At 71.3% G+C, this 57671-nt stretch carries 47 protein-coding genes, 2 tRNA genes and 1 riboswitch (1 of these 50 running past the window's edge); of the genes, 32 read left to right on the top strand and 17 right to left on the bottom strand.

All coding sequences use genetic code 11. The annotated features are described in order from the left end of the window. On the bottom strand, positions 1-386 hold the 5' portion of the coding sequence (locus ACFXOM_RS00770) for an alpha/beta hydrolase (protein WP_384931884.1). Its footprint begins 1303 nt before the window's first position; the window shows 386 of its 1689 coding nt (coding positions 1-386); it begins with the start codon at positions 384-386; its stop codon lies off the left edge, out of view. A gap of 127 nt (positions 387-513) precedes the next feature. Beyond that, the gene (locus tag ACFXOM_RS00765; protein WP_384931881.1) at positions 514-3369 is read right to left on the bottom strand and encodes a lysylphosphatidylglycerol synthase domain-containing protein; all 2856 of its coding nucleotides are present in this window, start codon (positions 3367-3369) and stop codon (positions 514-516) included. Positions 3370-3530: 161 nt separating this feature from the next. Here ACFXOM_RS00765 and ACFXOM_RS00760 point away from each other — a divergent pair, with 161 nt between their 5' ends. From ACFXOM_RS00760 to nudC, 5 genes are all read left to right on the top strand, one after another. Then, positions 3531-3896, top strand: a complete 366-nt coding sequence (locus tag ACFXOM_RS00760) for an MGMT family protein (RefSeq protein WP_384931879.1) — start codon at positions 3531-3533, stop codon at positions 3894-3896. 229 nt (positions 3897-4125) lie between these two features. Then, positions 4126-7656: an ATP-dependent helicase gene (locus ACFXOM_RS00755; protein WP_385036673.1), complete on the top strand. Its 3531-nt coding sequence runs from the start codon at positions 4126-4128 to the stop codon at positions 7654-7656. Positions 7657-7853: 197 nt separating this feature from the next. Further along, on the top strand, positions 7854-11462 hold the full coding sequence (locus ACFXOM_RS00750; protein ID WP_385036671.1) for an ATP-dependent DNA helicase: 3609 nt from the start codon (positions 7854-7856) through the stop codon (positions 11460-11462). 10 nt (positions 11463-11472) lie between these two features. Continuing rightward, positions 11473-12870: a dipeptidase gene (locus ACFXOM_RS00745; RefSeq protein ID WP_384931872.1), complete on the top strand. Its 1398-nt coding sequence runs from the start codon at positions 11473-11475 to the stop codon at positions 12868-12870. A gap of 38 nt (positions 12871-12908) precedes the next feature. Beyond that, positions 12909-13856 carry an NAD(+) diphosphatase gene (nudC, locus tag ACFXOM_RS00740; protein WP_384931869.1) on the top strand — a complete coding sequence of 316 codons (948 nt, stop codon included), beginning with the start codon at positions 12909-12911 and terminating at the stop codon, positions 13854-13856. Between the two features lie 138 nt (positions 13857-13994). Here nudC and ACFXOM_RS00735 read toward each other — a convergent pair whose 3' ends face one another. After that, entirely contained in the window at positions 13995-14237 is a 243-nt protein-coding gene (locus ACFXOM_RS00735; protein WP_384931866.1) for a mycoredoxin, read from the bottom strand. Between the two features lie 174 nt (positions 14238-14411). On the opposite strand from ACFXOM_RS00735, the gene ACFXOM_RS00730 reads away from it, so the two are divergent. The 5 genes from ACFXOM_RS00730 to ACFXOM_RS00710 all read left to right on the top strand — a co-directional run bounded on the left by ACFXOM_RS00730 (position 14412) and on the right by ACFXOM_RS00710 (position 18255). Continuing rightward, positions 14412-16589, top strand: a complete 2178-nt coding sequence (locus ACFXOM_RS00730) for an ATP-dependent DNA helicase UvrD2 (protein WP_385036669.1) — start codon at positions 14412-14414, stop codon at positions 16587-16589. 165 nt (positions 16590-16754) lie between these two features. Further along, positions 16755-17084: a hypothetical protein gene (locus tag ACFXOM_RS00725; RefSeq protein ID WP_384931860.1), complete on the top strand. Its 330-nt coding sequence runs from the start codon at positions 16755-16757 to the stop codon at positions 17082-17084. Positions 17085-17253: 169 nt separating this feature from the next. After that, positions 17254-17622 carry a WhiB family transcriptional regulator gene (locus tag ACFXOM_RS00720; RefSeq protein WP_067028796.1) on the top strand — a complete coding sequence of 123 codons (369 nt, stop codon included), beginning with the start codon at positions 17254-17256 and terminating at the stop codon, positions 17620-17622. Beyond that, complete coding sequence (locus tag ACFXOM_RS00715; protein WP_384931856.1) at positions 17619-17942, top strand: hypothetical protein; 324 nt, start codon at positions 17619-17621, stop codon at positions 17940-17942. The genes ACFXOM_RS00720 and ACFXOM_RS00715 overlap by 4 nt, the downstream gene beginning before the upstream one ends. A gap of 115 nt (positions 17943-18057) precedes the next feature. Next, the gene (locus tag ACFXOM_RS00710) at positions 18058-18255 is read left to right on the top strand and encodes a hypothetical protein (RefSeq protein ID WP_384931855.1); all 198 of its coding nucleotides are present in this window, start codon (positions 18058-18060) and stop codon (positions 18253-18255) included. A gap of 485 nt (positions 18256-18740) precedes the next feature. Here the strand turns inward: ACFXOM_RS00710 and ACFXOM_RS00705 are convergent, their stop codons facing one another. Both ACFXOM_RS00705 and ACFXOM_RS00700 read right to left on the bottom strand, forming a co-directional pair. After that, positions 18741-20189: an ABC1 kinase family protein gene (locus ACFXOM_RS00705; protein WP_384931853.1), complete on the bottom strand. Its 1449-nt coding sequence runs from the start codon at positions 20187-20189 to the stop codon at positions 18741-18743. 39 nt (positions 20190-20228) lie between these two features. Then, entirely contained in the window at positions 20229-21407 is a 1179-nt protein-coding gene (locus ACFXOM_RS00700; RefSeq protein ID WP_385036667.1) for a ThiF family adenylyltransferase, read from the bottom strand. Positions 21408-21647: 240 nt separating this feature from the next. Between ACFXOM_RS00700 and ACFXOM_RS00695 the strand changes: the two genes are divergently transcribed. The 4 genes from ACFXOM_RS00695 to ACFXOM_RS00680 all read left to right on the top strand — a co-directional run bounded on the left by ACFXOM_RS00695 (position 21648) and on the right by ACFXOM_RS00680 (position 25439). Next, positions 21648-22244 carry a M48 family metallopeptidase gene (locus ACFXOM_RS00695; RefSeq protein ID WP_384931848.1) on the top strand — a complete coding sequence of 199 codons (597 nt, stop codon included), beginning with the start codon at positions 21648-21650 and terminating at the stop codon, positions 22242-22244. 112 nt (positions 22245-22356) lie between these two features. Next, positions 22357-23970, top strand: a complete 1614-nt coding sequence (locus ACFXOM_RS00690; protein ID WP_385036665.1) for a TerD family protein — start codon at positions 22357-22359, stop codon at positions 23968-23970. Between the two features lie 13 nt (positions 23971-23983). Next, complete coding sequence (locus tag ACFXOM_RS00685; RefSeq protein WP_384931842.1) at positions 23984-24664, top strand: AIM24 family protein; 681 nt, start codon at positions 23984-23986, stop codon at positions 24662-24664. Positions 24665-24683: 19 nt separating this feature from the next. After that, positions 24684-25439, top strand: coding sequence for an AIM24 family protein (locus ACFXOM_RS00680; RefSeq protein WP_384931839.1), 756 nt, complete (start codon positions 24684-24686; stop codon positions 25437-25439). A 62-nt stretch (positions 25440-25501) separates the two neighbouring features. On the opposite strand, the gene ACFXOM_RS00675 is transcribed toward ACFXOM_RS00680, so the two are convergent. Continuing rightward, positions 25502-26023, bottom strand: coding sequence for an NUDIX hydrolase (locus ACFXOM_RS00675; RefSeq protein WP_384931836.1), 522 nt, complete (start codon positions 26021-26023; stop codon positions 25502-25504). Further along, the gene (locus ACFXOM_RS00670; protein WP_384931833.1) at positions 26020-27465 is read right to left on the bottom strand and encodes a zinc-dependent metalloprotease; all 1446 of its coding nucleotides are present in this window, start codon (positions 27463-27465) and stop codon (positions 26020-26022) included. The genes ACFXOM_RS00675 and ACFXOM_RS00670 overlap by 4 nt, the downstream gene beginning before the upstream one ends. A 190-nt stretch (positions 27466-27655) precedes the next feature. On the opposite strand from ACFXOM_RS00670, the gene ACFXOM_RS00665 reads away from it, so the two are divergent. The 4 genes from ACFXOM_RS00665 to ACFXOM_RS00650 all read left to right on the top strand — a co-directional run bounded on the left by ACFXOM_RS00665 (position 27656) and on the right by ACFXOM_RS00650 (position 31059). Then, positions 27656-28768, top strand: a complete 1113-nt coding sequence (locus ACFXOM_RS00665) for an SDR family oxidoreductase (RefSeq protein WP_384931830.1) — start codon at positions 27656-27658, stop codon at positions 28766-28768. A 189-nt stretch (positions 28769-28957) separates the two neighbouring features. Beyond that, entirely contained in the window at positions 28958-29416 is a 459-nt protein-coding gene (locus ACFXOM_RS00660; protein ID WP_384931828.1) for a molybdenum cofactor biosynthesis protein MoaE, read from the top strand. Between the two features lie 272 nt (positions 29417-29688). Then, positions 29689-29859: a hypothetical protein gene (locus ACFXOM_RS00655; protein WP_384931825.1), complete on the top strand. Its 171-nt coding sequence runs from the start codon at positions 29689-29691 to the stop codon at positions 29857-29859. Positions 29860-29964: 105 nt separating this feature from the next. Continuing rightward, complete coding sequence (locus ACFXOM_RS00650; protein ID WP_385036663.1) at positions 29965-31059, top strand: PDZ domain-containing protein; 1095 nt, start codon at positions 29965-29967, stop codon at positions 31057-31059. Positions 31060-31182: 123 nt separating this feature from the next. Here the strand turns inward: ACFXOM_RS00650 and ACFXOM_RS00645 are convergent, their stop codons facing one another. After that, a complete protein-coding gene (locus tag ACFXOM_RS00645; RefSeq protein ID WP_384931820.1) occupies positions 31183-31740 on the bottom strand; it encodes a PPA1309 family protein in 558 nt (185 codons plus the stop codon). A gap of 165 nt (positions 31741-31905) precedes the next feature. Between ACFXOM_RS00645 and ACFXOM_RS00640 the strand changes: the two genes are divergently transcribed. The 4 genes from ACFXOM_RS00640 to ACFXOM_RS00625 all read left to right on the top strand — a co-directional run bounded on the left by ACFXOM_RS00640 (position 31906) and on the right by ACFXOM_RS00625 (position 37582). After that, on the top strand, positions 31906-34827 hold the full coding sequence (locus tag ACFXOM_RS00640) for a UPF0182 family protein (protein WP_385036867.1): 2922 nt from the start codon (positions 31906-31908) through the stop codon (positions 34825-34827). A gap of 56 nt (positions 34828-34883) precedes the next feature. Then, positions 34884-34957, top strand: a tRNA-Met gene (locus ACFXOM_RS00635). Between the two features lie 214 nt (positions 34958-35171). After that, positions 35172-37085, top strand: a complete 1914-nt coding sequence (locus tag ACFXOM_RS00630) for a sel1 repeat family protein (protein ID WP_384931818.1) — start codon at positions 35172-35174, stop codon at positions 37083-37085. Positions 37086-37508: 423 nt separating this feature from the next. Beyond that, a tRNA-Met gene (locus ACFXOM_RS00625) sits at positions 37509-37582 on the top strand. Positions 37583-37766: 184 nt separating this feature from the next. Here the strand turns inward: ACFXOM_RS00625 and ACFXOM_RS00620 are convergent. Continuing rightward, on the bottom strand, positions 37767-38186 hold the full coding sequence (locus ACFXOM_RS00620) for a Fur family transcriptional regulator (protein ID WP_384931815.1): 420 nt from the start codon (positions 38184-38186) through the stop codon (positions 37767-37769). A gap of 125 nt (positions 38187-38311) precedes the next feature. On the opposite strand from ACFXOM_RS00620, the gene ACFXOM_RS00615 reads away from it, so the two are divergent. Next, on the top strand, positions 38312-39781 hold the full coding sequence (locus tag ACFXOM_RS00615) for a catalase (RefSeq protein WP_384932090.1): 1470 nt from the start codon (positions 38312-38314) through the stop codon (positions 39779-39781). Positions 39782-39908: 127 nt separating this feature from the next. Here the strand turns inward: ACFXOM_RS00615 and ACFXOM_RS00610 are convergent, their stop codons facing one another. After that, complete coding sequence (locus tag ACFXOM_RS00610) at positions 39909-40316, bottom strand: cyclic nucleotide-binding/CBS domain-containing protein (protein WP_384931812.1); 408 nt, start codon at positions 40314-40316, stop codon at positions 39909-39911. A gap of 143 nt (positions 40317-40459) precedes the next feature. Beyond that, positions 40460-41260 carry a histidinol-phosphatase gene (gene hisN / locus ACFXOM_RS00605; RefSeq protein WP_384931809.1) on the bottom strand — a complete coding sequence of 267 codons (801 nt, stop codon included), beginning with the start codon at positions 41258-41260 and terminating at the stop codon, positions 40460-40462. Positions 41261-41405: 145 nt separating this feature from the next. Here hisN and ACFXOM_RS00600 point away from each other — a divergent pair, with 145 nt between their 5' ends. Further along, the gene (locus tag ACFXOM_RS00600; protein ID WP_384931806.1) at positions 41406-42029 is read left to right on the top strand and encodes a TetR/AcrR family transcriptional regulator; all 624 of its coding nucleotides are present in this window, start codon (positions 41406-41408) and stop codon (positions 42027-42029) included. On the opposite strand, the gene ACFXOM_RS00595 is transcribed toward ACFXOM_RS00600, so the two are convergent. The 4 genes from ACFXOM_RS00595 to ACFXOM_RS00580 all read right to left on the bottom strand — a co-directional run bounded on the left by ACFXOM_RS00595 (position 41995) and on the right by ACFXOM_RS00580 (position 45674). Beyond that, the gene (locus tag ACFXOM_RS00595; RefSeq protein WP_384931804.1) at positions 41995-42318 is read right to left on the bottom strand and encodes a DMT family transporter; all 324 of its coding nucleotides are present in this window, start codon (positions 42316-42318) and stop codon (positions 41995-41997) included. The two genes, ACFXOM_RS00600 and ACFXOM_RS00595, sit on opposite strands and share 35 nt — an antisense overlap. 225 nt (positions 42319-42543) lie before the next feature. Then, the gene (gene rsgA / locus ACFXOM_RS00590) at positions 42544-43554 is read right to left on the bottom strand and encodes a ribosome small subunit-dependent GTPase A (protein WP_384931802.1); all 1011 of its coding nucleotides are present in this window, start codon (positions 43552-43554) and stop codon (positions 42544-42546) included. Between the two features lie 16 nt (positions 43555-43570). Beyond that, positions 43571-44911 carry a 3-phosphoshikimate 1-carboxyvinyltransferase gene (gene aroA, locus ACFXOM_RS00585; RefSeq protein WP_384931799.1) on the bottom strand — a complete coding sequence of 447 codons (1341 nt, stop codon included), beginning with the start codon at positions 44909-44911 and terminating at the stop codon, positions 43571-43573. Between the two features lie 70 nt (positions 44912-44981). After that, complete coding sequence (locus ACFXOM_RS00580) at positions 44982-45674, bottom strand: M50 family metallopeptidase (RefSeq protein WP_384931797.1); 693 nt, start codon at positions 45672-45674, stop codon at positions 44982-44984. A gap of 49 nt (positions 45675-45723) precedes the next feature. Here ACFXOM_RS00580 and ACFXOM_RS00575 point away from each other — a divergent pair, with 49 nt between their 5' ends. From ACFXOM_RS00575 to def, 8 genes are all read left to right on the top strand, one after another. Continuing rightward, positions 45724-46539, top strand: coding sequence for an SOS response-associated peptidase (locus tag ACFXOM_RS00575; RefSeq protein ID WP_385036662.1), 816 nt, complete (start codon positions 45724-45726; stop codon positions 46537-46539). 154 nt (positions 46540-46693) lie between these two features. Then, the gene (locus ACFXOM_RS00570; protein WP_384931792.1) at positions 46694-47332 is read left to right on the top strand and encodes an alpha/beta family hydrolase; all 639 of its coding nucleotides are present in this window, start codon (positions 46694-46696) and stop codon (positions 47330-47332) included. Positions 47333-47631: 299 nt separating this feature from the next. After that, on the top strand, positions 47632-48279 hold the full coding sequence (locus ACFXOM_RS00565; RefSeq protein WP_384932087.1) for a sigma-70 family RNA polymerase sigma factor: 648 nt from the start codon (positions 47632-47634) through the stop codon (positions 48277-48279). Next, complete coding sequence (gene rsrA / locus ACFXOM_RS00560) at positions 48276-48590, top strand: mycothiol system anti-sigma-R factor (RefSeq protein WP_384931789.1); 315 nt, start codon at positions 48276-48278, stop codon at positions 48588-48590. Before ACFXOM_RS00565 ends, rsrA begins: the two co-directional genes overlap by 4 nt. Positions 48591-48784: 194 nt before the next feature. Then, the gene (locus tag ACFXOM_RS00555; RefSeq protein ID WP_384931786.1) at positions 48785-50173 is read left to right on the top strand and encodes an HD-GYP domain-containing protein; all 1389 of its coding nucleotides are present in this window, start codon (positions 48785-48787) and stop codon (positions 50171-50173) included. Beyond that, positions 50170-51483, top strand: coding sequence for an HD-GYP domain-containing protein (locus ACFXOM_RS00550; RefSeq protein ID WP_384931783.1), 1314 nt, complete (start codon positions 50170-50172; stop codon positions 51481-51483). The genes ACFXOM_RS00555 and ACFXOM_RS00550 overlap by 4 nt, the downstream gene beginning before the upstream one ends. Positions 51484-51670: 187 nt before the next feature. Next, positions 51671-52678 carry a tetratricopeptide repeat protein gene (locus ACFXOM_RS00545; protein WP_384931781.1) on the top strand — a complete coding sequence of 336 codons (1008 nt, stop codon included), beginning with the start codon at positions 51671-51673 and terminating at the stop codon, positions 52676-52678. 61 nt (positions 52679-52739) lie between these two features. After that, positions 52740-53381 carry a peptide deformylase gene (def, locus tag ACFXOM_RS00540; RefSeq protein ID WP_384931778.1) on the top strand — a complete coding sequence of 214 codons (642 nt, stop codon included), beginning with the start codon at positions 52740-52742 and terminating at the stop codon, positions 53379-53381. Positions 53382-53546: 165 nt separating this feature from the next. Here the strand turns inward: def and ACFXOM_RS00535 are convergent, their stop codons facing one another. Next, positions 53547-54575 (bottom strand): ribonucleotide-diphosphate reductase subunit beta, encoded by a 1029-nt coding sequence (locus ACFXOM_RS00535; RefSeq protein WP_384931775.1) that lies wholly within the window; start codon positions 54573-54575, stop codon positions 53547-53549. A gap of 58 nt (positions 54576-54633) precedes the next feature. Next, positions 54634-57006 carry a ribonucleoside-diphosphate reductase subunit alpha gene (locus ACFXOM_RS00530; protein ID WP_385036660.1) on the bottom strand — a complete coding sequence of 791 codons (2373 nt, stop codon included), beginning with the start codon at positions 57004-57006 and terminating at the stop codon, positions 54634-54636. A 153-nt stretch (positions 57007-57159) separates the two neighbouring features. Next, a riboswitch (cobalamin riboswitch) is annotated at positions 57160-57238 on the bottom strand. Positions 57239-57671 lie beyond the last annotated feature (433 nt).

Raw genomic sequence — 57671 nt, 5'->3', positions numbered from 1 at the left:
GGATCGGACCAGTCGCGCGGCACCTCGATGAAAGAGCATTCCCACGGCGCGCCGCCGGGCAGCGGTGAAGGGGCGGGACCACCGCCCTCGGCCTCCGAGGGCGCCGGGCACGGCTGCCAATCCGGCTGCTGGGCCGTGAGGTCCCGGCCCTCTTCCCCGCCCGCACCGCTGCTTTTGCTTTCGGAGCAGCCGGCGGTGACGAGGAGGAGGGCGGCTGACGCTGCTGCGAGGACCGTGCCGGCACGACGTGCGGCCCCGCCACGCCGCGCGGCACCGACGGGGCCGGCGGCAGCTTCGCACCTGTCCTGGTGCGGGCCGCGGCCCGCGGCGCCGGGAGGACCGTGGCCGGTGCTGTCGCCGTAGGGGTCGCTGGGGGAGGTCGGCATGACCCCATCCTGCGGCGAGGCACGCCGGGCCGCCTGTCGGCGGCGGGCCGGGGAACGGCTGCGGGGAACCGTCCCCGCCGCCGTCTCCCCGGCGCGTGCCGCCTCGGGGTCGCTTCGGAACGGACCGTCAGAGAGAGCCCTGACGGGTGAGCTGGTTGAAGGACACCCACCCCGGAAGCACCGGAAGCCACAGGGTCAACAGGCGGTAGAGCAGCACGGCCGGCGCCGCGACCTCGGGCGGCAGACCCACCGCGATGAGTCCCAGGGTGAGCGCGCCCTCCACCGCGCCCACGCCGCCCGGCGTCGGCGCCGCGGAGCCCAGTGCGTTGCCGGCGAGGAAGACCACGGCGATGCTGGCGTAGCTCAGCTGCTGGTTGCCGTTGTCGAAGGCCCGGATCGATGCGTCCAGGCACATCACGAAGGCGCCGGTCAGCATCAGCATTCCGCCGATGCCGGTGACGAGCTTCATGGGCCGCTGGAGCACGTCCAGCATGCGGGGGACGACGCCGGCGAAGAGTGACCTCAGCCGTGTGGAGACGAACTTCCGCAGGAACGGGATCGCCGTCACGACCAGTACCAGCACCGCAACCGTCAGCAGGCCGGCGATGACGGTACGCGAAGGAGTGAACGACGAGGTCTTCTCCGTGCCCGTCAGGTAGCCGAAGGCGAGCAGCAGCAGGATGTGCGCGCCGAGCCCGAAGAGCTGGGACGCGCCGACGCTCGCCACGGCCAGTCCGGGACGTACGCCGGAGCGCTGGAGGAAGCGGGTGTTGAGCGCGACGCCGCCGACGGCAGCGGGAGCGACGATCTTCACGAACGAGCCCGCGACCTGGGCGACGACGGTCCGCAGGAACGGGACCCGCTCGGGCACGAAGCCCAGCAGGCTCATCGCGGCGGCGACGTAGCTCAGCGCCGAGAAGAGGACCGCGGCGGCCACCCACCCCCAGTGCGCCTGGCTGACCACCGTGAGGTCGGTCCGGGTCAGCTGCGACAGCAGGAAGTACGCGGCGATGGCTCCGGCGATCAGACTCACCAGCGTGCGCGGGCGGATCCGTTCCAGACGGGCCGGTTCGACCGGCGCCTGGGGTCGGATCAGCAGTACCTGGTGGCGGATCTGGGCCAGCAGGTCCTCCTCGCGGGCTTCGTCCAGCGCTTCGTCCATGGCCCGCTTCTCGGCCTGTTTCTCCGCGCGGAGCGACTTGCGGGCGGCCTTCTTGCCGTCCTTGTCACCGCTCTCGGCCGCGGCGGCTGCCTCCTGGGCCCGTGCCGCCTTCGCCGCCTCCGACGCCGCGAGCACCGCCTCGCGTTCGCGCTGCGAGCGCTCCCGGGCGAGCCTGCGCAGCGTCGCCCTGGTGGAGCGGCTCAGGGCGATCGGCTGCAGCAGCGGCAGGCAGTCCGCGACCGCATCCGGGCCCAGTGCCCCGACCGCGGCGGTCACCGCCCGCTCCGCTCCCACCCGCAGGCCCAGCGTGGCCAGCAGCTGGGCGATGTCCATGCGGAGCACGACGTCGCCCGCCGCGATCTCGCCTCCGCGCAGGTCCGTCAGCACGACCTTGCCGGAACGATCCACCAGAATCGCGTCACCCGTGAGCCTGCGGTGGGCGATGCGCCGCGACTGTAGCGCCTTCACCTGCCGGAAGGCGTCGTGCACGACGTCGTCGGTGATCTCCTCGTCCGCCATGGAGTCCAGCGAGTGGCCGCCGAGGTGCTCGTAGACCAGCATCACGGCGTCAGGACCGAGCTCGGAGGTGGCGATCAGCCTGGGCGCGTTGGCTCCGGCGGCGATGGCGGCGTACGCGAGCAGTGCCTCCTGCTCCAGCGCCTGCCGCAGTGACTGGATGGAGCGTCCGGTGGTGATGCCGCGCAGGGTCAGCCGCCGCCACACCCGGTAGAAGTAGCCCTGGGCCTGCTGTTCGCGGTCCACCACGGTCACGTCCAGCGGCGGGCCGTCCTCCAGGGTGACCAGGTAGCGGCGGCCCCGGTCACCCTGGTCGGCCGCGTCCGGCAAGTCCTCGGCGCGCATCGCGGTGACGGGGCGGAAACCGACGCGGCGCAGCCCCGCCAGCAGGGTCTGCCCGGTGGGACGCACGTTCGGGGAGCCGACGGCATAGAGGGTGCCGTAGGCGACGGTCCAGCCGATCAGCACGGTCAGGATGATCGAGAAGGGCGTCGTGTACCCGGCGACCAGCATGGCGAAGGCATCGAGCAGCAGCACGCCCCACAGCGCGACGCGCCATCGCGGCCGTCTCGCCATGCCGACCGCGGTCATGTAGGCGATGACGGGCGCCAGGTAGCCGTGGACGGGGTCGGTCAGCCCGCCGCCCGAGGCCGGCTGGGTCAGGGCGTCCTGGATCTGAGAGGGTGCGGCCCTGGCGACCCACAGATCGGTGGCGAGCGTCACCCCGTGGGCGAGCACGGCGGCGAGGACGCCGTCCGCGATGCGGAGGCCGTCGCGCTTGATCAGCCGCTCGATCGCGAAGGCGACCGGGACGAGCAGCACGGCGATGCTGGACATCAGCCCGGCGAGCTTGACCAGGAGGTCCGGTGCCTGCCCGGTGCCCTTGGAGATGTCCTGCTCGAGTCCGGACGTGGTGCCGTGGGCGAAAGCCGCGACGCCCAGGACGACGGCGATCGCCAGGATGCCGGTGAGCAGCCGTGTCAGGTCGGAGGGTCGGTGGACGCGCGCGGGCAGGAGAGGTTCGTCCCCCGAGACGCGGTCCACGTGGTCCACGTCGTCGGATCCGCCGTCGGCGCTGCCGGGCGCCGGGGCGTCGTCGGAGGCCGGTTCGGGGCCAAACGGGTGCTCGCGTACGCCGGGGCGTCGTTCTGCTGTGTCCGGTGCGGGTGCGGGTGCGTCTGCCGCGCCGGCCTCCGGGCGCCGGTCAGCGTCTTCCGGGCGTGACGGGGAACCAGAGGTGCTCGCCGCCGCAGGCTGCACGCCCTGCCCCTTCGTCGTGTCCGTCTCTTCTTGATCTCGTATCACCAGTCACCGCCCGGAAGATGGTGGCACGGCACACCGACAGACGGGGGCATCAGGGTGCAATGCGGGGACGTGCTGTGCGTGAGATACGCCCCTTTGCCGCTGTATGTGCGGTGCGTGACGGCGTCGGTGCACTGTCGGCGCCATGGTGCAGGATGGGTCGGATGAGTGATGAGGTGCCGGAACTGCCGGAGTACGCGGAGCGGGTGCTCGACGTCGCCGAGCACATCCCGCAGGGCCGCGTGATGACGTACGGGGATGTCGCCGAGTGGCTCGGTGAGGGCGGCCCCCGGCAGGTCGGCCGGGTCATGGCGCTCTACGGGGGAGCCGTTCCGTGGTGGCGCGTGGTCCGGTCGGACGGCGTCCTGCTCCCCGGTAACGAACTGAGCGCCCTCCAGCACTACCGCACCGAAGGCACCCCGCTCAGGGAAGCCCCGCGGGGCGCGGAGGACCACATACCCCGCCTGGACATGAGGCGGGCGCGCTGGGACGGCGGCGCGGGCACCGCGGACACAGGAGCTCACAACTGACAGCTTCCGCCATTCAGCGGTGCGATGGGTCCCCCAGTGCCCGTACGGAGTACCCGGAGCCCTCCGGACCCGACCTGCTGCGGCCCGCCCGCCCCCTGGGCTAGCGTCTGCACGACCGCCGACGGCGCGGTGGCTCCGGCCGGCACCGTCAGCAGCCCCGCCCACCGGCCGTCCGCGCCTGCGTTCCGGCCCCTTCACCTCAGCACACCCACCAGGACCGGCGATCCACGTGAGTTCCTCCTCCTCCACCGGGCGTACACCGCACCGTCGGGTACGGCAGGGGGTTCCCCCGCGCCCGCAGGGGCACAGAGGGACGGTCCCGGGTGCGTATCGGCTGGTGCGTACCCCGCCGGCCCCGGTGGACCCCCCTCTCCTGGACGCTTCCCAGCGCGCTGTGGTTGACCATGGGCGGGGACCGCTCCTCGTGCTCGCCGGGCCCGGCACCGGCAAGACCACGACGCTCGTCGAAGCGGTCGCGGCCCGGATCGAACGGGGCGCGGACCCCGAGCGCTTGCTCGTCCTCACCTTCAGCCGCAAGGCGGCGGTCGAACTGCGCGACCGGATGACGGCGCGCATCGAAGGGGGCGGGCGCGGGGTCTCCTCCCCGGGACGCCAGGTGCAGGCTGCCCGGGCGCCGCAGGCCACCACCTTCCACTCGTTCTGCTACGCGCTGGTCCGCGCCCACCAGGACGCCGACCTGTTCAGCGAACCCCTGCGCCTGCTCTCAGGCCCCGAGCAGGACGTGGCCGTGCGCGAGCTGCTCGCAGGACAGCTCGAGCTGGAACGCGAAGGGCGTGCAGTGGCGCACTGGCCGGCCGAACTGCGGGCCTGCCTCACCACCCGGGGATTCGCCGACGAGGTGCGTGCCGTACTGGCCCGGAGCCGGGAGCTCGGCCTCGGTCCGGACGCCCTCGCGGAGTTCGCCCGGCGCACGGGGCGGCCGGACTGGGGTGCCGCTGCCGCGTTCCTCGCCGAGTACCTGGACGTCCTGGAAATGCAAGGAGTCCTCGACTACGCGGAACTGGTCCACCGCGCAGCGCTCCTCGCCGAACTCGACGGAACCGGCGGGCGGCTCGCCGACCGGTACGACGCCGTCTTCGTCGACGAGTACCAGGACACCGACCCCGCCCAGGCCCGGCTGCTGCGCGCGCTCGCCGGTGACGGCCGCACCCTGGTGGCGTTCGGCGATCCCGACCAGTCGATCTACACCTTCCGCGGCGCAGACGTGAACGGCATCCTCGACTTCCCCGCCGTCTTCCGCCGCACGGACGGCCGTCCGGCACCGGTCGCGGTGCTCACAACATCACGTCGCTCGGGCGCCGCACTGCTGTCCGCGACCCGATTGCTCGCCCAGCGGATGCCGCTCACCCGGCTCCCGTCCGCCACGGTCCGCGCCCACCGCGACCTCACGGCGGCGCGGCCGGGCGGACGCACCGAGGCGTACACCTACCCCACTGCGTCCGCGGAACTCGACAACGTCGCCGACATCCTCCGCCGCGCACACCTGGAAGACGGCGTCCCGTGGGACGAGATGGCCGTTCTCGTCCGGGCCGGCGGCCGCACCCTGCCCTCCGTCCGCCGCGTCCTCACCTCCGCCGGTGTACCGGTCGAAACGGACGGCGGCGACATCCCGCTGCGGCACGAGCCAGCCATCGCGCCGCTGCTCGCCGCACTGCGCGCGGCAGCCACGCCCGTTCCGCCCGTCCCGGCCGCTCCCCGGGACGTGGCAGGCATGGCCGGGGACGCCGGGGACGGCCCGGGCGGCAGGGGCGGCGGCGGTGCCGGAGCGCCCCTCCGGCGCGGGTCCGCCCCGGACCACGACACCGCCCCCGCCACGGCCGAGCAGGGGCGCGCCGACTCCGAGGACGGCGTGATCCCCGGGGGCTGCTGGATCGACCCGGAGACCGCGGCCGCGCTCCTCACCTCCCCCCTCGGCGGGATGGACACCGCCGACCTCCGCCGCCTCGGCCGTGCCCTGCGCGACGAGGCCCGCGCTGCGGGCCGGCGCGTGCCACCCCCCTCCGACGTCCTCATCGCCCAGGCCGTCGCCGAGCCCGAGCGGCTCACCGCCCACGATCCCGCCTACGCCCGCGGCGCCCAGCGCCTGGGCACGCTCCTGCGCAAGGCGCGCGAACTCCTGGACGGCGGCGGAACCGCCGAGGAAGCCCTGTGGGAGCTCTGGACCGGGACCCCCTGGCCACAGCGTCTGGAGCGGACGGTCCTGCGCGGCGGCGCGGCCGGCCGCAACGCCGACCGTGACCTGGACGCCGTGTGCGCCCTCTTCGAGACCGCCGCACGCGCTGAAGAGCGCACCGGCGGACGGGGCGCCCTCAACTTCCTGGGCGAGCTGGAGGCTCAGGACATCGCCGCCGACACCCTCACGCAGAGGAGCGTCCGGCCCGCCGCCGTGCGCATCATGACCGCCCACCGCGCCAAGGGGCTCGAATGGGGCCTCGTCGTGGTCGCCGGGGTGCAGGAGGGTCTCTGGCCCGACCTGCGCCGTCGCGGTTCCCTCCTGGAAGCCGACCGCATCGGCCGCGACGGCCTGGCCGAACCCCTCACCCCCGGGGCACTCCTCGCCGAAGAACGCCGTCTGTTCTACGTCGCCGCCACGCGTGCCCGCGACCGGCTCGTCGTCACCGCCGTCAAGGCGGCCGCCGAGGACGGGGACCAGCCCTCCCGCTTCCTGACCGAACTCGGTACCGAACCGAAGGACGTCACCGGCCGTCCCCGCCGGCCCCTCGCCGTGGCACCACTCGTCGCCGAGCTCCGCGCCACCACTGTCGACCCCCAGGCGAGCCCCGCGCTGCGCGACGCCGCCGCCCGACGGCTCGCCCGGCTCGCCGCGCTGACCGACGACGAGGGCCAGCCGCTCGTCCCCGCCGCCCACCCGTACCGCTGGTGGGGACTGGCCGAACCGACCCGAAGCAGCGTCCCGCTGCGCGACCGCGACCGCCCCGTCGCGCTGTCCGGCAGCGCCCTCGACCAACTCGCCAACACCTGCCCCCTGCAGTGGTTCCTGGGCCGCGAAGTGCGGGCGGACGCCCCCGCCACCGCGGCGCAGGGCTTCGGGAACGTCGTTCACGTGCTCGCCGACGAGGTCGCCTCCGGTCGCACGCCGGCGGACCTGTCCGTCCTCATGGAACGTCTCGACTCGGTCTGGGACGCCCTCGCTTTCGACGCACCCTGGAAGTCGCAGCAGGAGAAGGAGCAGGCACGCCTGGCGCTGGAGCGCTTCCTGCGGTGGCACGTCATGGACCGCGGCGGCCGCGCACCCGTCGCGACCGAACATGACTTTGACGTGACCCTCGAGGCGGGCGCCTACGAAGTGCGCATCCGGGGTTCCATGGACCGCGTCGAGCAGGACGAACACGGCCGCGCGTACGTCGTCGACTTCAAGACCGGCAAACAAGCGCCGACCAAGGACGAAGTCGCCCACCACCCCCAGCTCGCCGTCTACCAGCTCGCCGTGCGCGAGGGGGCCGTCGACGAGGTCTTCGACGGCCGTCGACCCGAGCCCGGCGGTGCCGAACTCGTACAGCTGCGCCAGCCGGCACCCAAGAAGGAGGGGGGGGACGCCCTCCCGCGCGTCCAGGCCCAGGAGCCCCTCGCCGGCGCGTGGGTCGGCGACCTGCTCGCCTCCGCGGCCGGCCGCGTCCTGGACGAGCGGTTCACCCCCAGCACCGGTACCCACTGCGAACACTGCTCCTTCCGCGCCTCGTGCAGCGCCCGGCCCGAGGGGCGCCACATCGTCGAGTGAGGGACGAGGGGCGGGGCCGGGCCGTTTGCGCCACGGCGCGACCGCGGCGGACGGCCGGAAAGCCTGCCCCCGCGCGGCACCGGGCCGGCCGCTCGGGACCGCCCGGCCCGCTGCGTGGACGCCGGGGCCCGGGTGTGCTCCGGGGGCGACGGGCACCGTCAGCATCGATGTCAGTGGCCCCCGATAGCCTCTCCGGTGTGTCCGCACGCATCACCGATCCCGAGCAGCTCAAGGAGCTCCTCGGGATCCCGTTCACCCCGGAGCAGACGGCCTGCATCACCGCGCCGCCCGCCCCGCAGGTCATCGTGGCCGGAGCCGGCTCGGGGAAGACGACGGTGATGGCGGCACGTGTGGTGTGGCTCGTGGGCACCGGTCGGGTCGCCCCCGAGCAGGTCCTCGGCCTGACCTTCACGAACAAGGCCGCGGGGGAGTTCGCCGAGCGCGTCCGTACGGCACTGGTCCGGGCCGGTATCACCGATCCGGACCCCGTCGCCCCCGCTGCCGCGTCCCCCGGTGACCCCCCGTCCGGCGAGCCCCGGATCTCCACCTACCACGCCTTCGCCGGGCAGTTCCTCACCGATCACGGTCTGCGCATAGGCCTCGAACCGACCGCACGGCTCCTCGCGGACGCCACCCGTTTCCAGCTCGCCGCGCGCGTGCTGCGCGAGGCGCCCGGGCCCTACCCCGCGCTGACCAAGTCCTTCTCCTCTCTGGTCAGTGATCTGCTCGCGCTCGACGCGGAGCTCTCGGAACACCTCGTACGACCCGAGCAGTTGCGTCGACACGACGCCGCACTGCTCGAAGCCCTGGAGTCCGTGAGACTGACCAACGCCGAGCTGCGCAAGGTCCCCGAAGCGGCCGCAGCCCGACTCGAGCTGCTGGAGCTCACCGAGCAGTACCGCGCTGCGAAGCGGGCCCGCGACCTCCTCGACTTCGGCGACCAGATCGCCCTCTCCGCGGAACTCGCCCGTACCCGCCCGGAAGCGGGCCGCATCCTGCGCGACGAGTTCCGGGTGGTCCTGCTCGACGAGTACCAGGACACCTCCGTGGCGCAGCGGCTGCTGCTCTCCGCGTTGTTCGGGTCCGGCACCGGCCACCCCGTCACCGCCGTGGGCGACCCCTGTCAGGCGATCTACGGCTGGCGCGGCGCTTCCGTCGCCAACCTGGACGACTTCCCGTCCCACTTCCCGTACGCGGACGGGAGCCCCGCCACTCGGTTCTCCCTCAGCGAGAACCGACGTAGCGGCGGTCGTCTCCTCGACCTCGCCAACGGCCTCGCCGAGCCGCTGCGCGCCCGCCACCACGGCGTCGAGGCGCTGCGTCCCGCCCCCGGGGCGGAGCGGGACGGCGTCGTGCGCATCGGCCTGCTGCCCACCCACGCCGAGGAGATCGCGTGGCTGGCCGACTCGATCACCCACCTCGTCCGCACCGGCAAGGAGCCCGGGGAGATCGCCGTCCTGTGCCGTACCGCCGGGGACTTCGCCGCGATCCAGGGTGAACTCGTCGCCCGGGACGTCCCGGTCGAAGTCGTCGGGCTGTCCGGGCTGCTGCACCTCCCGGAAGTCGCCGACCTGGTCGCCGTCTGCGAGGTCCTGCAGGACCCCGGTGCCAACGCGTCGCTCGTCCGGCTGCTCACCGGACCCCGTTGGCGCATCGGTCCCCGGGACCTGGCGCTGCTCGGGCGCCGTGCCAGGCTCCTCGTCCACCGCTCGGGAGACGGCGCCGAGGGCCCCGACGAGCGGCTCGCCGCAGCCGTCGAAGGCACCGACCCGGCCGAAGTGGTCTCGCTCGCCGACGCCCTCGACACCTTCCTGGAATCCGCCGGGCCGGACGACGGGCTGCCGTTCTCCGGCGAAGCCCGCGTCCGTTTCGCCCGCCTGGCCACCGAACTGCGCGAGCTGCGGCGCTCCCTCGCCGACCCGCTGATGGACGTCCTGCACCGGGTACTCGCCGCCACGGGACTGGATGTCGAGCTCTCCGCGTCGCCGCACGCGCTCGCCGCCCGCCGCCGCGAGACGCTCGCCAATTTCCTGGACGTCGCGGCATCCTTCGCCTCCCTGGACGGCGAGGCGACGCTGCTGGCGTTCCTGGGCTTCCTGCGCACCGCGGAGCAGTACGAGAAGGGCCTCGACAACGCCCTGCCCGGCGGGGAGAACACGGTGAAGGTGCTCACCGCCCACAAGTCCAAGGGACTGGAGTGGGACGTCGTCGCGGTGCCCGGGCTGGTGAACGACCAGTTCCCGAGCACCCGCTCCCGCGAGTCCTTCACCTCCCAGGCGAAGGTCCTGCCCCATGTGCTGCGGGGCGACGCCGACACCCTGCCGGACATCACCTCCTGGGACGCCAAGGGCCTCAAGGCGTTCAAGGAGGCGATGAAGGACCACCAGCACACGGAGGAGCTCCGGCTGGGCTACGTGACCTTCACCCGCCCCCGTTCGCTGCTGCTGGCCTCCGCCCACTGGTGGGGGCCGACCCAGAAGCGGCGGCGCGGCCCCTCCACGTTCCTGCACGCCCTCTACGACCACTGTGCGGCGGGCTTCGGCGAGATCGAGGCGTGGGCCGAGGAGCCGCCCGAAGACGCCGAGAACCCGGCACTGCGCGAGAAGACGACCGAACAGGACTGGCCACTGCCCCTGGACCCGGCCGCCGCCGCCCGCCGCCGCGCCGCCGCGGACACGGTGCTGGGGCACCTGCCCGCCTTCGTCGGTCCCGACCCCGAGCCGGCCGGGCCGACGCCGCTCGGGGAACCGGACGCCCTCCGTCAGGTGTCTCCGGCTTCCGCCGCCGCCGACGACCTCTGGCCGGAGGAGCTCACCGACCCCGAGGAAGGGCCGTGGCTCGACGACGGGGCGGCTGACCACCGGGACCTCGGGCCCTGGCCCGACCCCGACGACGGCCCTGGCGCGCCCGACCACCCTGATGGCGCCGGACGACCCGCGTCGGCGCCCACCGGTCGGTCCACGGAGAGCGGCGCCCGGGGCCGAATCAGCCTCCCCGCGCAGCGCGGCGAAGCACTCACCGCCGAAGACGCCAGGACCATCGCCTCCTGGGACCGCGACCTCGACGCGCTCACCGGTGAGCTGCGCCGGGCCCGCGCCGCGGTGCGGGACGTACCCGTCCCCACCTCGCTCTCCGCGTCCCAGCTGCTGCGGCTGGCCGCGGACCCCGACGGGTTCGCCCAGGAGCTGGCCCGGCCCATGCCTCGACCGCCGCAGCGGGGCGCACGCCGGGGCACGCGATTCCACGCCTGGGTGGAATCGCGCTTCGAAGAACTGCCGCTGCCCATGCTCGGCCCCGAAGAGCTCCCCGGCAGCGACCCGGACGACGCGGCGATCGCCGACGAACGCGAACTCACGGCGCTCAAGAAGGCATTCGAACGCACCTCCTACGCACAGCGCACTCCGTACCGGGTGGAGGCTCCCGTCCAGCTCGCCCTCGCGGGGCGCGTCATCAGGGGCCGCATCGACGCGGTCTACCGGGACGAGACGACCGGCGCGTTCGAGATCGTGGACTGGAAAACCGGCCGGCCCCGCGATGCCGACCCGCTCCAGCTCGCCGTCTACCGCCTCGCCTGGGCCGAGCAGCACGGCCTCCCACCGGACGCCGTCGCGGCGGCGTTCGTCCACGTGCGTACGGGGGAGGTCATCCGCCCCGAAGGACTGCCGGGGCGTGCAGGCCTGGAGCGCATCCTCCTGGGGGAGCCGTCCGAGCGCCTCGTGCGCGACCCCGCGCGCGTCCGTGCGCCCGGTCCGGAGCATGATCCGGTACACGACCGGGCGGGCGATCAGGCACCCGGCGCCGGATAGGCTCAAGCCCATGAGCGACACCCCGGACAACGCCGTCCGCACGTACATAGCGCAACACCGCACGGTCTTCCTCGACGACCTCGCCGCGTGGCTGCGCATCCCGTCCGTCTCCGCCCAGCCGGAGCACGACGGGGACGTGCGGCGCAGTGCGCAGTGGCTCGCGGACAAGCTCAAGGAGACCGGCTTCCCGACCGCCGAGATCTGGGAGACGGACGGTGCGCCCGCCGTGTTCGCCGAGTGGCCGTCCGGTGATCCGGACGCGCCCACGGTGCTCGTCTACGGCCACCACGACGTTCAGCCGGCCGCCCGCGAGGACGGTTGGCACACCGACCCGTTCGAGCCGGTCGTCGCGGACGGCCGGATGTACGGCCGGGGCGCGGCCGACGACAAGGGGCAGGTCTTCTTCCACACCCTCGGGGTGAGGGCACACCTCGCGGCCACCGGCCGCACCACCCCGGCGGTCCACTTGAAGCTCCTCGTCGAGGGTGAGGAGGAGTCGGGCTCCCCGCACTTCCGCGACCTCGTGGAGAGCCACGCCGACCGGCTCGCCACCGACGTGGTGATCGTCTCCGACACCGGCATGTGGTCCGAGAGGACGCCCACCGTCTGCACCGGCATGCGCGGACTCGCCGACTGCGAGATCACACTGCACGGCCCCGACCAGGACATCCACTCCGGCTCCTTCGGTGGCGCCGTGCCCAATCCGGCCACCATCGCCGCGCGGATCGTCGCCGCACTCCACGACGAGCACGAGCGGGTCGCCGTGCCCGGGTTCTACGACGGCGTCGCGGAGCTGACCGACACCGAGCGCGAGCTCTTCGCCGAGCTGCCGTTCGACGAGACGGAGTGGCTGCGGTCCGCAGCGTCGCACGGGACGCTCGGCGAGGCAGGTCACTCCACTCTGGAACGCGTCTGGGCCCGCCCGACAGCCGAGGTCAACGGCATCGGAGCCGGCTACCAGGGGCCCGGCGGCAAGACGATCATCCCGTCCTCGGCCAGGCTGAAGCTCTCCTTCCGCCTCGTCGCGGGACAGGACCCGGACCGGATCGAGGAAGCGGTCCGTACCTGGGTCGCCTCCCGGATCCCGGCCGGCGTGCGATACGAGGTCGCCTTCGGCGCGTCGACCCGCCCCTGTCTCACCCCGCTGGACCACCCCGCCCTCCAGGCGGTCGCGCGCTCCATGGGGCGGGCCTTCGACGGGCAGAAGATCCGCTTCACCCGCGAAGGCGGCTCGGGGCCGGCTGCCGACCTCCAGGACGTGCTCGGTGCGCCCGTGCTGTTCCTGGGTATCTCCGTACCGTCCGACGGATGGCACGCACCGAACGAAAAGGTCGAGCTGAACCTGCTGCTCAAGGGTGTCGAGGCCACCGCCCACCTGTGGGGCGACCTGGCCGGCGCCCTCCGATGACAGACAACCGGTCCACCCCGGGGGAGTTGGAAGTACCTGTGAGCACCTTCAACCACGTCGCCGACGACCGTCCGATCGGCCTCACTGCGCCGAGCGGCATCGACCGTGCGGCCCACCACCGGCTCGACGAGGCCTGGCTGGCTGCGGCGTGGAGCCATCCGTCGACCCGGGTGTTCGTCGTCTCCGGCGGACAGGTACTGGTCGACGACGCACCCGACGGCCGCACCGAACTGGTCATGACTCCGGCCTTCGAGGCACCGGTCACCGAGACCCACCGGTACTTCCTGGGCACGGACGAGGACGGCGTCAGCTACTTCGCACTGCAGAAGGACTCCCTGCCCGGGCGGATCGACCAGTCGGCGCGTCCGGCAGGGCTGCGCGAGGCCGGGTTGCTGCTGTCCCCGCGCGACGCCGGGCTCCTGGTGCACGCCGTCGCCCTGGAGAACTGGCAGCGGTTGCACCGCTTCTGCTCGCGTTGCGGCGAGCGCACGGTCATCGCGGCGGCCGGGCACGTCCGGCGCTGCCCGGCGTGCGGCGCCGAGCACTACCCGCGCACCGATCCCGCGGTGATCATGCTGGTGACGGACGAGGAGGACCGCGCACTGCTCGGCCGCCAGGTGCACTGGCCCGAGGGCCGCTTTTCAACGCTGGCCGGTTTCGTCGAGCCCGGCGAGTCGATCGAGCAGTCCGTGGTCCGTGAGGTGTTCGAGGAGGCGGGCGTCACCGTCGGCGACGTCGAGTACGTCGCCAGCCAGCCCTGGCCCTTCCCGTCCAGCCTGATGCTGGGTTTCATGGCCCGCGCCACGTCGTCCGAGATCGTCGTGGACGGGGAGGAGATCCACGAGGCGCGCTGGTTCTCCCGCGAGGACCTGCGGGCCGCGTTCGAGTCGGGGGAGGTGCTGCCTCCCTACGGGATCTCGATCGCGGCCCGGCTCATCGAGCTCTGGTACGGCAAGCCCCTGCCGAAGCCCGGATCGCTCGCCTGAGGCCCTCCGGACCCCGCGCCGCACGGGCGGGTTCGCCGCGCCGAGGCGGGCCCGGACCCCGCGCCGGAACGGGGTCGCGCCGTCCCTGTCGGCGACGCGGCACCGACTGTGGGCGCGGGACCGGCGCGGGGAACGCCGTCAGACGCCGATCTTCTGCTTGACCTGGGCCAGCGAGGGATTGGTCAGGGTCGAGCCGTCCGCGAAGAGCACGGTGGGGACTGTCTGGTTGCCGCCGTTGGCCTTCTCCACGAAAGCCGCCGACTGCGGGTCCTCCTCGATGTTGACCTCGACGAAGCTGATGCCTTCCCGCTCCAGCTGGCCCTTCAGCCGCCGGCAGTAGCCGCACCAGGTCGTGCTGTACATCGTCAGAGATCCCTGCATCGTCTCCGCGCTCCTCTTGCTCGTGGGCCCCGGCTGTCCACCGGGTGCCCCATGGGGGTGTCCGGGTAGTCGAACGTACGCGATCCGGTCTCCATTCCCGCATAAGTACGACTGCTCCCGCCCCGCTGTGGACAACCGTCCCGGTGTCCTCGCCGGACCTGGCAGCATGGCGGGGTGACAGCAGCAACGGACTCCACCTTGTTCCCCCAGGTCCCCGAATCGGCGGACGCGGTGCTCGACGGGCTCGACCCCGAGCAGCGCGAGGTCGCGACGGCCCTGCACGGCCCGGTGTGCGTCCTGGCGGGTGCCGGCACGGGCAAGACCCGTGCGATCACCCATCGCATCGCGTACGGGGTGCGGGCCGGCGTGCTCCAGCCCGCGAGTGTGCTGGCCGTCACCTTCACCAATCGTGCCGCGGGGGAGATGAGGGGGCGGTTGCGCCAGCTCGGCGCCGGGGGAGTGCAGGCCCGCACCTTCCACTCGGCTGCCCTCCGGCAGCTCCAGTACTTCTGGCCGAAAGTCGTCGGCGGCGAGGTGCCGAGGCTGCTGGAGCGGAAGGTCCAGCAGGTCGCCGAGGCTGCGGCGCGCTGCCGCATCCGGCTCGACCGCAATGAGCTCAGGGACGTGACCAGCGAGATCGAGTGGGCCAAGGTCACCCAGACGGTTCCCGCCGACTATCCGGCTGCCGTGGCCAAGGCGCACCGCGACGCTCCCCGCGATGCGGCGGAGATCGGCCAGATCTATGCGCTGTACGAGCAGCTGAAGCGCGACCGCTCAGTGATCGACTTCGAGGACGTCCTCCTGCTCACCGTGGGGATCCTCCAGGACCGCCACGACATCGCCGACCAGATCCGCCGCCAGTACCAGCACTTCGTGGTGGACGAGTACCAGGACGTCTCCCCGCTCCAGCAGCGGCTGCTGGAGCTGTGGCTCGGTGACCGGGACAGCCTGTGCGTCGTCGGCGACGCCAGCCAGACGATCTATTCCTTCACCGGCGCGACCCCGGACCACCTGCTGAACTTCCGCACCCGGCACCCGCACGCGACAGTCGTCAAACTGGTCCGTGACTACCGGTCCACCCCTCAGGTCGTCCACCTCGCCAACGGGTTGTTGAACCAGGCCCGTGGCCGGGCGGCCGAGCACCGGCTGGAGCTGATCTCGCAGCGCGACCCGGGACCCGAGCCCGCCTACACCGAGTACGCCGACGAACCGGCCGAGGCCGAAGGGACCGCCCGCCGCATCAGCGAACTCGTCGCCTCCGGGGTCCCCGCCGGTGAGATCGCCGTGCTGTTCCGGGTCAACGCCCAGTCCGAGGTCTACGAGCAGGCGCTCGCCGACGCCGGAGTCCCCTACCAGTTGCGTGGTGCCGAGCGCTTCTTCGAGCGGGCCGAGGTACGGGAGGCAGGAGTCGCCCTGCGCGGTGCCGCACGCGCCGGGGGCAACGACGCCCTGCTCGACGACGCCGAGGGCCTTCCCGCGCAGGTTCGCGCCGTGCTTTCCACCAAGGGCTGGACCAGCGAACCTCCGGCGGGTTCCGGCGCGGTGCGGGACCGCTGGGAGTCCCTTGCCGCCCTGGTCCGCCTCGCCGAGGACTTCGCCCGCGCCAAGCCCGAAGCGAGCCTCGCCGACCTGGTCGCGGAGCTCGACGAGCGGGCCGCCGCCCAGCACGCGCCCACCGTGCAGGGGGTCACCCTCGCCTCGCTCCACTCCGCGAAGGGCCTGGAGTGGGACGCGGTGTTCCTGGTCGGCCTCACGGAGGGAATGATGCCGATCACCTACGCCAAGACCGATGACCAGGTCGAGGAGGAGCGGCGCCTGCTGTACGTGGGCGTCACCCGGGCCCGGCTCCACCTGTCCCTGTCGTGGGCGCTGTCCCGCTCGCCCGGTGGCAGGGCTTCCCGCCGGCCCACCCGCTTCCTCAGTGGACTGCGGCCCGGCACTGTTGCGCCCGGGAGCCGCATCGCGGGCGGTGGTGGTGGCGTCGAGCGCGAGGGTTCCACCGGTCGGCGCAAGCGGCGCGGTCCGGTTCTGTGCCGGGTCTGCGGCAAGACCCTCACCGACGCGGGCGAGATGAAGCTGATGCGTTGTGAGGAGTGCCCCTCCGACATGGACGAAGCCCTGTACGAGCGGCTCCGTGAGTGGCGTTCCGAGCAGGCCAGGGAGCTGGGGCAGCCCGCGTACTGCGTCTTCACGGACAAGACCCTGATGGCCATCGCCGAGGCCGTGCCCGGCAGTGAGGGCGAGTTGGCCGGGATCTCCGGTGTCGGCGGGCGCAAGCTGCAGCGCTTCGGCACTGACGTTCTTGCCATCTGCGCAGGTCAAGAGGTTGACGGCGGTAGCGGTGGCGACTGATACAAAATCGTCGGGAAAATAGTTTGCGCGGGCCCCAGTGGTCCCCATAGGTTCTTAACCACGGGAACAGCGGCTTCTCCGAAGCCCTGTTGCCGTGCTGTACTTATCCGAATACGCGTGATCGGCCCCGGCCGGTCCCAGAGACGCCGAGAGGAGGCGATTCCAGTGATCAGCACCAACACCAGCTTCATCCGCACCGCCAAAATGACCGATCGCTCGGTCGTCTCCGCCTGCTCGCTCGGCCTCTCCGGTTCGGCGTTCATTGGCACCGGTCTGTCCGGCCTCCCGGCCGCCCTTCCGGTTTCCTTCCCTGCGGGTCTGCCCGTCCGGGAACGGGATGAGCGACCGACCAAGGCACTGGAAGCAGGAGTAGCAGCGGCAGAGGCCAAGGCCTATGTCATTGCGGCCAGTGCCGGCGGGACCCAGAAGCAGACGACGCACCACCACCTCATGTGGGCCTTCCGTGGGCTCGAACCCTGGAGTGATCCAGCCTGATCCAGGATCAGGCCGGCGCCTTCAGGGCCGCGGAACCCCACCAGGGATCCGCGGCCCTTCTGTTTTCCCCGATGAGAAAACGGAACGAAGGAGCCTCGGGACCAGCAAGACCCGGTACCAGCCAACGCCCGGCAAACAGCCGGACAGACCAGACGAGGAAAACACCACCGTGCAACTCGAAGCGCACGCCCCGTCCGTACCGCCTTCCGAAACGATCCCCCCGCCCGGCCTCACGGAGGACTCCCCCTTGACCCCCCTCACCGCGCTGACCGCGCTCGACGACGCCATCGAGAACCTCGGCGTGCCCGTCCCCTGCCGTTCCTACGACCCGGAGGTCTTCTTCGCCGAGTCGCCGGCCGACGTCGAGTACGCCAAGTCCCTCTGCCGGACCTGCCCGCTGATGGAGGCCTGCCTGGCAGGCGCCAAGGAGCGGCGTGAGCCGTGGGGTGTCTGGGGTGGGGAGCTCTTCGTCCAGGGTGTCGTCGTCGCCCGCAAGCGGCCCCGTGGTCGCCCGCGCAAGAACCCGGTCACGGCATGAACACCGTCGGCACCATCGACCGCCCCCTCACGCACGATCCCCAGAAGCAGGCCCCGATGACCTCTTCCACCAGCGAGCCGTCCGGCTCCGCCACTCCAGACGTCACCACCATCGGCGCGAACGCCTCGCGCCAGAACAGGAACCGTGAGATGCAACTCATCCCAGAAGCGCTCGCTCGTGCCCATATGCACGAGCGTCTGCGGGAGGCCGACGCGGAGCGCCAGGGTGCGCGCCTCGTCGCCGCTCGGCGGATGCAGCGGCGCGCCGAGCGCGCGTCGATGCGTGCCCGCCGTGCTCTGGCCATGGCCGTCATGCACTGACCGACGGCCGGTCAGCCGATGACATCACTGCCCTTCTGCGGGGGCCGGTCCGAAGCGACCGGCCCCCGCGGTGCGTTGCCCTGCCGTACGCCGTGCGCGGAGGTATCGTCTCCAGGTGGACCAGCAGACTCATCACCCAGCCCGACCGGGTGCCGAGAACGTCGTGTGTTCCCGGTGCGGCGCCGTCGCCGAAGGCACGCCACCGACCTGGACCTGCTCCGTTGAGAACGGCCGCCGCCACTACTTCTGTGAGGAATGCGCCCGGGAGAACATCCGGGCCATCGAGGGGCGTCTCGACTCCTCCTGGTGGTGACGGTATCCGGCTCGCCCCCCCTGCACCGGGGACACCCCGGGGGAGGGCGCAATCGCCGTCTCCCACGGGCGGGGACCGCCGCGCGTGCGTCGGCGGGACCACCGCCCACCCCTCGGGACGGGGTGTCGCCGGGGGCCCTCACGCCACCTGCGGCCGGAGCTGTGGCCGACCGGCGGCGGCGCTACCCACTGTGCGGGGATTCCCCGGTCGCGGGCCACCTCCCTCGCAGGAGGGCAGGGACACCCCGGCAACCACCCGACCCGGCTGCCAGGGGCCCTCGCCATTCGTCCGGCGGCAAGGACCGTTTCCTCGTCGAGCACGCAGTTCGCCGGCCCTGTGAGGTCGCTCACGCGCGGGGTCGCCCCGGTCCGCGGACAGTGCCTCGCACCAGGACGGCGCCCCCGGCTCGGGGCAATTCCCGCCTGCCGGGGCGTCCGGCGCGTCGGCCGGGACCCGCTTCCGTCTCGGAGGCGGTGCGCGGACGCTCAGGTTCGTGCGGCCACGCCGTCCGTCTCCGGTTCCTGCTGCACCCCCTCGACCGGAACTACGGGAGCCCCTTGCGCGTCCGGATCCACGAGTGCCTGCGCGACGGGAAGGAACCCCGGCACCCATGACTCCAGCTCGTCACGTAGCCGCACCGTCGCGTTCAACTGGCACAGCACCCCGATGGTGCTCAGCGTCACACGGTGGATGAGGAGGTACGAGGGGGGCAGATTGAGCTGCTTGCCCAACTGGTGTGCGGGGGAGCGGGGATCGGCGATGCGCGCCGCCTGGTCCCGCATCCACGATCGGGTGAAGGTGAACTCGTCCACCTCCGCCGGCTCGATGATCGGTAGGAGATACTCCAGCACTGCGTCCGGGGCGAGCTCGATCGACTCCTTGACGAAGCCCTCCTCACACAGCAGTTCGTAGACCGAGTCCGCTTCACCTTCGAGGGTCATCCGCAGCGACGCGCCGATGGTTGCGGGGAGGCCGCCGGGAAGCCGGTCGACCGTTCCGAAATCCAAGACACCGAGCCGCCACCCACCGCACTCGTCACCATCCTCCGGTGCCGTGTCCGCCGGGAGCAGCCGGAAGTTCCCCGGGTGGGGATCCGCGTGCAGCAGCCCGGTGCGCGCGGGGCCGGAGAAGAGGAAGCGGGCCAGCAACTGCCCCGCCCTGTTCCGTTGCTCCTGGTCGCCCTCGCTGATCACCTCGGCGAGCGGTATGCCGTCGATCCACTCGGTCACCAACACCTGGTCGGAATGGTGGACGACGTCGGGCACCACCACGTCCGGGTCCTCTGCGAACTCCGCCGCGTGCGCCCGCTGGGCCTCGGCCTCGAGTGCGTAGTCCAGTTCCTCCGACACCCGATCACGGAGCTCGGTGATCAGCGGCTTGATGTCCATGCCCGGGATCAGCGGCCCCAGCAGCCGGGCAAACCTGCTCAGCTGGGTGAGGTCCGAGAGCAGCGCCTCCCCGGCCCCCGGGTACTGGACCTTCACCGCCACCCCACGTCCGTCGTGCCAGACGGCGCGGTGGACCTGACCGATCGATGCCGCCGCCGCGGGTTTGTCGTCGAACTCCAGGAAGAGGTCGTGCCAGTCCTCGCCGAGCCGCTGCGCCAGCACGTCGTGGACCGTGCGTGTCGGCATGGGAGGAGCCGCTTCCTGGAGCTTGGTGAGAGCCGCTCGATAGGGTCCGGCGATCTCTTCGGGCAAGGCCGATTCGAAGACGGACAGGGCCTGCCCGAACTTCATGGCGCCGCCTTTGAGCTCGCCGAGCACCTTGAACAGCTGCTCCGCGGTGCGCTGTTGCAGCTCGCGGGCGACGATCTCCGCGGACTTGCCGCCGATCCGCTTGCCCAGCCCCCAGGTGGCGCGGCCCGCGAAGCCCAGTGGCAGAGCGGCCAGCTTTGCGGTCCGGGTGACCGCCTTCCGGGGAAGATCAGACATGCGCCCCTCCAATTCCCAGACTGCCGTGCCGCATGTGCCTTACGGCATGGTCCCGTTGACGGCGGTTGCCCCGGCCATTGTGTCCTGCCGCGCCTCCGTCCTCGGGAAGTCCTCCCCCTCAGTCTGCCCAGCAGCCCCGCACGTGCAGTCACGATGTGCCCTGATGTGCTCGAACCGCCAGTCGAGCAGCGGGAGGGAGGCCTCCCACCGCACTCCCGTGGTCGCGGGCAACTCGCCGTCCAGGAAGGACAGCGCATGGGCCGCCGCCATGCCCGCGACGGCGGTGGCGAGCGACAGGTCGCACGGGGCTGCTCCGGCGCTCCGACGGCCGGATCGCCACTGGGCCGTCATCCGGGGCCATGCCGGGTCCCGATCGGCTCGGGCCAGCCCGAGACAGCCCGCACAAGCGGTGCCGCCCGGCAGCACCAGTGGGCCCACGACGCCCGTCGCCTCGGCGACGCCCGCGAACAGATGGGGAGTCCCGGTCGCCAACCACCCCTCCGTCGTTGACGGGTCGGGAGCGTACGCGGCGAAGCCGTCCCGCGGGGCGACGATCACGAGGGACAGAGGCGGCTCCTCCTCGGTCGGGACCCCGTCGGGCGCCCTGACCCAGCGTGACGTCCCGTCCGGGGCCGAACGCCGCACCAGCTGTCGGGCCGCCGCGTCCCTGCGCCCGCCGACCGCCCCGGACGGCAGCCCGCCAGGAGCCACGTCCCACAGCTCCACGCACCCACCGTCCATGACCTGGACGTTGCCCACCCCCGAGGCCGAGAGCACCGCCGCGATCGCCGCTCCCACCCGGCCCGCACCCCTGACCTGGATCCGCACGGAACCCCTGGCCGCCAACCGCCGCATCCCGGCTCCTGGTTCCCCGTGGACGACCGAGAGCGAGGCGAGGTCAGGGCGAAGCCTGTCGAGGGCGCGGGACCGCTGCCGCAGGGCGTGGCCCGCCGGTCCGCCGCCCTGCGCGTCGTCGACGAGGCCGGAGGCCGTCAGCCGCTGAAGCAGGGCGTCCATCCGTCCATCGGGCAGCCCCATGGCCCGTGCCTCCTCACGGAGCCGTGGCAGTCCACGCGTCCCGTCGAACAGTGACAGCAGGCTTCCCGTCGCCGTATCCACGGGCCCCACCACCACGGCGTGCGCCGCGGTCGCCCCGAACTGAACATGACGCAGATCCCGCCAGGCGCGCCGCAGCGCGGGCTTCACCACCGGATGCATTGCCGTCCCCGTTCCGCCGTGTTTCGCCGTTCTTCCGATCACGATCCTCATCGGCCACCCGCGTCGATCTTTCGGGTGGATCCTTCGCCCCCTCAGAATGCACGGGCCCGGCGGAACCCGCCGAAAGTTATCCACAGGGCTGCGCATTAGTCGTTCAAATGGTGCGAGTTGCACAGTGGATCACGCTCGAGGGCTCTCGGGGGCGGGACTTCCCGTGCTGACAGCGGGTAACGTCGGGGCGTGTCCGCCGACCCACCGCGCAGCGCCGAGAACCAGCAGCGCAGCACCCGCCGAGCCGTGCCCCGCCCGTCCGCGACGAGCGCGGTCGAAGTTCGCAGGAGCGCAAGGCGCAGGAGAACGGTCTCCGCGTACCGCGAGGGCGACCGGACCATCGTCCTCATTCCGGCGCGGATGTCCGAAGCGGAGGAGCGGCGCTGGGTGACGGTGATGCTCGACAAGCTCGCCGCACAGGAGAGCAAGCGGACCCTCGGCGACGCGGAACTGTCGGAGCGCGCACGGCGGCTGTCGGAGCAGTACCTCGGCGGACGGGCCGTACCGACATCCGTCCGCTGGGTGACCAACCAGAACACCCGCTGGGGTTCGTGCACTCCCGCAGAAGGCAGCATCCGCCTGTCGCACCGACTGCAGGGGATGCCCGAGTACGTCGTCGACTACGTCCTCGTCCACGAACTCGCCCACCTCCTCGTGCCGGGCCACGGAGCGCGCTTCTGGGCGCTGCTGGAGGCCTATCCGCGCACGGAGCGCGCCCGCGGCTACCTCGAGGGCGTGGTCGCCGCGGACCGTCTCCCCCACGCACCGGCCGTGCGCGAAGAGTGACATCCGTCCGATCCTGTACCGAATGCGTACCGGCTTGGCTCTTTGTCGTTCCCAGCCGTTAGCCTGGCGCGACGCATTCACCTTTCGTCGGGATGGGGGACGGTCGTTACGCATGGCCAGGGAATTCCAACGCGGCCACAAGGCCAAGATCAGCGATCTGACGCCGGGAACGGATCTGTACGTGGGCGTGCAAATCGCCGCACCCGGACTGACCTTCGACATCAGTTGCTTCGGCCTCGACGCCAATGAGCAGTTGTCGGACGACCGGTATTTCATCTTCTTCAACCAGCCGAAGTCTCCCGAGGAGTCCGTTCAGCTGCTGGGGGCGCAGGCCGGTGACACGGAGTCATTCCGGGTGACGCTCGACCGCATCCCGGCGCACATCCGGAAGCTGTCGTTCACCGCGACCGTCGACGGCGCCGGCCAGATGTCACAGATCGGTCCCGGGTACATCCGGATCGTCGCGGGCGGCGAAGAGGTCGTGCGGTACGCCTTCACGGGTTCGGAGTTCTCCACCGAACGCGCCGTGATGCTGGGCGATTTCTACCTCAAGGACGTATGGCGGTTCGCGGCCGTCGGCCAGGGTTTCGACGGCGGCCTCGAGGCGCTCCTGAAGAACTTCGGCGGTGAGGTCGCCGAGGAGGAGCCCGCCCCGCAGACGGCGCAGCAGGCCGCGCCCGGGTTCGCCCCTCCGGCTCAGGCGGCGCCCGCCCCGGCGTTCGGCGTCCCCGCGGGACCCGCAGCTCCCCAGGCTCCCCAGGTCCCGCGAGCTCCCCAAGCCCCACAGCCCGCACCGCCGTTCGGTGCTCCCGCCGCCCCGGCTCCGGCACCGGCTGCCGCGCCGGTCAACCCCCAGGTGCACTCGGCGCCGACGATCGCCGCCCCGTTCACGCCCACCGCCGGTGCGGTGCCCCCGCCGCCCCCGCCGGCCCCGTACGGACAGCCGCAGCAACCGCAGTTCGGCCATGTCCCGGGCCAGGCGGCCGGCCATGTCCCGGGGGCTCCAGCCCCCTACGGTCAGCATCCCGCTCCCTACGGTCAGCCGGGCGGCGTCCCCCAGGGCGGCGCAGGGCTCCAGGCGGCTCTCCAGGCGTACAAGGAGCTGCCCACCGGCCAGCGCTGGACCCCGCAGAACCAGCAGCTCATGAGGGTCGACCTCGGGATGGGAGGCACGCCCGTGCTCGCCCGCCAGGGCAGCATGGTCATGTACCAGGGCAAGGTGGACTTCAGCTACAAGGGTGCCGGATTCGCCGGCCGCATCGTCGGCAACGCCACCGGCCAGGAGATGCAGCTGATGCGTTGCACCGGGCGCGGGCAGGTCTTCCTCGCCGAGAGCGGCGCGCACCTCCACCCCATCGAGCTCCAGGGCGACGGGATCTGCGTCTCCGCGGAGAACGTCCTCGCCTTCGACGAGTCGCTGCAGCACGAGGTCCGGCGCATCGAGGGCCACGGCATCCCCGGCGGCGCACTGTTCACCATGCAGTTCCACGGCACCGGAACGGTCATCGTGAAGACGCACGGTGTTCCGGTCGTCCTGCCGGTCACGCCCACCACGTTCGCCGATTCCAACGCCGTCGTGGCCTGGTCGTCCGCGTCCCAGGTGATCCTTTCCAGCCAGGTGCGGCTGCGCCGAAACGCGTACCCGGGCCACAGCGGAGAGACCGTCAACCTGCAGTTCCGGGGAGCCCCCGGCAACTTCATCGTCGTCCAGCCGTACGAGGTCTGAGGGAGCCCGACACATGAACCAGCAACTCGCGGGCTACGCCCCGACCCCCGTGGCGGCTCGTATGGAGAACCACGGCAGCACGATGCTCAAGGTCGCCATGTCCTCCGGGCAGGACCTGTTCGCACGAGCCGGCTCGATGGTCGCCTACGAGGGCTTCATCCAGTACGAGCCCAACCCCCCGGCCGTCCGCCAGGTCGCCTCCCAGTGGATGACCGGCGAGGGCGCGCCCATCATGAGGTGCAGCGGCGACGGGCTGCTCTACCTCGCCGACTACGGCGCCGACGTCGTCGTCGTCAACCTCAACAACGACGCGATCTCGGTCAACGGCACCAACCTTCTCGCGTTCGACGCACACCTCCAGTGGGGTGTCGAACGGGTCAAGGGCCTGGCCAAGTTCGCCGGACAGGGGCTGTGGAACGTGTCGGTGGCGGGGACCGGCTGGGTCGCCCTCACCTCGCGCGGCACTCCGATCGTCGTCGACTGCGGACGCGGTGACGACGAGACGTACGTGGACCCGGACGCCCTCGTCGCCTGGTCCCCGAACCTCAAGGTGAAGGGCAAGCGCAGCTTCAAGGCCTCCTCCCTGATCGGGCGGGGCAGCGGGGAGGCGTACCAGATGGCCTTCTCCGGGCAGGGCATCGTCGTCGTACAGCCGAGCGAGGACAGTACCGACCGCCTGCGGGCCCGGGGCTGAGGGGGAGCGAGAACACACCATGCAGAGCCCGCTTTTCAACCACGCGGAACAGCAGTCCCAGGAGCGGTACGTCGTACAGAATCCGCAGCTCCTGCGGGTCTCCCTCACCGGGCACGACGACGTCCTCGCCCGCAAGGGGGCGATGGTCGCCTACCAAGGCCTGATCGACTTCGACGGTGAGTACCAGTCGAACAGCCAGCGGCGCGCCCGTGCGAACACCGGCGAGGGACTGGACCTGATGCGCTGCTCGGGACAGGGCACCGTCTACTTCGCCAATCTGGCGCAGTACATCCACGTCGTGGACGTCGACCAGGACGGCCTTACCGTGGACAGCGCCTACGTCCTGGCTCTGGACTCCACCCTGCACACCGAAGTCATCGCCGTGGACAGCCAGTACGGGATCTCCGGCTCGGGCAAGTACCAGCTCAACGTCTCCGGTCAGGGCAAGATCGCTCTGATGACCTCGGGACAGCCGCTGATGATGCAGGTCACGCCGGACAAGTACGTCAACGCGGACGCCGACGCGATCGTGGCCTGGTCGTCCTCGCTCCGGGTCCAGATGCAGGCCCAGACCCACTCGTCCGGGGTCTGGCGGCGCCGCGGCAGCACCGGGGAGGGCTGGGAGCTGAGCTTCCTCGGCCAGGGTTTCGCCCTCGTCCAGCCCAGCGAGCTCCTCCCGCCGCAGAACGCCCAGATCGGCCAGGGCGTCCGGGCGCAGTACGGCATGGGGCAGCACGGTTCCCACGCACAGAACCAGGGCAACGTCTGGAGCTGAACACGCCGGCGCGAGGGGCGGACCGCATCCGGCGGCCCTCCCCTCGTCCCGCGGGCGCCCCGCTACAACCGCGCGCGGGCGCGCTCCAGCAACCGCACCACGGAGCCGTCGGCGACCGACGCCACCTCGTCGTATCCGAACCAGCGCAGGTCCAGCGACTCGTCACTGATCGCCGCCGTGGCGTTCGACGGGGCGAGCGCCACGTACTGCACGTCGAGGTGCCAGTGGCAGGGCGCGGGAATCGAATGCCGGTCCAGCTGCACAGGACCGCCCTCCAGCAGCGTCAGACCCGGGATCCCCGACTCCTCCGTGGCCTCGCGCAGGGCCGCCGCCGCCACGCTGTCGTCACCGGGCTCGCAGTGCCCACCCATCTGCAGCCACATGCCCAGCTTCTTGTGCAGGGTGAGCAGCACCCGGTCGTGCGACGGGTCCACGACCAGGGCGCTGGCCGTCAGGTGCCCGGCCCCGCAGGCCTTCCACATCCCGTCGGGGTGGTCGGCCAGGTGGTCCAGGTAGACCTGGCGCAGCTCCTCCTGCCCCGCGTACTCCTTCAGCACGCGAGCCGCGTCGTCGTGGAGGCTCACTTGTCGGTGTCGTCCTTGCCGTCGTCCTCGTCGCCTTCGGTACGGCCCGTGGTGTCGCCCGGACCCTTGGCGGCCTCCCCGAGCATCTTGTCCAGCTCGGAGAAGTCGAGCTGTTCGCGGTGCACGAAGCCGTCCGGGTCATCGAGGTCGGAGGCGGTGGGCAGCATGTCCGGGTGCGCCCACAGGGCGTCGCGGCCGTCGAGACCGCGCGCGTCGGTGAGCGAGGCCCAGAGCCTGGAGGCGTCGCGCAGGCGTCGCGGACGCAGCTGGAGACCGATCAGCGTGGCGAACGTCTGCTCCGCGGGGCCGCCCGAAGCACGGCGGCGGCGCAGCGTCTCGCGCAGTGCGTTCGCCGACGTCAGCCTGTTCTTCGCGGCGTCGTGCACGACGGCGTCCACCCAGCCCTCGACCAGGGCGAGGGCCGTTTCGAGGCGAGCCAGGGCGGCCTTCTGCTCGGCGGTCTCCTCCGGCTGGAACATGCCCTGCTGGAGCGCTTCCTGCAACTGCTCCGGGTGGGACGGGTCGAACTGGCCGACCACGTCCTCCAGCTTGCTGGTGTCCACCTTGATGCCGCGTGCATAGCCCTCGACCGCCCCGTACAGGTGGGAACGCAGCCAGGGAACGTGGGCGAAGAGCCGCTGGTGGGCCGCCTCGCGCAGCGCCAGGTAGAGCGTGATCTCGTCTTGCGCGATTCCCAGGTCCTTGCCGAACGCGGCGATGTTGAGGGGGAGCAGCGCCGCCTTGCCCGCGGGGCCGAGCGGCAGCCCGATGTCCGTCGAGCCGACGACCTCGCCGGCCAGCACGCCGATGGCCTGCCCGATCTGCTGGCCGAACATGGCGCCGCCCATCGAGCGCATCATCCCGATCAGCGGGCCGGCCATGGCCTGCATCTCCTCGGGCAGTACGTCGCCCATGGCCAGTCCTACGCGCTCGGCGACCGGGTCGACGAGCTTCTGCCACGCAGGGAGGGTCGCCTCGACCCACTCGGCGCGGCTCCACGCCACCGCGGTGCTCGCTCCGGACGGCAGCGAGGTCGCGCCGTCCAGCCACAGGTCGGCGAGGCGCACCGACTCCTCGACCGCGGAACGCTCGGCCGGACCGACGCTCGTGTCCTTCGTGCCGTCCTGTGTGCCCTGGGAGACCGTCTGGCGGGCGATCTGCTTGGCCATGTCCCAGTTCACCGGGCCGCCCTCGTAGCTCAGCATCTGGCCGAGCTGTTGGAAGGCCGCGCCCAGGTCGGTGGGGTTCAGCGAGCCGAACATCGCGGCGAACGGATTCTCCCCGCCGCCCGGGCCGCCCGCTCCGGCGCCCGGGAACCCGAAGGGGTTGGCGGGGCCACCACCGGAACCCTGCCCACCTCCGGCGGGGTCCTTCTTCTTGCCCTCGTCGCCGTTCTCCGGCTCCTCCGGCGGAAGGCCGAATCCGAATGGGGTGTCACTCACGGGTTTCCTCGGCTCGTAGGGCCGCCGGCTTCCCGCCGGCGGCGACTGCCCGACAACACCACCAGCCTAGACATCCGGGCCCGACGAGGGCTCGGTGCTCCGCCGACTCGCGGCCTGCGGCAGGATGGACGCCACCTGGTCCGTACGCGCCTTTCACGTACGTACTGAAGACAACCGCTGGAGACGCCTGGTGAGTTCCCCAGATCCGCAGGTTCGCGCAGCGCGAAACCACTCGACCCCGGCCACGGGGCGCGGCCCCGTGGTCGCGGTGACCGGCGCCGCCTCCGGCGTCGGCGACCTGCTGACCCGACGCCTCGTCGCGTCCGATGAGATCAAGCAGGTCATCGCCGTCGACGAGCGCCGGGGCGACGTCCCCGAGGCGCACTGGCACATCCTGGACGTCCGCGATCCGGCGATCGCGGAGAAGCTGCGCGGCGCGGACGTCGTCGTCCACCTCGCGCTCGACCTGGACCTGGAGACGGATTCGGCGGCGCGCACCGCCTACAACGTGCGGGGCACGCAGACGGTGCTCACCGCGGCCGCCGCGGCGGGGGTCCACCGGGTCGTCCTGTGCACCTCGGCGATGGTCTACGGAGCGCTGCCCGACAACGACGTTCCGCTCTCCGAGGACGCGGAGCTGCGGGCCACGGCCGAGGCCACCGGGGTGGGTGACCTGCTGGAGATCGAGCGCCTCGGTCGCCGGGCGCCCCGCGCGCACCCCGGACTCAACGTCACGGTGGTGCGACCCGCGGTCCTCGTGGGCGGCGTCGACACGGCGCTGACGCGCTACTTCGAGTCGCCACGCCTGCTCGTCGTCGCCGGTTCCCGTCCGACGTGGCAGTTCTGCCACGTCGAGGACCTGGTGAGCGCTCTGGAGTACGCCGCTCTGGAGAAGGTGGACGGGGAGTTGGCGGTCGGCTGCGACGGCTGGCTCGAGCAGGAGGAGGTCGAGGCGCTCAGCGGCATCCGTCGCATGGAACTGCCGTCCGCGGTGGCGCTCGGTGCTGCGGCCAGGCTGCACCGGATCGGGCTCACCCCGTCCCCCGCCGGCGACCTGGCGTACACCATGCACCCGTGGGTGGTGAGCGTCGGACGGTTGCACGACGCCGGCTGGCGCCCGCAGTGGACGAACGAAGAGGTGCTGGGCGCGCTCCTGGAGGAGGTCGAGGGCCGCCATACGGTCGCCGGACGCCGACTGGGGCGCAAGGACGCGACCGCGGCCGCAGGCGCTGCCGGTGCGACCGTCGCCCTGCTCGGTACGGCCGCGCTGGTGCGCCGCGCCCGCAGGCGCAGGGGGCTGTAGGGCTCGCCGCCCGGCCCGGGGCGCCGAAGGCCTGCGAGGACGCGGCAAGGACCGGCCGCGGCGACCCGCGGCAGCACGTGGCGGCAAGGACCGGGCGGCACCGTCTGTAGGAGGCTCCAATACGGGACGGCCGTCCGCCGGGCGAAACCGCTATTCCGCGGTGCCGGCGCGGTGCGGCACGATGGGCGCATGGCACCCGTGAACGACCACCCCGGAGAGCAGGCGGCCGCGGACCCCGTCCGTCTGCTGGCGATCCGCGACACCCCGCTCTCCGTCGACGAGGTATTCCGCGCCGTCGGGGACGCGGCGGCCGGCGGCACGGCGCTCTTCGTGGGCACCGTGCGGAACCACGACGGTGGTGAGGACGTCGATGCGCTCGGCTATTCGTGCCACCCGACGGCCGAAGCGGAGATGCGCCGCGTCGCGGAGAAGGTGGTCGCGGAATACCCTGTGCGCGCCCTGGCCGCCGTCCACCGGGTGGGCGACCTGGAGGTCGGGGACCTGGCCGTGGTCGTCGCCGTGTCGTGCCCGCACCGCGGAGAGGCGTTCGACGCTTGTCGCAAGCTCATCGACGACCTCAAGCACGAGGTTCCCATCTGGAAGCACCAGCAGTTCTCGGACGGCACCGAGGAGTGGGTGGGCGCATGACCGCGTGAGCGCCGCTCGCGGGGTGGAGTGCGGCGCGCGGTGGTCCGGGTGCAGTCCTGTCCGCCCCGGGCCGGCGGAGTCCACTCGTGGCCGAGCGGGTGGCGGGCCGGCGTGTGCGTGGTCGAGTGCCCAACGGGTACCCGTATGGCCGGTACCCTGCCCGATTTGCGTAACCACCCCCCCGGCACCAGCGTTGAAGCGGCGGATGGTTAATCTGCTGATCGGTCAGCAGCTCACGCGGTTGCTCCAGCTCACGGGGTCGGGAGGTCGGAATGGCAGCACTTGCCTGGTTGCTGATTCCGCTCATCGCTGCCATCGGCGCGGCGATATGGGGAGGCTGGGCTTCGAGGAACCGGACCACCGGGGACGTTGCCGAGCTCGCGGGTTACGCGCGCTTCCGCGACGCGATGGAGAAGTCCCATTCCGGTTCGGACGCTGTCTGACACCACTGCCCTCCTGCCGCCCCCTCCGCCGAGCCCGGTGCCCCGGCCACCCCTCGGGACCGGCCCGGCAGGTGCACCCACGGGCGAGTCCCGTACTGTCGTTCCATGCCACGCCGCACCGCGACGATGCTCGCTTCCACTCTCGTCCTCATCGTGCTGCTCTGCGTGGGTGTGTTCCCGTTCCTGACACCCCCCTACTCCGAGATGACGCCGGGCCCGACGGTGAACACACTGGGCGACTCGGGTGGGGAGCCGGTCCTGCAGATCTCCGGTCGCAAGACCTTCCCGACCACCGGGCACCTCAACATGACCACGGTCCGGGTCACCGGAGCGAACTACCGGATGAATCTGGCCGAGGTCGTCTACGGCTGGCTGGCTCATGACAACATCGTGGTTCCGCACGAGACCCTGTACCCGGACGGCAAGACGGAAGAGCAGTCCAACCAGGAGAACGCGGAGGAGTTCAGCCAGTCCCAGGAGAGCGCCAAGGTCGCGGCCCTCCGGGAGCTGAAGATCCCGGTGAAGTCCCGAGTCGTGGTCTCGTCCGTCCGCAAGGACAGCCCGGCGCAGGGAACACTGCACGCGGGTGATGTGATCAACGCGGTGGACGGTGTGCCGGTCAAGCGACCCGACGACGTCTCCAAGGTCGTCGTCAAGCACAAGCCCGGGGAGAAGGTGACCTTCTCGATCGTGCCCGCCAAGGCGGCGGCTGCGGCCGAGAAGGCCGGCAAGGAGCCGTCGGGCGCGCAGAACGTGCAGGTCAACACCGTGAAGTCGGCGGAGGTCGACCGAACCATCGTGGGAATCACGGCCGGTACGGACCACACGTTCCCGTTCACCGTCGACATCAAGCTCGCCGACGTGGGCGGACCGAGCGCCGGGCTGATGTTCGCGCTCGGCATCGTCGACAAGCTGACCCCGTCCGATCTGACCGGGGGCAAGTTCGTCGCCGGCACCGGCACGATCGACGACCAAGGCACGGTCGGCCCCATCGGCGGCATCGAGATGAAGCTTGTGGGCGCGCGCAATGCCGGCGCGGAGTACTTCCTGACGCCCAGCGACAACTGCGCTGCCGCGGCCTCCGACACCCCGCAGGGACTCACCCTGGTCAGGGTCAAGACCATCAACGACGCGATGAAGGCACTGGAGAAGATCCGCAGCGGGAACACGGCCGGACTGCCCAGCTGTTCCAAGGGCTGATACCGGCGCGTACTGCAGGGGCGCGCCCCGGGCCGGGCGCGCCCCTTTTCGCCCGAGTGCTCCCGGGGCGTTCCGGGCCTGCGGCCTACGGGGCGGTGGACGTTGGTGGCGGAGCTCCCGGCGCTACACCTCGAACGTGGCCGAGAGGGCGTCGGCCAGTCCGGGCACGAGGTCCGCTCCGGTGAGCACCTCGCTGGGGGAGTCCTTCTCACGCAGCCGCAGCGCGGACTCGCGGGCACCGTCACGCAGGACCGCCACCGTCATCCGGACCTCCTGGCGGTCCGGATGGGCCGCGACCCACTTCGCCAGGCCGGCCTCGTCCAGTCCGTCGGGGACGGCCGCCTCGGCCGACGGCGGCAGCATCAGCCGCTCGACCGTCAGCGCGCAGCCCGCTACCGCATCGGGCCAGGCGATGGTGGCCAGGAACTCGTCGAGGGCGGAGTCGGCGGGGATCTCGTCCTGTTCGACGGGAGTGAGCGGCGCGGAGTCGTCACCGTCGTCGAGCCCGAGCTGTGCCGCCAGCCCGGGCTCCTGGGTGCGCAGCTGGGCGGTGTCGACGAGGGCGAAGAGTCGGGCGGGCTGGTCCCAGCCGAGGCCGGACGCGTACTCGTCGATCTCGAGCACCGCTCGTGTGAGCGGGCTCGCGGCCATCGGGGGGCCGCTGGGGGAAACGTTGGACATGGCCAATATCCTGCCTCCTCCGGCCCCGGAGTCGGGAACTAGGTAAAGCTTCAGTAAGTTGCATGAGTGGGCTCTACGATCGCGTGGGCCTACCGCACACGCACGAGACGCTTGCATGATGCTTACACGACCGCGAACTTCGAGGGGCGCACGTTGGCTTTCCAGATGCCGGACCGCGGCGGAGGCCCGACCGGGCCACGGATCAGAGTTGGCCGGCCGTCCCGGCGTGCCCGGACCCTGCTGTTGACACTGGGCGTGTTGGCCGTGCTGGCCATGGCGTTCGTCATGTTCGCCGGGTTCTGGACCGACTGGCTGTGGTACCGGTCGGTGAAGTACTCGTCGGTGTTCACCACCACGCTGTGGACCAAGATCGGACTCTTCCTGGTCTTCGGTCTGCTGATGGCCGCCGCAGTCGGGGTGAACATCTGGCTGGCGCACCGGTTGCGTCCGCCGCTGAGCGCGATGTCGGTCGAGCAGCAGAGCCTCGACCGGTACCGGATGGGCATCGCCCCGTACAAGAAGTGGGTGCTCCTCGGGATCACCGCGCTCGTCGGTCTCATCGCGGGGGCGTCGGCCTCTTCCCAGTGGCGCACGTGGCTGATGTGGACCAACGGCGTGCCGTTCGGGCAGAAGGACCCGCAGTTCCACATGGACGTGGCCTTCTACGCGTTCGACCTGCCCTGGTACCGCTTCCTGCTCGGCTTCGGGTTCGCCGCCGCCGTTCTGTCGCTGATCGCCGCCGCGCTCACCCACTACCTCTACGGCGGGCTGCGCATCACCAGCCCGGGCGGGCGGGCGACCGCCGCCGCCACGGGCCACCTCTCGGTGCTGCTCGGCATCTTCGTCGCGCTGAAGGCCGTGGCCTACTGGCTGGACCGGTACGGCCTCGCCGTCAAGTCCAGCGACTTCAAGGCCACCGGTAACTGGACGGGCCTCCGGTTCGTCGACGCCAACGCGTACCTCCCGGCCAAGACGATCCTCTTCTGCATCGCTGTCATCTGCGCCGTGCTGTTCTTCGCGACGCTGTGGCGCCGGACCTGGCAGCTGCCGATGATCGGCTTCGGCCTGATGGTGTTGTCGGCGATCCTGATCGGCGGCCTCTACCCGGCGATCGTGCAGAAGTTCCAGGTCCAGCCCAACGAGCAGGCCAAGGAAGCGCCGTACATCCAGAAGAACATCGAGGCGACGCGCAAGGCGTACGGCATCGACGCGGCGAAGGCCGAGGACTACTCGGGCCGGGGCGACCCGAAGCGCAAGGCGCAGCAGCGTGAGGAGTCGGCGTCGGCCGCCAGCTACCGCCTGGTCGACTCCAACGTGGTCTCGCCCGCCTTCCAGCAGCTCCAGCAGGAGCGCAAGTACTACCAGTTCCCGGCCACGCTGGACGTCGACCGGTACACCGGACCCGACGGGAAGCCGCAGGACACGGTGATCGGTCTGCGCGAGCTCAACATCAAGGGCATCCCCAAGCGCAACTGGATCAACGACCACTTCACGTACACGCACGGCTACGGTGCGATCGCGGCCAAGGGGACGAACACCGTCACCGACCCCGACAAGGGAACGGTCGGCGCGCCCGACTTCACCGAGTCCGGACTGCCGACGACGGGCCAGCTCGGCAAGTACGAGCAGCGGATCTACTACGGCGAGAAGACTGAGCAGTACTCGATCGTGGGCGGCCCGCAGAAGGAGCTCGACTACGAGAAGAACGGCGAGGAGACGACCAGCTACCAGGGCAAGAGCGGGGTCGACCTCTCCGGTGCGTTCAACCGCGCCGCCTACGCGGTGGCGTTCAGCGAGCCGCAGATCCTCTACTCGGGTGCGATCGGCGACGGTTCGCGGATCCTGTACAACCGCACGCCCAAGGAGCGCGTCGAGGCGGTGGCACCCTGGCTCACCATCGACGGTGACGCGTATCCGGCCGTGGTCGACGGCCGCATCAAGTGGATCGTCGATGCCTACACCACCACGAACGGCTACCCCTACGCGTCCCGGACGACGCTCGGGGACACCACGGCCGACTCGCTGACCGACAGCCAGCGGGCCGTCGTCGCCCAGCAGAACCAGGTCAACTACATCCGCAACTCGGTGAAGGCGACCGTCGACGCGTACGACGGCACGGTCGACCTCTACCAGTGGGACACTCAGGACCCGGTCCTCAAGACGTGGATGAAGGCCTTCCCCGACACGGTGAAGCCGAAGGGCGACATCAAGCCGGCGCTGATGGCGCACCTGCGCTATCCGCAGGACATGTTCAAGGTCCAGCGCGAGCTGCTCACCCGGTACCACGTGACCGACCCCGACCAGTTCTACAGCGGTAGTGACGCCTGGCAGGTGCCGGGTGACCCGACGAACAAGGACGGCAGTGCGGTCCCGCCGTACTACCTGAGCCTCAAGATGCCGGGGGAGAAGGCCCAGAAGTTCTCGCTGACCACGACGTTCACGCCGAACGGGCGCCCCAACCTGGGTGCGTTCATGGCGATCGACGCCGATGCGACCAGCAAGGACTACGGCAAGATAAGGCTGTTGAGGGTCACTTCGACGGTCCAGGGCCCCTCGCAGGTGCAGAGCGAACTCAACAGCGTCCCGGAGGTCGCGACCTTCGTCCGTGACCTGCGGGGCACCGACTCCGAGATCGACTACGGCAACCTGCTCACCGTGCCCCTCGACGGAGGGTTCCTCTACGTCGAGCCCGTGTACGCACGTGGTGGGGCGGCGAACTACCCGCTGCTGAAGAAGGTCGCGGTGTCCTACGGCGGCAAGCCGGTCTTCAAGGACAGTCTCGGCGAGGCGCTGAACGCCGTGTTCGGCGTGGAGGGCACCGAACAGCCACCCACCACCACGCCGCCGACCCAGCCGGGTGACACGACCAAGCCCCCGGTCACGGGCAGCGCGGCTCTGAAGCAGGCGATCGCCGACGCCCAGAAGGCGTACGACGAGGGCCAGGCTGCGCTGCAGAAGAACGACTGGGCGGCCTACGGCAAGGCTCAGGAGGAGCTGCAGGCGGCGCTCGAACGAGCGGCAGCAGCCCAGTCGACGTCGACCGCGCCCGCTACGCCACCCTCCCCGGCACCGTCGCCGAGCGGCTGAGCAGGGCCCGCCGAGCAGGGTCCACCCCGCGTCGTGGTACGGTTGGTCCACAACGACGCGGGGTGGAGCAGCTCGGTAGCTCGCTGGGCTCATAACCCAGAGGTCGCAGGTTCAAATCCTGTCCCCGCTACTGAAGTCGAGGGCCCGGATCCATCAGGATCCGGGCCCTCGGCGCGTGTTATGTGCTGTTCATCCGAAGTAGTGGCCGAACACGGTGAGTTGGGTGCGCCGGGTTGGCCCGGGACGTGTTTGACTTGTCTCTCTGTGGGCATGTCGACAAAACGCCGAAGTGACCTCACTGGCTGCGGTATACCAGGTGTACGCGGGTTGCAGGTGGTGCGACGATGGAATTCATGGGGGACAGGGCAACTCTGTTGGAGACAGGGCGGTTTGTGCAGGAGCGTGCCGGGACCGCAGACCACGCGGTGGGCGTGGTCGATGCGATGGACTCTGACGTGGTGGAGCCGCTCGACTCCCTTGCCCCCGCCGAGTCCCTCGGTGCCGCGGACTCCGAGACCGAGGCCCGGCACCGCCGCGCCGCGGTCGCCGGCGACGTGGCGGCGATGAGCGTCCTCGGGGCCATGCTGCTCCGCCGGGGCGATCTCGACGGCGCCGAGCCCCATCTGAGGGCGGCGACCGCCGAGGGGGACCGGGCGGCGGCGAACAACTTGGGAGTGCTCCTCCACCAGCGCGGCTACGCCGACGAGGCTGCGGGCTGGTGGCGGGTCGCCGCCGTCGCGGGCTCGGCAGCCGCCGCCCACGCGCTGGGCCGGCACTTCCGTGAGCGCGGCGACGAGCCCGCCGCCGAGTACTGGCTGCGTCAGTCCGCGGAGCAGGGCCATGCGCTCGGCGCCTACGCGCTGGCCGACCTTTTGGAGCACCGCAGCGAGCCGGGCGTCGAACGGTGGCTGCGCGCCGCGGCGGAGCAGGGTCACCGCGAGGCGGCCTACCGCCTAGCCCGGGCGCTGGAAGGCGACGGCGCGGCACCGGAGCTCCCCGAGGGCGGCGCGGGCGTGCTGGGCCCGGGAGAGGCAGCCGCCGGCCAGGAGGCCCGGCGCGAGGCGGAGCAGTGGTACCGGCAGGCGGCAGCACGCGGTCACCTGCGCGCGGCGCTGCACCTGGGGAGCATCCTCGAGCGGCGCGGTGAGCTGAAAGAGGCCGGGCGCTGGTACCTGACGGCCGCGAAGGACGGTGAGGCTCGCGCCGCGTGCGCGCTCGGCTTCCTGCTCAGGGACGCCGGGGACGAAGAGAGTGCTGCGGTGTGGTGGCTCCGGGCCGCCCAGGAAGGCGATGGCAACGCTGCCAATGCGCTCGGTGCACTGCACGCCGCGCGCGGTGAGCAGCAGACCGCCGAGCGCTGGTACCGGGCCGCCATGGACGCGGGCGACGTGAACGGTGCGTACAACCTGGGACTGCTCTGTGCCGCCCAGGACCGCACGCCCCAGGCCGAGCAGTGGTACCGGCGGGCCGCCTACGCCGGGCACCGGGAGGCCGCGAACGCACTCGCCGTGCTGCTCCTCCAAGCAGGCGACCCGACCGGTGCCGAGCCCTGGTTCTCCAAGGCGGCCGAGGCGGGCAGCGTCGACGCTGCGTTCAACCTGGGCATCCTCTATGCGGGGCGGGACGACGACCCCACGGCCCTGCGCTGGTACGAGCGCGCAGCCGCGGCCGGGCACACCGAAGCCGCGCTCCAGGTGGGCATGGCGTACCTGCGCGACGGCGCGGAGCAGCAGGCCGAACGCCATCTGCGGTGTGCCGCGGGCGGTGGCAGCGCCGAAGCGGCCTTCCGTCTCGCGACGGTGCTCGATGCGCGCCAGCCCGTATCCGGGCCGGTCGCGCTCGGCGAGCCCGTGAGCGAGAAGAGCGAGTGCGAGGAGTGGTACGAGCGTGCGGCCGAGCAGGGCCACCGGCGTGCCCAGGTGCGCGTCGGCATGCTCGCCGCGGCGCGCGGCGACAACGGGGAGGCCGCCCGCTGGTACCGCGAGGCAGCCGAGGCGGGCAGTCGCAACGGTGCGTTCAACCTCGGGCTCCTGCTCGCCCGCGAGGGCAACGAGCGCGAAGCGGGTCTGTGGTGGGCGCGGGCGGCGAACGCCGGGCACGGGCGTGCCGCGCTCCGGCTCGCGCTGCTCGCCGCGCGCCGGGGCGAGCTTGCCGAAGGAGAGCGCTGGTGTGCCCGCGCGGAAGAGCTCGGTCCCGCGGAGGTCGCGGAGCGGGCCGCGGCGCTGCGTGACGCGCTCCACCAGGAGCTCACTGCCTGATGCATCTCGCGGGGGCGGGCGGACGGTGTCCCGGGCCGGTCGAAACGGGCAGGGGGTGACGTCGGTCGTCGCCGGCTCCTTCCGTTCGAACGGGCGGTGCCCAGCACCCGCGCAGGCGGGGCGGGGAGAGCTCGGTGACCGGTGTCGTCGCCGGAGCGAGGAGCGACCCGCGGCGGGACCCGAGGAGGGCGAGGCGCGGCGTCGACGGCCTGGCGCCCTCCATCCCGGGTGCTCGGGCGGGCCGGGCGCGCTCTCGCCGGTGAAGCCGCCGGCTTCGGTCACGGCGCGTTCCCGCCCTCCCGCCCAGCGCGGCGGGACAGGGTGGGACCGCTGACACCCGGATGCGAGCAAGAGTGCGACGAACGGGTGAACGGTTACTGATTTGCTCTGGTCCCCGGGGTGACGTACTGTTGTGCTCACCGACGCGGGGTGGAGCAGCTCGGTAGCTCGCTGGGCTCATAACCCAGAGGTCGCAGGTTCAAATCCTGTCCCCGCTACTTGAAACCGGAGCCCGGGATCCTCGAGGATCCCGGGCTCCGGTGTTCTCTGCCCGCATGGGCTTGTCGTCCGGGCTCTCGTCACGGGACCGGCCGTGGTTTACGCCCGGGCGCCCGGCTGCCGCCGAGGGGTGTGGCCCGCGGCGGCAGGTCCGCCGCAGCCACTGATTACGCCGTCGTCGGACTACGCCGTCGTCGCGCAGGTGGGGCAGACGCCCCGGTAGGTCACCTCGACGTCGGAGATCGTGAAGCCGTAACGCTCCGCGTCCGGCAGATCCGCCAGTGGGTTCCCCGACGGGTGGACGTCGCGGATCGCGCCGCACCGGGCGCACACCAGGTGCTGGTGCGGTGTGTGTGCATTCGGGTCGTACCGCTTGGCACGGCCGTCCGTGGCGACTTCGAGCACCTCGCCCAACGAGACCAGCTCGCCCAGCGTGTTGTAGACGGTCGCCCGGGAGATCTCGGGGAGCCGTTCGACGGCGCGGGCGTGTACCTCGTCGGCGGTCAGGTGTACGTGGTCGCCGTCGAGGACCTCGGCCACGACGCGACGCTGCGCGGTCATTCGCCAACCGCGTCCGCGCAGCCGTTCCAACAGGTCACTCATAGGACCAGCCTAACAGTCGAGGACGCCCACCTCCGAACGGGTTCGATTTTGGATTTTCCCTCAAGTTAGACAGAATCTATTCTGAGATTAGAACGGGTACTCGACGAGGGACGGGATTCATGGGCATGAAGCAGCAGGCGGACGTGATGCACGGGCCGCTCACCACGGAGGCCGGCGCACCGGTGGCCGACAACCAGAACAGCGAGACCGCGGGTCCCGGTGGCCCCGTCCTGGTGCAGGACCAGTTGCTGCTCGAGAAGCTCGCGCACTTCAACCGCGAGCGCATCCCGGAGCGAGTCGTGCACGCGCGGGGGGCCGGCGCGTACGGCACGTTCACGGTGACGGCGGACGTCACGCCGTACACGCGGGCGGCGTTCCTGTCCGAGGTCGGCAAGCAGACCGAGACGTTCCTGCGCTTCTCCACGGTCGCGGGAAACCTCGGTGCGCCCGACGCGGTCCGTGACCCGCGGGGCTTCGCGCTGAAGTTCTACACCGAGGAGGGTAACTACGACCTCGTCGGCAACAACACCCCGGTGTTCTTCATCAAGGACGCCATCAAGTTCCCCGACTTCATCCACACCCAGAAGCGCGACCCGTACACGGGTAGCCAGGAGGCGGACAACGTCTGGGACTTCTGGGGCCTGTCGCCCGAGTCCACTCACCAGGTGACGTGGCTGTTCGGCGACCGCGGCATCCCCGCCTCGTACCGTCACATGAACGGTTACGGATCCCACACCTTCCAGTGGACCAACGACGCCGGGGACGTCTTCTGGGTCAAGTACCACTTCACGACCGACCAGGGCATCGCGAACCTCACACAGGCGGAGGCCAACAGGCTCGCGGGCGAGGACCCCGACAGTCACCAGCGCGATCTGCGGGAGGCCATCGAGCGCGGTGACTTCCCGAGCTGGACGGTGCAGGTGCAGATCATGCCCGCGGCCGAGGCGGCGACCTACCGCTTCAATCCGTTCGACCTCACCAAGGTGTGGCCGCATGCGGACTACCCGCTGATGGAGATCGGCAAGCTGGAGCTCAACCGCAATCCGGAGAACGTCTTCGCGGAGGTCGAGCAGTCCGTCTTCAGCCCCGCCCACTTCGTGCCGGGTATCGGCCCGTCGCCGGACAAGATGCTCCAGGGGCGCCTCTTCGCCTACGGGGACGCGCACCGCTACCGCGTTGGCGCCAACGCCGACCACCTGCCGGTGAACCGCCCGCGCGCCACCGAAGCCCGCACCCACGCCCGGGACGGCCTGCTGTACGACGGTCGCCACGGGGGTGCCAAGAACTACGAGCCGAACAGCTTCGGCGGTCCCTTCCAGACGGACCGCCCCCTGTGGCGGTCGACGCCCGTGTCCGGTGGCACGGGCCACCACGTGGCTCCGTCCCACTCCGAGGACGACGACTTCGTGCAGGCGGGTGACCTCTACCGCCTGATGTCCGAGGATGAGAAGGGGCGGCTGGTCGAGAACCTGGCCGGCTTCCTCGCCAAGGTCTCCCGCGACGACATCGTCGAACGGGCGGTCGGCAACTTCCGTCGCGCGGACGGAGACCTCGGGAAGCGACTGGAGGCCGCGGTCCAGGCCCTTCGCGGCTGACAGCAGGACGGTCGCTTCGCCGATGGGGAGGGGGCCGGACGCCCGCCATGGGACCAACAGGGTCCCTGCCGGGGGTCCGGCCCCCTCCGTGCGGCCGGGAGGGGGCCGGACCGCATGGGTGTGGTCGCTACCCGGTCAGCGTGGCCGCTGATGCGCGGTACCGCGCAGGTGCCCAGCAGCGGATGATGTCGCGTACCGAGACGATGCCGACGGGCCCGTCGGAGTCGAGCACGATCAGATGGCGGAAGCCGCCGTGGGCCATGGCCTCCCCGGCCTCCTCCAGGGTCCAGGAGGGTGCGGCGAAGACGACGTCGGTGGTGGTGTGGGCTCCGGCGGTTTCGTGATCGGGGTCCAGGCCCGCGCCGATCGCATTCAGGATGTCGCGCTCGGTGAGGATGCCGAGCCCGCAGGTGTCGGGGTCGAGGACGACGGCCGCCCCGACGCGGCGCCCGGCCATCAGTCGGGCGGCCTGCCGGAGGGTGTGTGTGGGGCCGATGGTGAGGATCACCGTGTTCATGGCGTCACGGACGAGCATGGACCGAGCCACCTCCTTGATGAACCCTTCAACGAGAAGGGATTCACAAGTTCACAAACGGGGGGACTTTCAGAGTCGCAGTGTTTCGCGGAGTCAACAAGGGGGAGCGTGTGGTCCGCAGGGGGCGCCCGAGGCGTTACGGCTCAGTAGCGCTGGTTCAGGTAGCCCAGCAGTTCCTCGTGCAGGAGTCCGTTCGACGCCGCCGCGTTGCTGCCGTGCGGGCCGGGAGTGCCGTCGAGGGCGGTGAAGGTGCCGCCCGACTCCTGCACGATGATCGCGTTCGCAGCCATGTCCCACAGCGACAGCTCCGGCTCCGCACACATGTCCACCGACCCCTCGGCGACCATCATGTACGGCCAGAAGTCCCCGTACGCGCGCGTGCGCCAGACCTGCCGGCTGAGGTCGAGGAAGCCGTCCAAGCGCCCCTGCTCCTCCCAGCCGCTGAGCGACGAGTACGCGAACGAGGCGTCGGAGAGCTCCACGACCTTCGACACGTGCATGCGGGTGGCGGCCGAAAGACTGCGCCCCGTGTAGGCGCCCGTTCCCTTCGCGGCCCACCAGCGTCGACCGAGAGCGGGTGCGGACACCACTCCGACGACCGGCTGGTAGCCGCCTTCGCCGGCCTCCATCAAGGAGATCAGCGTCGCCCATACAGGGACGCCGCGGACGTAGTTCTTCGTCCCGTCGATCGGGTCGATCACCCAGCGCCGCGGGCCCGTGCCCTCGATGCCGAACTCCTCGCCCAGGATCGCGTCGCGCGGTCTGGCCCGCTGGAGCTGGGAGCGGACCAACTCCTCCGCCGCCTTGTCGGCCTCGCTCACCGGGGTCATGTCCGGCTTGGTCTCCACCTTGAGGTCGAGGGCCCGGAACCGGTCCATCGTCGCGGCGTCCGCAGCGTCCGCGAGAACATGGGCGAGGCGCAGATCATCGTGGTAGTCGGCCATGACCGGCACTCTATCGCCGTGCTCCCGGGCCTCGGAGGGGCCGCCCTCCGAGGCGGGAAACCGCCTGACGGCCCGCAGGCGGCCTTGACGCGCAGCGGCCGTCCGTCAACTCTGGGCGCAGTGCCGCCGGGGTCGGGAGGCCATGATGCCCACAGCGCGAGAAGCACTGCTGACCGCCGCTCACGCCGCCCTGTGCGGCCTCCCCTGGTCCGGGATCCGGATGGTCGACGTCGCCTCGTCCGCCGGAGTCTCGCGGCAGACCCTGTACAACGAGTTCGGCAGCAAGGACGGTCTGGCGAGAGCGCTCGTGCGGCGAGAGGTCGACTCCTATCTCCGCGGGGTTGACCGTGTGCTGGCCGATCGCACGGGCAGGGCGGAGCGCCTGGTGTCCCTGGCGGAGTGGACCGTCGGCGAGGCGCACGCCAGGCCCCTGCTGCGTGCACTGCTCACCGGATGCTGGGGCGAGTGGCTGCCGGTTCCGCGGCCGGCACGTGGCGCCGTGCGCGCGGGGGCGCCGGCCCAGCGTCGCGCGGACGCAGGGCACCCGGCCCCCGCCGAGTTGGCGTCCGCCGTGCGGGACCGGTCGCTGGCCGCGCTGGAGCACGGTGGTCACGGCCGTGCCGGAGAGGAGGGCCCGGAGCTCGCCGTGGTCTGTGAGCTGGTCGTACGGCTCGCTCTGTCCTGTCTCGTCGCCCCCGCGGCCGACGGGGTGGGGCCGCTGGTCCGCGCGGTCGTCAGTGCGAGGAACCCGAGAGTTGCAGGCCGATGACGCCGGCGATCACCAGTGAGATTGAAACGATCTTCAGGACCGAGGCCATCTCGTCGAGGAAGATCATCCCGTAGATGGCGGTGCCCGAAGCGCCGATGCCCGTCCAGACGGCGTACGCCGGACCGACGTCGAGCTTCTTCAGGGCGAGCGTCAGCAGTCCGAAACTGCTGATGGCGAAGATGGCGAACGCGATGGTCGGCCAGAGCCGGGTGAATCCGTGGGACAGCTTCAGGCAGACCGCGAAGCCCGTTTCCAGGAGTCCGGCGACCACCACGAGCAGCCACGCCATCGTCAGTGCCTCCCGCGTTGGTGACCGCTTCGCCTCACTCGGTGCGATTATGCACTTACCAGTCGTCGCCACCCGCAAACGTGCGCGAAGGATCGCCTGCGCGTGGCGGTGGGGGAGCCGCCCGTCGACACCGGTTCCGCCGCCACCCGCACCGACCCTCCGCCGCGAGCGCCCGCCACGGCGCGCGGACGGGACTTGGACCGCGCGGCCCGGGTCGGGACCGGCTCAGTCGCCCTCGCGCCGCTCCCGCGCGGCCAGCAGGCGGCGAAGCGAGTACAGGCGCGCGGGGTCGGCATGCCCCTGGGCCACCCACTCGTCCAGTCCGCAGTCCGGTTCGTCGTGCGAACAGGCCCGCGGGCAGGCCTCGGTCCCCGGTTCCAGGTCCGGGAAGGCGTGGATCACCCGCGAGGGGTCCACGTGGTGCAGCCCGAACGACCGCACGCCCGGGGTGTCGATCACCCAGCCGCCGGCACCTGCGAGCGGCAGGGCCAGCGCGGAGGTCGTGGTGTGCCGCCCGCGTCCGGTCACCGCGTTGACACGGCCCGTCGTCCGGCGCCGGTCCTCCGGCACGAGCGCGTTCACCAGGGTCGTCTTGCCGACGCCCGAGTGGCCGACGAAGGCGGTGATCCTGCCGCCGATGTGCTCGTGCACCCGGTCTGCCGCATCGCCGCCGTACAGCTCCTCGCGGGACGTCACGACGTACGGGATGTCCAACGCGCCGTACAGCTCCAGCAGCTTCTCCGGCGGAGCGAGGTCCGACTTGGTCAGCACCAGCAGCGGTTCCAGACCACCGTCGTACGCCGCGACCAGGCACCGGTCGATCAGACGGGGGCGCGGCTCGGGGTCGGCGAGCGCCGTCACGATCGCGAGCTGGTCGGCGTTGGCCACGACGACCCGCTCGTACGGGTCGTCGTCGTCGGCGGTCCGCCGGAGGACGGAGGCGCGTGCCTCGATACGGACGATGCGGGCGAGGGTGTCCTTTGCGCCGGACAGGTCGCCGACGAGCCCGACCCGGTCGCCGACGACCGCTGCCTTGCGGCCCAGTTCCCGTGCCTTCATCGCCATGACCGTCCGGTCGTCGACGAGGCAGGTGAGGCGCCCTCGGTCCACGGTCAGGACCATGCCCTCCGCTGCGTCCTCGTGCTTCGGGCGGATGTTCGTACGGGGCCGGTTGCCCTTCCGGTTGGGCCGGACCCTGACGTCGTCCTCGTCGGTGTGCTTGCCGTAACGGCGCATGTGCTGCCGTCCCCGCTCAGTTGCCCGCGAGCATGTCGGTCCACATCCTCGGGAAGTCGGGAAGGGTCTTGGCCGTCGTCGCCACGTTCTCGATCTCCACGCCGGGGACCGCGAGACCGATGATCGAGCCCGCGGTGGCCATCCGGTGGTCGTCGTAGGTGTGGAACACACCGCCGTGCAGCGGGCGGGGCCGGATGTGCAACCCGTCCTCGGTCTCCGTGACGTCGCCGCCGAGTTCGTTGATCTCCTTGGTGAGGGCGGCCAACCGGTCCGTCTCGTGCAGGCGCAGGTGCGCGACCCCGCGCAGCGTCGACGGGGAGTCGGCGAGGGCGGCGACGGCGGCGATGCCCGGCGTCAGCTCGCCTACCTCGCCGAGGTCGACGTCGATGCCGTGGATCCTGCCCGTACCGGTGAACGTCAGCCCGGCATCGGTGAGCTCGCAGGATCCACCCATTTCGGTGAAGATCTGGCGCAGCGCATCACCCGGCTGAGTGGTGCGCTCGGGCCAGTCGGGAATGGTTACCCGGCCGCCCGTCACCAGTGCCGCGGCCAGGAACGGTTGGGCGTTGGACAGGTCCGGCTCGATCGTCAGGTCCCGGCCGAGCAGGGCGCCGCTGCGTACCCGCCAGACGTTCGGTTCACCGCCGGTCTCCGGCTCGTCGACCTGTGCTCCCACGGCACGGAGCATGTCCACGGTCATCCGGATATGCGGCATGGACGGTAGCCGGGAGCCCACGTGCCGCACTTCCACCCCCTGGTTGAAGCGGGGTGCCGACAGCAGTAGGGCGGAAACGAACTGCGAGGAGGAAGAGGCGTCGATCTCGACCGTGCCGCCGTCCAGCGCCCCGCCGCCGTGCACGGTCATCGGGAGTGCCCCGCGGCCGTCGTCGTCGATCCTGGCGCCCAGGGAGCGCAGCGCGTCGATCACCCCACCCAGCGGTCGTTCGTAGGACCGGGGGTCGCCGTCGAAGCGGATGGGCCCGTCGGCGAGGGTGGCGACCGGAGGCAGGAAGCGCATCACCGTACCGGCGTTGCCGACGTCGACCGTGGCGGGCCCGTGCAGTCCTGCGGGGATGATGCGCCATGCTTCGCCGCTGTCCGCACCGCCGGCAGAGGTCGAGCTGGAGGAGACGGTCTCCTCGATGCCGACGCCCAGGGCCCGGAGGGCTTCGGCCATCAGGAGCGTGTCGCGGGAGCGCAGCGGCCGACGCAGCCAGCCCGGCTCGGCGGCAAGCGACGCCAGAACCAGCGCCCGGTTGGTGACCGATTTCGATCCGGGCACGGTGACCGTCGCATTGACGGGTCCGCTCGAGAGAGGGGCGGGCCAAAGGGCGGGGTGCACGGAGCTCTCGGTCATGGCCCTCACTTTAGTGGGCCCGGGGAACCACAGCCGTTCCCGGACCGGTCCCCACCACGCCGCTGATCGGTCACAGACCGAGCAGCCAGCGACCGCCACCGATCAGTGAGCAGATCGAGACGGCGTGGAACAGGAAGAGCCACAGGGCGGGCGGGACGTGCGTCAGCCGACCCAGCTGGTCGGCGTCCGAGTCGGGTGCCCCTCCGTGGCGCCGCTTCGCCTGCAGCTCGAAGGCCGGCCGAACGCCGCCGAGCAGCAGGAACCACACCGCGGTGTAGGCGAAGGCGGCTTGCACGGTCGATGTGGTCAACCAGGACACCAGCAGGAAGGCGGCCCCGGTGAGGATCACGGTGAGCGCACCGTACGCGTTACGGATCATCACCAGCATCGCGATCAACAGTCCCGTGGCGAGCCACAGCAACAGCGTGATGTGGTGCGCTGCGAGCAGCCACGCGCCCCCGAGGCCGAGCAGCGGCGGCGCCGTGTAGCCGGCGGCCGCCGTGAGGATCATGCCGATGCCGGTCGGCTTGCCCCGGCTGACGGTCAGGCCGCTGGTGTCGGAATGGAGGCGGATGCCGTCGAGCCGGCGTCCGGTCGCCAGGGCGATCAGTCCGTGGCCGCCCTCGTGGGCGATGGTGATCGCATTGCGGGACAGCCGCCACAAGGCGTGCGGGACGATCGCGACGAGGGCGAGGGCGGCCGTGCCTATGACGAGCCAGCGCTCGGGTGCGGGTTGGGTGCCGAAGAGTTCGGTGATGGCCATTTCCGGGGTGGCTCCTCAGGATGCTCGGGGTCGTGGCAGTGTGGCACTCATGTGCGGACGGTATGCAGCGAGTCGCAGGCCCGAGGACCTCACGGGACTCTTCCGGATCGAGAAGTGGGAACCGGAGGAGACCCTGGCCCCCGACTGGAACGTGGCCCCGACCAAAGAGGTGTACGCGGTACTCGAGCGCCCTTTGAAGGACGCGGACGACTGCCGTCCGGTTCGCCAGCTGCGCCGGCTCAAGTGGGGACTCGTCCCGTCCTTCGCCAAGAACCCCGAGGGCGCCGCCCGGATGATCAATGCCCGCGCGGAGACCGTCCACGAGAAGCCCTCGTTCCGCAGGCCGTTCCTGGCCAGGCGCTGCATCCTGCCCGCCGACGGCTACTACGAGTGGGTCACCGGGGTCGAGGAGCGCGAGCTGGAGGTCCAGGGCAGGAAGAAGCGCCCGCGTAAGCAGCCGTACTTCGTCACCCCGGCCGACGGTTCGGTGTTCGCGATGGCGGGGCTGTACGAGTTCTGGCGCGACCGCACGCTCCCCGACGACCATCCGCAGTCCTGGTGGGTGACCTGCTCGGTGATCACGACGGAGGCCGAGGCCGGCCCGCTGGCCGTCGCTCCGGCCGACGGGCCGCGCTCGCTGTCGGACATCCACCCGCGGATGCCGCTGATGCTCACCGAGGACCGCTGGGACGCCTGGCTCGACCCCGCCCGCACCGACGTCGACGACCTGCGCGCCCTGCTGGCCCCACCGCCGCAGGGGCTGATGCGCGCCTATCCCGTCGCCACCGCCGTCTCGAACGTCCGCAACAACGGACCGGAGCTGCTGGAGGAGCTGGCGGCACCCGAGGTGGGCACGCTGTTCTGAGTTCTGACGCTTCGTACGCGTTTGACGTGGCCGACGCGCCCCCGGGGGCCGGGCCGGTGGACGGAGCGGGGCCCGAGGGCTGCCGGGCCACGGACGGCGCCGCCACCCTCCGCGTCCTGGGATTTCGCGGCCGCAGGATGTGAGACTGCTCACCGTGACGCAGAGCGAGATCGTCGAGACGCCCGCGGGTGACGCCCGCATCACCTGGCACCCTGCCCCCACTGGCCGGGCCCGGATCGTCCTGGCCGTCAGCCACGGCGCGGGCGGCGGCATCGAGGCCCGCGACCTGCAGGCGCTCGCCTCCGCGCTGCCGGGCGCCGGCGTGAGCGTGGCCCTGGTGGAGCAGCCCTGGCGGGTGGCGGGCAAGAAGGTGGCACCGGCGCCCACGACCCTGGACACCGGCTGGCGTGGCCTCTGGCCGGCCCTCCAGGAACCAGGGCTGCCGATCGTCGCGGGCGGGCGTAGTGCTGGTGCCCGCGTGGCCTGTCGCACAGCACGCGAACTGGGCGCACGCGCCGTGCTGGCCCTCAGTTTCCCCCTGCACCCGCCGGGACGGCCGGAGAAGTCCCGGGCCGAGGAACTGCTCGGCGCCGGGGTACCGGTCCTGGTCGTCCAAGGGGGGAACGACCCGTTCGGGAAGCCGGAGGAGTTCCCCGCGGGCCCGTACGACCTGATCGAGGTGGATTCCGCGGACCACGGCCTCGCCGTGCCCAAGAAGGCGGCCCGGACCCAGGAGGAGGCGCTGGACGCGGTCGTCACCGGCGTGCGGAAGTGGATCGCCCCCCTGGTCTGAAACCGGGCCCGCGGACGGTCCGGACCCGAGCCGGGGCGCGCGGCGGTCGTAGCGGGGGGCGCCGGGAATGCGGAGCGTGCGACCGCTGTTGTGCCCCACGTCGGTACAGGAGCAGTCGAGAGGGAGTCCTTCGCATGGGTTCGACCATCTGCCCGAACCGGTCGCAGGCCGCTGACCTGGACTGGACGATGCTGCCCGCACCCAAGGCAGCTCCCATTCGGGCGGCGGGCGGAGCGGTTGGTCGTCTATCCTCCGATTCGAGCGGGTCCGGCCTCGGGTTCGCCACGGCGTTGGAGGAGGTGGGTCCGGTCACTGGGACCGACGACGGCCGCACGGAAGAGTCGGCCGCCGAGCGCAACGCACGATTCGAGCGGGACGCCCTCGGCTACCTCGACCAGATGTACTCGGCCGCCCTGCGTATGACGCGGAATCCGGCTGACGCGGAGGATCTCGTCCAGGAGACGTACGCGAAGGCCTACGGGTCCTTCCACCAGTTCCGTGAGGGCACGAACCTCAAGGCCTGGCTGTACCGCATCCTCACGAACACCTTCATCAACTCGTACCGCAAGAAGCAGCGCGAGCCGCAGCGCAGCGCCGCCGAGGAGATCGAGGACTGGCAGCTCGCGCGCGCGGAGTCGCACATGTCGACGGGGCTGCGCTCCGCGGAGTCCCAGGCGCTCGACCACCTGCCCGACTCCGACGTCAAGGAAGCGCTGCAGGCGATCCCCGAGGAGTTCCGCATCGCCGTCTACCTCGCGGACGTCGAGGGCTTTGCGTACAAGGAGATCGCGGACATCATGGGGACACCCATCGGTACGGTGATGTCCCGACTGCACCGTGGCCGCCGCCAGCTGCGCGGCATGCTCGAGGACTACGCCCGTGATCGCGGGCTCGTTCCCGCGGGCGCCGGGGAGTCGACGAACGATCGGAAAGGCTCGGGCTCATGAGCTGCGGAGAGCCGCACGAGACTGATTGCGCAGAGGTACTCGACCACCTGTACGAGTTCCTCGACCGCGAGATGCCCGACAGCGACTGCACCAAGTTCGAGGTGCACTTCGAGGAGTGCTCCCCGTGCCTGGAGAAGTACGGCCTGGAACAGGCGGTGAAGAAGCTCGTCAAGCGTTGTTGCGGGCACGATGACGTGCCGGTGGACCTGCGGGCCAAGGTCATGGGGCGCATCGAGCTGATCCGGGCCGGCGAGGCCGTGCCCGACCACGATGTGACGGCTGCCCCGGAGGCGCCGAGCGCCGCGGAGTAGAGCCGTCCGCGCACGTCACTGAAGGGGGCGCACCGAGTCGGTGCGCCCCCTTCAGCACGACCGGACGGACCGGGAATCCCCCCTCCCTCCTATCACTCGATGGTGCTAATCGCCCCCTGCTTCCCGCCGTGGCGGCCCGTTCAACTCGCTAGCCTGGCCCTCTATTTGGGGGTGGCCTGGGAGGCTGAGGACGGGTGGCTGGCATGTCCGGAGCAGCGCGCGCGTATGTTGCATGCGCTGTCGCGGGCGCCGGAGCGTGTGCGCTCCCGGCGCTGCGCCCCGCAGCCGGCACGCCGTGGGGAACGGTGGCTCTGCTCGCCGTTCTGTACGTCCTCTGTGAGCTGCCGTCGCGCTGTCCGCTCCTCGGGCGCGTCTCGGGGCGGGTCGTGCCCATCGGTGCCGGATCGTTCTTCCCCGTGCTGCTCGCTGCCGCGTTGCTGCTGCCCCCGGCCGCCGCGGCACTGGTCGCGGTGCCCGGGGCGCTCCTCGCCCGGGTCGAGCAGCGTTCGGGCGGTCTACGGCGTGCGTGGCGGGCGGCGGAACTCGCCCTGGCGGCATCGGCGGCCTCCTCGACGGCCGCGCTGTGCGGCGGTCCGTCCGCCCTGGCCGCCTCCGACTTCCCGTTCGTCATGGTCCCCGGGTCGATGTCGGCCTTGACCTTCTGCCTGGTCATGGGCGCGCTGGACGGCGGGATCCGGGCCACCGCCGAGCGGGTGTCCCTGCGCACCGCGTGGCGCGGGCTGCTGTCGGGCTCCCTGGGGCCGTACGCGGTGCACGGCCTGGCCGGGCTGATGATGGCGGTGCTGTGGGGCAGTCCCTACGGCCCCTGCGCGGCCCTCTTCGTGCTGCTGCCGATGTACGTCTCCTGCTGGGTGTTCGCGCAGTACCACCGCGAACAGGGAGCCCACCGCTCCACCATCCGCGCCCTGGTGCAGGCGGTGGACATCAAGGACGCGTACACACGGGGGCACAGCGAGCGGGTGGGTCGGGCGTCGGCCATGATCGCGCGCGAGCTGGGCATGCCGGACGATCGCCTGGAAATGCTCCGCTTCGCCGGGATCCTGCACGACGTCGGCAAGCTGGGCGTGCCCACCCGCGTGCTGCGCAAGGACGGGCCGCTCACGCCGGAGGAACGGCGGGTGATCGAACTGCACCCGGAGTACGGCCACGAAATGGTCCGGGGGATCGGTTTCCTCGGCGAGGCCCGCTCGGCGATCCTGCACCACCACGAGCGGCTGGACGGCAGTGGGTACCCGTACGGTCTCGCCGGCCGCCAGATCCCCGAATTCGCCCGGGTGGTCGCCGTCGCCGACGCCTTCGACGCGATGACCTCGACCCGCTCGTACAGCAGGGCGCGCCCGGTCAGCACCGCGGTCGAGGAGTTGAAGCGCTGTGCCGGCACCCACTTCGACCCCCGGATGGTCCGGGCGCTCGTCCGCGCCCTCGACCGGCACGGCTGGCAGGCGGACGTCACTGCCGACGAGCCGTCCGCCGCGCCGCCGCCGCCGCGCGAGGCGCCCGCAGCCCCCTCCTCCGGCGCTGCGGCCGCACGGTCGGCGGGAGACGGGCGGGGCGTCGGGTGAGTCGGCGCCCCTGCGTCACCGTTCCCGCCTTCCACGGCGCCGCCGCCGTGCTGGGTGGGGCGGCGCTCGGCTGGACCGGGTGGCACGGTGTCGAGGATCCGGGCATCGCACTCGCCTTCGGGGTGCTCATCGCGGTGGGGGAGTTCGCGCGCTGGGGCTCCGTGCGCGACCGGGAAGTGCGCCCGGCCGGACCGGGAGGGCCACCGCCCGCGCTCGAAGGGCCACCCGGCCGGGAGCCCTCGCCGCTCGGAGCCGCGGCGGCGCTCGGGTACGCGCTCCTCGGTGGGAGCGCCGGGCGGCCTACGACCCACGGGGTCCTGCAAGTCGTCGCGGTGGTCCTGGCGGGAGTGCTCGCCGGGTCGGTACCGAACATCGCCCGCGGCTGCGGTCGTGTGCTCGACCACGTGGTGCGTCGGGTGCTGACCGTCGCGTTCGCCGCGGTGTGCTTCCAACCCCTCTACGCCACCGGTGTGTTGACCGGCCTGGTGGGGAAGGGGCCGTACTACGCCCTGTACCTGCTGCTCCTGCTGCTGCTCACGGCGCTCTGTGACGCCGTGCTCGCCGCACTGATGCTCCGGGCCCGCACCGGATATCCCTTCGGCCCGCTGCTGCGCGACGAACTGCGGGCGCTTGCCGGCATCCGTTCCGCGGTGTGCGCGACCGGTGCCGTCATGTCCCTCGGCGTGGCCGTCGCCGGGCTGTGGGCAGTGCCCCTGTTCTCGGTACCGCTGCTGCTCACGCAGTTGTCGTTCCGGCGGTACGAGGCGGTGCGCACCACGTACCGGCAGACCATCGCCTCCCTCTCCCGTGCGACCGAGATAGCGGGCTACACGCCCAGGGGGCACGCACGCAGGGTCGCGTCGCTGAGCACGGCCGTCGGGCGGGAGCTGGGGCTGTCGGGACCCGAGCTGACCGTTCTGGAGTACGCGGCGCTGATGCACGACATCGGGCAGCTCTCCCTCGTGGACCCCGTTCCGGAGGGTGCCACCGCTTTGCTGTCGGTCGCGGAGCAGCGGCGGATCGCCTCGCTCGGTGGTGCCGTCATCCGGCAGACGGGTGTTCCCGCGGCCGTCGCCGTGGTGGTGGAGTGCCAGGCCGACCCGTACCGGGACCAGCCCCTGCCGGCGCGGATCGTCCGTACCGTCAACGCGTACGACGATCTCACCGGTGACAGTGCGGGGGATGCGCTGACGGCGCTGGAACGTCTCCGCCTCGGCACCGCCCACGACTACCAACCGGAGGTCGTGGAGTCCCTGGCCCGCGTCCTGGCCCGTGGAGAGCACGGTCCACCTGCCCCCGGCCGGGCGTGACGACCGGGGAAGGGCCGTGCGGCGGGCGCCTTAGGGCGTCACGGCAATGGGTAACCCATGGGTAATGAGCGAGCGTCCGACCGGGCATGGTTGGATGCGAAAGAAGGACCACTGAGAGACACGCGTACACAGGCACGTCAGACACGTGTCCGGGGGCAATGACCCGAGCGACCGGCAGGCGGGAATCGTGAGGATCTTCGGGAAGGTACGGCATCGGCCGTCCGCCTCTTGGCGGCAGGCCACGGACCGCGCGTTCACGCTGATCGGGGACGGCCGGTACGAGGACGCGGGCGCGTTGTTGACGCGCGCGGCGGACTTGGAGCCCTGGCTCTCCGAGTCCTGGTTCAACCTGGCCCTGCTGCACAAGTTCCGGCACGACTGGGAGCAGGCGCGCGCCGCGGGCCTGCGGGCCGTCGCGCTGCTGGACAAGGAGACCGGCGCCCCCGACTGGTGGAACGTCGGCATCGCGGCCACGGCCCTCCAGGACTGGCCGCTGGCCCGCCGCGCCTGGCAGGCCTACGGGCTGAAGGTGCCCGGTGGCCCCTCCTGGGCCGGTGCGGGCGGCCCCGCGGCGGCCGCCGCCGAGCCCGTGGGCATGGAGCTCGGCAGCGCTGCCGTACGGCTGTCGCCCGAGGGCGAGGCCGAGGTGGTGTGGGGCCGCCGGCTCGACCCGGCCCGGATAGAAGTGCTGTCCATCCCGCTGCCCTCGTCCGGCCGCCGCTGGGGCGAGGTCGTCCTGCACGACGGGGTGCCGCACGGCGAGCGCACGACCGCTGCAGGCCACAGCTTCCCCGTCTTCGACGAGATCGAGCTCTGGGCGCCCTCGCCCGTCCCCACCTGGGTGGTGCTGCTGGAAGCCGCCACCGAGGACGACCGGGACGCGCTGGAACAACTCGCGGCGGACGCGGGGTTCGCCGCCGAGGACTGGTCCTCGTCGGTGCGGCTGCTGTGCCGTGCCTGCAGTGAGAGCCGCATGCCGAGCGCCGAGGGCGACGGCGAGCACCTCGACCCGCACGACCACAGTGAACCCGGTCACCCCGGCCCGCTGGGCCACCGCACGCCCGGTGAGCTCTGGGTGCCGGAACGCGAATGCGGTATCGCGGCTCCCTCCGCCCTGGTGCGCGGGTTGCTGGACGGCTGGGTCGCGGACAGCCCGGACAGCCGTGAATGGCGGGATCTCGAAGAGGTCTGCTGACGCCGCCCCGTAGGCTGTACGGAACAGCAGACGGGTCACCGAGGAAGGCTTACGGCGGACAATGGCGCAGCAGGAGACGGACCAGCACCAGGACCAGCAGGTCAACGATGGTTTCGTCGTGGACACCGAGGACTGTGAGGAGCGCGAGCGGTCCTACCGCGAGCGCGGTACGTCCCGACCCATCACCGTCGTCGGCAACCCGGTGCTCCACCAGGAGTGCAAGGACGTCACAGAGTTCGACGACAAGCTCGCGGCGCTGATCGACGACATGTTCGCCAGCCAGCGGACCGCGGAGGGCGTGGGCCTGGCCGCCAACCAGATCGGCGTGGACCTGAAGGTCTTCGTCTACGACTGCCCCGATGACGAGGGCGTGCGCCACGTCGGTGTGGTGTGCAACCCGGTGCTGCAGGAGCTGCCGCCCGAGCGCCGGGTCCTCGACGACTCCAACGAGGGCTGCCTGTCGGTCCCGACGGCGTACGCCTCCCTCGCCCGCCCCGACTACGCGGAGGTGCACGGCCAGGACGCCGAGGGCAAGCCGATCAAGGTGCGGGGCACCGGCTACTTCGCGCGCTGCCTGCAGCACGAGACGGACCACCTGTACGGGAGGCTGTACATCGACCGGCTGTCCAAGCGGGAGCGCAAGGACGCGCTGCGGCAGATGGCCGAGGGCACGCCGCGCTACCAGGTCGTCCCCAACGACTGAGCCGACAGGACGCCCGTCGCCGCGCACCTGGGTTCCAGGTACGCGGCGACGCGTTCGTGCCGGGCGTCCATCTGGGGCTTCCGTACGACGCGTTCACACGATCCGTCGTGCGACGGGTCCGGTGCGGCGGTCCTCACGGCCGGAGCCGGCCGTGAGGACCGGCCGTCAGAAGTCCTCGTCCAGGTCGACCGAGCCTTCGACGGCGACCTGGTAGGCGGACGGGCGGCGCTCGAAGAAGTTCGTCAGCTCCTGGACGCCCTGGAGCTCCATGAACGAGAACGGGTTCTGGGAGCCGTACACCGGGGCGAAGCCCAGCCGGGTGAGCCGCTGGTCGGCGACGCACTCCAGGTACTCCCGCATCGACTCCGTGTTCATGCCGGGCAGGCCGTCGCCGCACAGGTCGCGGGCGAACTGCAGCTCCGCCGCCACGGCTTCCTTCAGCATGTCGGTGACCTGCTGCTCCAGCAGGTCGTCGAAGAGGTCGGGCTCTTCCTTGCGGACCGTGTCCACGACCTCGAACGCGAAGTTCATGTGCATCGTCTCGTCACGGAACACCCAGTTGGTGCCCGTGGCCAGCCCGTGCAGCAGACCGCGCGAACGGAACCAGTAGACGTACGCGAAGGCGCCGTAGAAGAACAGCCCCTCGATGCAGGCCGCGAAGCAGATCAGGTTCAGCAGGAAGCGTCGGCGGTCGGCCTTGGTCTCCAGCCGCTCGACCTTCTCGACTCCCCCTTCCCCGTCGAGGGCGGCCATCCACTTGAAGCAGAACTCCGCCTTCTCACGGATCGACGGGATGTTCTCCACCGCGGCGAACGCGGCGGCACGGTCGTCCGGATCGGGCAGGTAGGTGTCCAGCAGGGTCAGATAGAACTGGACGTGCACGGCTTCCTCGAAGAGCTGCCGCGACAGGTACAGCCGCGCCTCCGGGGAGTTGATGTGCTTGTACAGCGTCAGCACCAGGTTGTTCGCGACGATCGAGTCGCCGGTCGCGAAGAACGCGACCAGGCGGCCGATCATGTGCTGCTCACCGGGGGACAGTTTGTCGAGGTCGGCGACGTCCGAGTGGAGGTCGACCTCTTCGACGGTCCAGGTGTTCTTGATGGCGTCCCGGTAGCGGTCGTAGAAGTCCGGGTAGCGCATCGGGCGCAGGGTCAGTTCGAAGCCGGGGTCGAGCAGGTTCTTGTCGGTGGTCATAGCAGTCGGCGCACGAGCGCCGTCCTCCGGGTGGTGATGGTCGGGTGGCGGGCGGGAACTACTGGCAGGCTTCGCAGGACTCGGGGTTCTCGAGGGAGCAGGCGATCGCTTCGGCGTCCGGGGCGGCTTGCTGGACGGGAATCGGGGTGGCGGCCGTGCCGGACGCCGCTCGTGCGATCCGTGTCGCCGGCCGGGAACGCAGGTAGTACGTCGTCTTCAGGCCCTGCTTCCAGGCGTACGCGTACATCGAGCTGAGCTTGCCGATGGTCGGCGTCTCCATGAAGAGGTTCAGCGACTGCGACTGGTCGAGGAAGGGGGTGCGTGCGGCGGCCATGTCGATCAGGCCACGCTGCGGGATCTCCCACGCCGTGCGGTACAGCTCCCGTACGTCGGCGGGGATCCAGTTCAGGCCCTGCACGGATCCGCCCGAGTCGCGCAACGCCTCCCGGGTCTGCGCGTCCCACACGCCGAGCTTCTTCAGGTCGTCGACGAGGTAGGAGTTGACCTGCAGGAACTCACCGGAGAGGGTCTCGCGCTTGAACAGGTTGGAGACCTGGGGCTCGATGCACTCGTAGACGCCGGCGATCGAGGCGATCGTCGCCGTCGGGGCGATGGCGAGGAGGAGGGAGTTGCGCATGCCGGTCGCGGCGATCCGCTCGCGCAGCGCGGCCCAGCGCTCCGGCCAGCTCAGCTCGGCGTCGTAGTGGTCCGGGTGCAGTACGCCGCGGGCTGCCCGGGTCGCGGACCAGGCGGGCAGCGGGCCGTGGCGTTCCGCCAGGTCGCAGGACGCCTCGTACGCCGCCAGCATGATCCGCTCGGCGATCCGCGTCGAAAGCGCTGTGGCCTCGGCCGAGTCGAACGGCAAGCGCAGTCTGAAGAAGACGTCCTGGAGGCCCATGGCGCCCAGCCCCACCGGGCGCCACTTGGCGTTGGAACGCTTGGCCTGCTCGGTCGGGTAGAAGTTGATGTCGACCACGCGGTCGAGGAAGGTCACGGCGGTGCGGACGGTCTCGTCCAGCCGCTCCCAGTCGATCCGCGCGCCGTCTGCGCCCTCCTCGACGAACGCGCCCAGGTTGACCGAACCGAGGTTGCAGACGGCGGTCTCGCCGTCGTTGGTGACCTCGATGATCTCCGTGCACAGGTTGGACGAATGGACCACGGTGCCCGGTTCTGCGGTCTGGTTCGCGGTGCGGTTGGAGGCGTCCTTGAACGTCATCCAGCCGTTGCCCGTCTGCGCGAGCGTCCGCATCATCCGGCCGTAGAGGTCACGTGCCGGGATCGTCTTGCGGGCGAGCCCGGCGGCCTCGGCCTTGCGGTACGCGGCGTCGAACGCGTCGCCCCACAGGTCGACCAGCTCGGGCACGTCCGCCGGGGAGAACAGCGACCAGTCGCCGTCCTCCTGGACCCGGCGCATGAACTCGTCGGGGATCCAGTGCGCGAGGTTGAGGTTGTGCGTGCGGCGCGCCTCCTCGCCCGTGTTGTCGCGCAGCTCCAGGAACTCCTCGATGTCCGCGTGCCAGGTCTCCAGGTAGACGCAGGCCGCCCCCTTGCGGCGACCGCCCTGGTTGACGGCGGCGACCGACGAGTCCAGCGTGCGCAGGAACGGGACGATGCCGTTGGAATGGCCGTTGGTGCCGCGGATCAGCGAACCGCGGGAGCGGATGCGGGAGTACGACAGGCCGATGCCGCCCGCGTGCTTCGACAGCCGCGCGACCTGGTGGTAGCGGTCGTAGATGGAGTCCAGCTCGTCCTGTGGGGAGTCCAGCAGGTAGCAGGACGACATCTGGGGGTGGCGGGTGCCGGAGTTGAACAGGGTGGGGGAGGACGGCAGGTAGTCCAGCCTGCTCATCAGCCCGTACAGCGCCGCGACTTCGTCGAGGGCCCGGACCGAGTCGTCCTCAGCCAGGCCGCAGGCGACGCGCAGCATGAACTGCTGCGGGGTCTCGATGACCTTGCGGGTGATCGGGTGCCGCAGCAGGTAGCGGCTGTAGAGGGTGCGCAGGCCGAAGTAGCCGAACCGGTCGTCGGCGGAGGCGTCGACGAGCAGGTCGAGGTGCTCGGCGTGCATCTGCACGAACGTGGCGGTGCGGTCCGCGATCAGGCCCTCGCGGTGGCCGACGCCTACCGAGGCGGAGAAGCCCGTCGCGCCCTGGGAGGCGGCCTCCTCCGCGATGGTGAGGGTGAGCAGTCGCGCTGCGAGCCGGGAGTACGCCGGGTCCTCGGAGATCAGGCCGGCAGCCGCCTCGGTGGCCAGCACGCGCAGTTCGGCCTCGTCCGAGCCCGCCTGACGGCCCCGCAGCGCAGCGGCGGCGACGCGGCCCGGGTCGCTGTCGGGGAGGTCGGCGGTGAGGTCGGTCAGGGTCCGCAGCAGGGCGGTGCCTGGCCCGTCGTTGAGCTGCGCTGAAGCAGGATCGGGCGGCGCGATGGTCACGGAGGTGCTCTCCCTCGCTCGGCGGTGGGCCAGCGGGGGCATGGCGGCACGGGCACGTGCCTCATCGGCTGGTGCGCCGCGTCCACCGGCCTTTTCCGCGAGGCCCGGACGTCGTCGGCACCCGGGCCGGACGGTCCGGGTGCGCCGTCGGCAGGTCGTCGGACTCACCAGGTACGCAAAGGCATGCCTAATACACCGTTGCGGGACAGTTCCGGATTTCCACCGGATTCCCCTGCGGCGACAGCGAGGACGAGCATACATGTGGGGTGCGCCCGATGGAGAACCCCCCACATGTTGTGTCGTGGTGGGTGGTTGAGGTTCCAGGGAGGGATCTGATCGAACTGCTGGTCGATGACGGGGCGGTGCCCTCGGTGCACCCCTGCGGCCCTTCCACCGGCCGTCGGCCGGTGCCGCTCGCGGCGCCTGGCGCTGAGGGGACGTCATGACGGAAGCCCGCCTTCCGTGTACCCCGGGGCGCGCAGACGCACCGAGCCCCCATCGCCCCCGGCTTCCGTGCTCATGCGTCGCCGCCGGCGGGGCGCCTGGCGGTGGTGTCCCTGGCGTCCAGTCCCGCGGGGGAATGACGGCGGGGGAATGACGGCGGGGCCGGGGGGGGGACCAAAAAGGAGAAAGGACCAGGAAAAATCAGATTAGCGGGGTGTCAC

Source organism: Streptomyces sp. NPDC059169, assembly GCF_042755225.1.
GTDB lineage: Bacteria > Actinomycetota > Actinomycetes > Streptomycetales > Streptomycetaceae > Streptomyces.
The sequence above is the reverse complement of the archived record's forward strand: the minus strand, read 5'-3'. Positions and strand labels throughout refer to the sequence as shown.

Excerpts from the sequence above, each read along its gene's own strand:
- ACFXOM_RS00760 (WP_384931879.1), top strand. The coding sequence starts at position 3,531 with ATGAGTGATGAGGTGCCGGAACTGCCGGAGTACGCGGAGCGGGTGCTC.
- ACFXOM_RS00745 (WP_384931872.1), top strand. The coding sequence starts at position 11,473 with ATGAGCGACACCCCGGACAACGCCGTCCGCACGTACATAGCGCAACAC.
- ACFXOM_RS00735 (WP_384931866.1), bottom strand. The coding sequence starts at position 14,237 with ATGCAGGGATCTCTGACGATGTACAGCACGACCTGGTGCGGCTACTGC.
- ACFXOM_RS00715 (WP_384931856.1), top strand. The coding sequence starts at position 17,619 with ATGAACACCGTCGGCACCATCGACCGCCCCCTCACGCACGATCCCCAG.
- ACFXOM_RS00705 (WP_384931853.1), bottom strand. The coding sequence starts at position 20,189 with ATGTCTGATCTTCCCCGGAAGGCGGTCACCCGGACCGCAAAGCTGGCC.
- ACFXOM_RS00700 (WP_385036667.1), bottom strand. The coding sequence starts at position 21,407 with ATGCATCCGGTGGTGAAGCCCGCGCTGCGGCGCGCCTGGCGGGATCTG.
- ACFXOM_RS00690 (WP_385036665.1), top strand. The coding sequence starts at position 22,357 with ATGGCCAGGGAATTCCAACGCGGCCACAAGGCCAAGATCAGCGATCTG.
- ACFXOM_RS00685 (WP_384931842.1), top strand. The coding sequence starts at position 23,984 with ATGAACCAGCAACTCGCGGGCTACGCCCCGACCCCCGTGGCGGCTCGT.
- ACFXOM_RS00680 (WP_384931839.1), top strand. The coding sequence starts at position 24,684 with ATGCAGAGCCCGCTTTTCAACCACGCGGAACAGCAGTCCCAGGAGCGG.
- ACFXOM_RS00660 (WP_384931828.1), top strand. The coding sequence starts at position 28,958 with ATGGCACCCGTGAACGACCACCCCGGAGAGCAGGCGGCCGCGGACCCC.
- ACFXOM_RS00655 (WP_384931825.1), top strand. The coding sequence starts at position 29,689 with ATGGCAGCACTTGCCTGGTTGCTGATTCCGCTCATCGCTGCCATCGGC.
- ACFXOM_RS00650 (WP_385036663.1), top strand. The coding sequence starts at position 29,965 with ATGCCACGCCGCACCGCGACGATGCTCGCTTCCACTCTCGTCCTCATC.
- ACFXOM_RS00645 (WP_384931820.1), bottom strand. The coding sequence starts at position 31,740 with ATGTCCAACGTTTCCCCCAGCGGCCCCCCGATGGCCGCGAGCCCGCTC.
- ACFXOM_RS00640 (WP_385036867.1), top strand. The coding sequence starts at position 31,906 with ATGCCGGACCGCGGCGGAGGCCCGACCGGGCCACGGATCAGAGTTGGC.
- ACFXOM_RS00630 (WP_384931818.1), top strand. The coding sequence starts at position 35,172 with ATGGAATTCATGGGGGACAGGGCAACTCTGTTGGAGACAGGGCGGTTT.
- ACFXOM_RS00620 (WP_384931815.1), bottom strand. The coding sequence starts at position 38,186 with ATGAGTGACCTGTTGGAACGGCTGCGCGGACGCGGTTGGCGAATGACC.
- ACFXOM_RS00615 (WP_384932090.1), top strand. The coding sequence starts at position 38,312 with ATGAAGCAGCAGGCGGACGTGATGCACGGGCCGCTCACCACGGAGGCC.
- ACFXOM_RS00610 (WP_384931812.1), bottom strand. The coding sequence starts at position 40,316 with ATGCTCGTCCGTGACGCCATGAACACGGTGATCCTCACCATCGGCCCC.
- hisN (WP_384931809.1), bottom strand. The coding sequence starts at position 41,260 with ATGGCCGACTACCACGATGATCTGCGCCTCGCCCATGTTCTCGCGGAC.
- ACFXOM_RS00600 (WP_384931806.1), top strand. The coding sequence starts at position 41,406 with ATGCCCACAGCGCGAGAAGCACTGCTGACCGCCGCTCACGCCGCCCTG.
- ACFXOM_RS00595 (WP_384931804.1), bottom strand. The coding sequence starts at position 42,318 with ATGGCGTGGCTGCTCGTGGTGGTCGCCGGACTCCTGGAAACGGGCTTC.
- rsgA (WP_384931802.1), bottom strand. The coding sequence starts at position 43,554 with ATGCGCCGTTACGGCAAGCACACCGACGAGGACGACGTCAGGGTCCGG.
- aroA (WP_384931799.1), bottom strand. The coding sequence starts at position 44,911 with ATGACCGAGAGCTCCGTGCACCCCGCCCTTTGGCCCGCCCCTCTCTCG.
- ACFXOM_RS00580 (WP_384931797.1), bottom strand. The coding sequence starts at position 45,674 with ATGGCCATCACCGAACTCTTCGGCACCCAACCCGCACCCGAGCGCTGG.
- ACFXOM_RS00575 (WP_385036662.1), top strand. The coding sequence starts at position 45,724 with ATGTGCGGACGGTATGCAGCGAGTCGCAGGCCCGAGGACCTCACGGGA.
- rsrA (WP_384931789.1), top strand. The coding sequence starts at position 48,276 with ATGAGCTGCGGAGAGCCGCACGAGACTGATTGCGCAGAGGTACTCGAC.
- def (WP_384931778.1), top strand. The coding sequence starts at position 52,740 with ATGGCGCAGCAGGAGACGGACCAGCACCAGGACCAGCAGGTCAACGAT.
- ACFXOM_RS00535 (WP_384931775.1), bottom strand. The coding sequence starts at position 54,575 with ATGACCACCGACAAGAACCTGCTCGACCCCGGCTTCGAACTGACCCTG.